The sequence below is a fragment of the Cupriavidus sp. FW305-46 genome (assembly GCF_058787075.1).
In genome coordinates this window covers 1-55950 of sequence record NZ_JBYSZI010000013.1, presented here as the reverse complement: position 1 = coordinate 55950, position 55950 = coordinate 1, and the positions used below count along the sequence as shown (strand labels likewise).

Annotated in this window: 49 protein-coding genes and 1 pseudogene (1 of these 50 only partly in view); 19 read left to right on the top strand and 31 right to left on the bottom strand. The window is 68.8% G+C overall.

The window, feature by feature from the left end:
• On the bottom strand, window positions 1-263 hold the 5' portion of the coding sequence (locus AC3WON_RS08775; protein ID WP_492351626.1) for a hypothetical protein. 172 nt of this gene lie to the left of the window's left edge; 263 of the gene's 435 nt are visible here — the first part of the coding sequence; its start codon is at window positions 261-263; its stop codon lies off the left edge, out of view.
• A gap of 229 nt (window positions 264-492) precedes the next feature.
• Window positions 493-972 (bottom strand): cyclic pyranopterin monophosphate synthase MoaC, encoded by a 480-nt coding sequence (gene moaC, locus AC3WON_RS08770; RefSeq protein ID WP_035816150.1) that lies wholly within the window; start codon window positions 970-972, stop codon window positions 493-495.
• Window positions 973-1069: 97 nt separating this feature from the next.
• On the opposite strand from moaC, the gene AC3WON_RS08765 reads away from it, so the two are divergent.
• The gene (locus tag AC3WON_RS08765; RefSeq protein WP_492351625.1) at window positions 1070-2905 is read left to right on the top strand and encodes a beta-barrel assembly-enhancing protease; all 1836 of its coding nucleotides are present in this window, start codon (window positions 1070-1072) and stop codon (window positions 2903-2905) included.
• 9 nt (window positions 2906-2914) lie between these two features.
• Here the strand turns inward: AC3WON_RS08765 and AC3WON_RS08760 are convergent, their stop codons facing one another.
• The 6 genes from AC3WON_RS08760 to AC3WON_RS08735 all read right to left on the bottom strand — a co-directional run bounded on the left by AC3WON_RS08760 (window position 2915) and on the right by AC3WON_RS08735 (window position 7512).
• Window positions 2915-3505: a DUF2946 family protein gene (locus AC3WON_RS08760; RefSeq protein ID WP_492351624.1), complete on the bottom strand. Its 591-nt coding sequence runs from the start codon at window positions 3503-3505 to the stop codon at window positions 2915-2917.
• Between the two features lie 40 nt (window positions 3506-3545).
• Window positions 3546-4640, bottom strand: coding sequence for a YheT family hydrolase (locus AC3WON_RS08755; protein ID WP_492351623.1), 1095 nt, complete (start codon window positions 4638-4640; stop codon window positions 3546-3548).
• Between the two features lie 46 nt (window positions 4641-4686).
• Complete coding sequence (locus tag AC3WON_RS08750; RefSeq protein WP_010812207.1) at window positions 4687-5127, bottom strand: YybH family protein; 441 nt, start codon at window positions 5125-5127, stop codon at window positions 4687-4689.
• 31 nt (window positions 5128-5158) lie between these two features.
• A complete protein-coding gene (gene waaF, locus AC3WON_RS08745) occupies window positions 5159-6181 on the bottom strand; it encodes a lipopolysaccharide heptosyltransferase II (RefSeq protein WP_010812206.1) in 1023 nt (340 codons plus the stop codon).
• A 118-nt stretch (window positions 6182-6299) separates the two neighbouring features.
• Window positions 6300-6494: a zinc-finger domain-containing protein gene (locus AC3WON_RS08740; protein ID WP_010812205.1), complete on the bottom strand. Its 195-nt coding sequence runs from the start codon at window positions 6492-6494 to the stop codon at window positions 6300-6302.
• A 97-nt stretch (window positions 6495-6591) separates the two neighbouring features.
• Window positions 6592-7512: a branched-chain amino acid transaminase gene (locus AC3WON_RS08735; protein WP_010812204.1), complete on the bottom strand. Its 921-nt coding sequence runs from the start codon at window positions 7510-7512 to the stop codon at window positions 6592-6594.
• 172 nt (window positions 7513-7684) lie between these two features.
• Here AC3WON_RS08735 and AC3WON_RS08730 point away from each other — a divergent pair, with 172 nt between their 5' ends.
• Together AC3WON_RS08730 and AC3WON_RS08725 are read left to right on the top strand one after the other, a co-directional pair.
• A complete protein-coding gene (locus tag AC3WON_RS08730; RefSeq protein WP_492351622.1) occupies window positions 7685-10699 on the top strand; it encodes an SNF2-related protein in 3015 nt (1004 codons plus the stop codon).
• Window positions 10700-10843: 144 nt separating this feature from the next.
• On the top strand, window positions 10844-11863 hold the full coding sequence (locus tag AC3WON_RS08725; protein ID WP_492317636.1) for a Bug family tripartite tricarboxylate transporter substrate binding protein: 1020 nt from the start codon (window positions 10844-10846) through the stop codon (window positions 11861-11863).
• Between the two features lie 16 nt (window positions 11864-11879).
• On the opposite strand, the gene AC3WON_RS08720 is transcribed toward AC3WON_RS08725, so the two are convergent.
• Window positions 11880-13022 (bottom strand): helix-turn-helix transcriptional regulator, encoded by a 1143-nt coding sequence (locus tag AC3WON_RS08720; RefSeq protein ID WP_492351621.1) that lies wholly within the window; start codon window positions 13020-13022, stop codon window positions 11880-11882.
• A gap of 100 nt (window positions 13023-13122) precedes the next feature.
• Complete coding sequence (locus AC3WON_RS08715; protein WP_492317634.1) at window positions 13123-14229, bottom strand: helix-turn-helix transcriptional regulator; 1107 nt, start codon at window positions 14227-14229, stop codon at window positions 13123-13125.
• Window positions 14230-14610: 381 nt separating this feature from the next.
• On the opposite strand from AC3WON_RS08715, the gene AC3WON_RS08710 reads away from it, so the two are divergent.
• The 7 genes from AC3WON_RS08710 to AC3WON_RS08680 all read left to right on the top strand — a co-directional run bounded on the left by AC3WON_RS08710 (window position 14611) and on the right by AC3WON_RS08680 (window position 22470).
• A complete protein-coding gene (locus tag AC3WON_RS08710) occupies window positions 14611-15807 on the top strand; it encodes a phosphoglycerate kinase (RefSeq protein ID WP_492317633.1) in 1197 nt (398 codons plus the stop codon).
• A 54-nt stretch (window positions 15808-15861) separates the two neighbouring features.
• On the top strand, window positions 15862-17298 hold the full coding sequence (pyk, locus tag AC3WON_RS08705; protein WP_492317632.1) for a pyruvate kinase: 1437 nt from the start codon (window positions 15862-15864) through the stop codon (window positions 17296-17298).
• A 166-nt stretch (window positions 17299-17464) separates the two neighbouring features.
• Window positions 17465-18529: a class II fructose-bisphosphate aldolase gene (fba, locus tag AC3WON_RS08700; RefSeq protein WP_010812197.1), complete on the top strand. Its 1065-nt coding sequence runs from the start codon at window positions 17465-17467 to the stop codon at window positions 18527-18529.
• Window positions 18530-18633: 104 nt separating this feature from the next.
• Complete coding sequence (locus AC3WON_RS08695) at window positions 18634-19542, top strand: phosphoribosylaminoimidazolesuccinocarboxamide synthase (RefSeq protein WP_492317630.1); 909 nt, start codon at window positions 18634-18636, stop codon at window positions 19540-19542.
• Between the two features lie 145 nt (window positions 19543-19687).
• Window positions 19688-20185: a 5-(carboxyamino)imidazole ribonucleotide mutase gene (purE, locus tag AC3WON_RS08690; RefSeq protein WP_010812195.1), complete on the top strand. Its 498-nt coding sequence runs from the start codon at window positions 19688-19690 to the stop codon at window positions 20183-20185.
• A 28-nt stretch (window positions 20186-20213) separates the two neighbouring features.
• Window positions 20214-21458: a 5-(carboxyamino)imidazole ribonucleotide synthase gene (locus AC3WON_RS08685; protein WP_492317629.1), complete on the top strand. Its 1245-nt coding sequence runs from the start codon at window positions 20214-20216 to the stop codon at window positions 21456-21458.
• Between the two features lie 22 nt (window positions 21459-21480).
• Window positions 21481-22470: an L-threonylcarbamoyladenylate synthase gene (locus AC3WON_RS08680; protein ID WP_010812193.1), complete on the top strand. Its 990-nt coding sequence runs from the start codon at window positions 21481-21483 to the stop codon at window positions 22468-22470.
• 48 nt (window positions 22471-22518) lie between these two features.
• On the opposite strand, the gene AC3WON_RS08675 is transcribed toward AC3WON_RS08680, so the two are convergent.
• The 4 genes from AC3WON_RS08675 to AC3WON_RS08660 form a co-directional block, all read right to left on the bottom strand.
• The gene (locus AC3WON_RS08675) at window positions 22519-22842 is read right to left on the bottom strand and encodes an AzlD domain-containing protein (protein ID WP_492317628.1); all 324 of its coding nucleotides are present in this window, start codon (window positions 22840-22842) and stop codon (window positions 22519-22521) included.
• Window positions 22839-23666 (bottom strand): AzlC family ABC transporter permease, encoded by an 828-nt coding sequence (locus tag AC3WON_RS08670; RefSeq protein ID WP_041687155.1) that lies wholly within the window; start codon window positions 23664-23666, stop codon window positions 22839-22841. The genes AC3WON_RS08675 and AC3WON_RS08670 overlap by 4 nt, the downstream gene beginning before the upstream one ends.
• Window positions 23667-23855: 189 nt before the next feature.
• Window positions 23856-25457 (bottom strand): D-alanyl-D-alanine carboxypeptidase/D-alanyl-D-alanine endopeptidase, encoded by a 1602-nt coding sequence (gene dacB, locus AC3WON_RS08665; protein WP_492351620.1) that lies wholly within the window; start codon window positions 25455-25457, stop codon window positions 23856-23858.
• 48 nt (window positions 25458-25505) lie between these two features.
• Complete coding sequence (locus AC3WON_RS08660) at window positions 25506-26093, bottom strand: MarR family winged helix-turn-helix transcriptional regulator (protein ID WP_492351619.1); 588 nt, start codon at window positions 26091-26093, stop codon at window positions 25506-25508.
• On the opposite strand from AC3WON_RS08660, the pseudogene AC3WON_RS08655 reads away from it, so the two are divergent.
• Window positions 26078-26377: pseudogene (locus AC3WON_RS08655) on the top strand (zinc ribbon domain-containing protein); the annotation flags it as partial. The gene AC3WON_RS08660 and the pseudogene AC3WON_RS08655 overlap by 16 nt on opposite strands.
• 75 nt (window positions 26378-26452) lie before the next feature.
• Here the strand turns inward: AC3WON_RS08655 and AC3WON_RS08650 are convergent.
• The 3 genes from AC3WON_RS08650 to AC3WON_RS08640 form a co-directional block, all read right to left on the bottom strand.
• Window positions 26453-27604: an ABC transporter substrate-binding protein gene (locus AC3WON_RS08650; protein WP_492351618.1), complete on the bottom strand. Its 1152-nt coding sequence runs from the start codon at window positions 27602-27604 to the stop codon at window positions 26453-26455.
• Window positions 27605-27655: 51 nt separating this feature from the next.
• Entirely contained in the window at window positions 27656-28909 is a 1254-nt protein-coding gene (locus AC3WON_RS08645) for a flavin-dependent oxidoreductase (RefSeq protein WP_492351617.1), read from the bottom strand.
• 155 nt (window positions 28910-29064) lie between these two features.
• Entirely contained in the window at window positions 29065-29517 is a 453-nt protein-coding gene (locus AC3WON_RS08640; RefSeq protein WP_035817661.1) for a PACE efflux transporter, read from the bottom strand.
• Window positions 29518-29629: 112 nt separating this feature from the next.
• Between AC3WON_RS08640 and AC3WON_RS08635 the strand changes: the two genes are divergently transcribed.
• On the top strand, window positions 29630-30535 hold the full coding sequence (locus AC3WON_RS08635) for a LysR family transcriptional regulator (protein WP_010812185.1): 906 nt from the start codon (window positions 29630-29632) through the stop codon (window positions 30533-30535).
• Here the strand turns inward: AC3WON_RS08635 and AC3WON_RS08630 are convergent.
• The 4 genes from AC3WON_RS08630 to AC3WON_RS08615 are packed head-to-tail and all read right to left on the bottom strand — an operon-like array spanning window position 30522 to window position 39903.
• On the bottom strand, window positions 30522-32000 hold the full coding sequence (locus tag AC3WON_RS08630) for an efflux transporter outer membrane subunit (RefSeq protein ID WP_492351616.1): 1479 nt from the start codon (window positions 31998-32000) through the stop codon (window positions 30522-30524). The two genes, AC3WON_RS08635 and AC3WON_RS08630, sit on opposite strands and share 14 nt — an antisense overlap.
• A gap of 17 nt (window positions 32001-32017) precedes the next feature.
• The gene (locus AC3WON_RS08625) at window positions 32018-35317 is read right to left on the bottom strand and encodes an efflux RND transporter permease subunit (RefSeq protein WP_492317622.1); all 3300 of its coding nucleotides are present in this window, start codon (window positions 35315-35317) and stop codon (window positions 32018-32020) included.
• A gap of 2 nt (window positions 35318-35319) precedes the next feature.
• The gene (locus tag AC3WON_RS08620; RefSeq protein WP_492351615.1) at window positions 35320-38442 is read right to left on the bottom strand and encodes an MdtB/MuxB family multidrug efflux RND transporter permease subunit; all 3123 of its coding nucleotides are present in this window, start codon (window positions 38440-38442) and stop codon (window positions 35320-35322) included.
• A gap of 9 nt (window positions 38443-38451) precedes the next feature.
• Window positions 38452-39903 (bottom strand): MdtA/MuxA family multidrug efflux RND transporter periplasmic adaptor subunit, encoded by a 1452-nt coding sequence (locus AC3WON_RS08615; RefSeq protein ID WP_492351614.1) that lies wholly within the window; start codon window positions 39901-39903, stop codon window positions 38452-38454.
• A 338-nt stretch (window positions 39904-40241) separates the two neighbouring features.
• Here AC3WON_RS08615 and AC3WON_RS08610 point away from each other — a divergent pair, with 338 nt between their 5' ends.
• Complete coding sequence (locus tag AC3WON_RS08610; RefSeq protein WP_010812236.1) at window positions 40242-40985, top strand: response regulator; 744 nt, start codon at window positions 40242-40244, stop codon at window positions 40983-40985.
• Between the two features lie 52 nt (window positions 40986-41037).
• Window positions 41038-42309: an ATP-binding protein gene (locus AC3WON_RS08605; protein WP_492317619.1), complete on the top strand. Its 1272-nt coding sequence runs from the start codon at window positions 41038-41040 to the stop codon at window positions 42307-42309.
• A 102-nt stretch (window positions 42310-42411) separates the two neighbouring features.
• Here AC3WON_RS08605 and plsY read toward each other — a convergent pair whose 3' ends face one another.
• The 6 genes from plsY to AC3WON_RS08575 form a co-directional block, all read right to left on the bottom strand.
• Window positions 42412-43020, bottom strand: a complete 609-nt coding sequence (gene plsY / locus AC3WON_RS08600) for a glycerol-3-phosphate 1-O-acyltransferase PlsY (RefSeq protein WP_492317618.1) — start codon at window positions 43018-43020, stop codon at window positions 42412-42414.
• A 110-nt stretch (window positions 43021-43130) separates the two neighbouring features.
• Entirely contained in the window at window positions 43131-43622 is a 492-nt protein-coding gene (locus AC3WON_RS08595) for an aminoacyl-tRNA deacylase (protein ID WP_492351613.1), read from the bottom strand.
• Between the two features lie 23 nt (window positions 43623-43645).
• Window positions 43646-44584 (bottom strand): site-specific tyrosine recombinase XerD, encoded by a 939-nt coding sequence (gene xerD / locus AC3WON_RS08590; RefSeq protein WP_010812240.1) that lies wholly within the window; start codon window positions 44582-44584, stop codon window positions 43646-43648.
• Complete coding sequence (locus AC3WON_RS08585; RefSeq protein ID WP_492351612.1) at window positions 44581-45060, bottom strand: methylated-DNA--[protein]-cysteine S-methyltransferase; 480 nt, start codon at window positions 45058-45060, stop codon at window positions 44581-44583. Before AC3WON_RS08585 ends, xerD begins: the two co-directional genes overlap by 4 nt.
• 106 nt (window positions 45061-45166) lie before the next feature.
• Window positions 45167-46135: a tripartite tricarboxylate transporter substrate binding protein BugE gene (locus AC3WON_RS08580; protein ID WP_013955671.1), complete on the bottom strand. Its 969-nt coding sequence runs from the start codon at window positions 46133-46135 to the stop codon at window positions 45167-45169.
• 103 nt (window positions 46136-46238) lie between these two features.
• Complete coding sequence (locus AC3WON_RS08575; RefSeq protein WP_492351611.1) at window positions 46239-46910, bottom strand: chalcone isomerase family protein; 672 nt, start codon at window positions 46908-46910, stop codon at window positions 46239-46241.
• 179 nt (window positions 46911-47089) lie between these two features.
• On the opposite strand from AC3WON_RS08575, the gene AC3WON_RS08570 reads away from it, so the two are divergent.
• Window positions 47090-47983: an AEC family transporter gene (locus AC3WON_RS08570; protein WP_010812244.1), complete on the top strand. Its 894-nt coding sequence runs from the start codon at window positions 47090-47092 to the stop codon at window positions 47981-47983.
• Here the strand turns inward: AC3WON_RS08570 and queG are convergent.
• Window positions 47980-49185 (bottom strand): tRNA epoxyqueuosine(34) reductase QueG, encoded by a 1206-nt coding sequence (queG, locus tag AC3WON_RS08565; RefSeq protein ID WP_492301278.1) that lies wholly within the window; start codon window positions 49183-49185, stop codon window positions 47980-47982. The genes AC3WON_RS08570 and queG overlap by 4 nt on opposite strands.
• Window positions 49186-49201: 16 nt before the next feature.
• Between queG and tsaE the strand changes: the two genes are divergently transcribed.
• Complete coding sequence (tsaE, locus tag AC3WON_RS08560) at window positions 49202-49714, top strand: tRNA (adenosine(37)-N6)-threonylcarbamoyltransferase complex ATPase subunit type 1 TsaE (protein WP_035826054.1); 513 nt, start codon at window positions 49202-49204, stop codon at window positions 49712-49714.
• Window positions 49708-51210: an N-acetylmuramoyl-L-alanine amidase gene (locus AC3WON_RS08555; RefSeq protein ID WP_010812247.1), complete on the top strand. Its 1503-nt coding sequence runs from the start codon at window positions 49708-49710 to the stop codon at window positions 51208-51210. Before tsaE ends, AC3WON_RS08555 begins: the two co-directional genes overlap by 7 nt.
• A 58-nt stretch (window positions 51211-51268) precedes the next feature.
• On the opposite strand, the gene AC3WON_RS08550 is transcribed toward AC3WON_RS08555, so the two are convergent.
• On the bottom strand, window positions 51269-52294 hold the full coding sequence (locus tag AC3WON_RS08550; protein ID WP_492317611.1) for a bile acid:sodium symporter family protein: 1026 nt from the start codon (window positions 52292-52294) through the stop codon (window positions 51269-51271).
• A gap of 103 nt (window positions 52295-52397) precedes the next feature.
• Between AC3WON_RS08550 and AC3WON_RS08545 the strand changes: the two genes are divergently transcribed.
• Window positions 52398-53315, top strand: a complete 918-nt coding sequence (locus AC3WON_RS08545) for a LysR family transcriptional regulator (RefSeq protein WP_340520069.1) — start codon at window positions 52398-52400, stop codon at window positions 53313-53315.
• A gap of 15 nt (window positions 53316-53330) precedes the next feature.
• Here the strand turns inward: AC3WON_RS08545 and AC3WON_RS08540 are convergent, their stop codons facing one another.
• Window positions 53331-54110 carry a class I SAM-dependent methyltransferase gene (locus tag AC3WON_RS08540; protein WP_492351610.1) on the bottom strand — a complete coding sequence of 260 codons (780 nt, stop codon included), beginning with the start codon at window positions 54108-54110 and terminating at the stop codon, window positions 53331-53333.
• A gap of 155 nt (window positions 54111-54265) precedes the next feature.
• Between AC3WON_RS08540 and AC3WON_RS08535 the strand changes: the two genes are divergently transcribed.
• Complete coding sequence (locus AC3WON_RS08535) at window positions 54266-55078, top strand: MmyB family transcriptional regulator (protein ID WP_492351609.1); 813 nt, start codon at window positions 54266-54268, stop codon at window positions 55076-55078.
• Between the two features lie 18 nt (window positions 55079-55096).
• Here AC3WON_RS08535 and AC3WON_RS08530 read toward each other — a convergent pair whose 3' ends face one another.
• Window positions 55097-55855 (bottom strand): 3-hydroxyacyl-CoA dehydrogenase, encoded by a 759-nt coding sequence (locus AC3WON_RS08530; protein WP_492317608.1) that lies wholly within the window; start codon window positions 55853-55855, stop codon window positions 55097-55099.
• Window positions 55856-55950: the final 95 nt, after the last annotated feature.

Genomic DNA, 55950 nt, shown 5'->3' with positions numbered 1-55950 from the left:
TGCGGCGGCGCCGCGGGTGCGGTGACCACGGCGGGCGGGTAGTAGTACGGGGCGGGGTAGCCATACGGGTAGCCGCCGTAGAACACGCCGGGCCCGAAATAGAGGCCCACGCCGACGCTTGTGCGCGTCTTGATGAAGCCGCCGCGTGCGTCGCTATCGTGTAAAGCGGTATCGGGGAAATCGGCCCGCCCGGCGAGGGCGGCGCCGCTTGCGGCCGTGGCCGCGAGTGCCAGGGCGATCTGGCAGAGCATGCGCCCGTTCATGGTATCCACCTCATCCCCGCGCGCACCGCATGGCACGCCACGGACAGGGTCAGCAGGCCCCAACCAGCGCGGGGCCTGCAATCATATTGAATACCAAATTGTCCCGCGCCGGCGCCACGGCGGCGCGGCTGGAAATGCGGCGTTACCTTTATTGCCGGGGAACGACCCTGGCGTAAGACATCGTGACACTGCCCATCGCGGCGCGTGTTGCAGGCGTCACGTGCGGAGGTCAGCCGGCCGCGACCCAATCCCCCGACTTGCCGCCGTGCTTCTCCAGCAGTTTCACGTTGCCGATCACCATGCCACGGTCCACCGCCTTGCACATGTCGTAGATCGTCAGCAGCGCCACCTGCACCCCGGTCAGTGCTTCCATCTCCACGCCGGTCTGGCCGCGGGTTTCGGTGCGCACGGTGCAGGCGACGGTGGCGGTGGCCTCGTCCAGCGCGAACTCGACCGCCACCTTGGTCAGGCCGATCGGGTGGCATAGCGGGATCAGGTCGGCGGTGCGCTTGGTGGCCATGATCGCTGCCACGCGGGCGATGCCGATCACGTCGCCTTTCTTGGCGCTGCCGTCGCGCACCAGCGCGAAGGTGGCGGGCTGCATGGTGATGGTGCCGGTGGCCACGGCGACGCGGTGGGTGCTGGCCTTGTCGCCGACGTCGACCATGTGGGCCTGTCCGGCGGTATCGAAATGGGTGAGCTGGGTCATGATCGAGAGCTTCAGTGCGAACTGCGTGCTGGTGGCCGCCGGCGTCCCTGGGAAGCATCCGATGGGAACGGCCACGGGAGGCCGCTATCATAGCAACATGCCAAAACACCCATCGCTTCGCAGGTCTGCCGCACGCGGCCCCGGCGCCGTGGCGGACGCTGTTCCCGCCGGCTCTGCGTCACATCGCGCAGGCGCCGGCCATTGCCGCGCTGGCGGCGCATGGACGCCATGGCGGCGGCCGCTGGCGGCGCTGCTGGCGCTGACGTTGGCGGCGCCGGCCTGGCCCCAGGGTACGCCGCGCACGGCCACGGCGCCAGCCACGCCGGTAGCGGCCGTGCCTGCCAGGCCCCCACAGCCGGTGCCCGCCATCTCGGGCGAGGCCAGCGACCAGGTCTATGACAACCTGAACCGCAGCGTGAAGGCGGGCCAGAAGTCCGAGTTCGGCCTGCGCACCAACAACGCGGTGGTGGAGGCCGGCGGCGTGCAACTGCCGGACCTGGGCGACCCGTCCACGGCGTCGCTGTCGCCCGACATGGAAAAGCGCCTGGGCGACCGCATCATGCGCGATATCCGCCGCGACCCGCTGTACGTGCCGGATCCGCTGCTGTCCGATTACCTGAATGCGCTGGGCTACCGGCTGGTGCAGGCGGCGCGGCGCCAGAATATCTCCGGCTCGACCGGTGCGGGCACCTTTGCCACCGGCTTTGACCTGTTCGCGGTGCGTGACCGCAGCATCAACGCGTTTGCGCTGCCGGGCGGCTATATCGGCGTGCATACCGGGCTGCTGGTGCAGTCCGATACGGAATCGGAACTGGCCTCGGTGCTGGGCCATGAAATCGGCCACGTGATGCAGCGGCATATCGCGCGCGGCATCACCTCGCAGGACCAGTCGATGTGGATCGCGCTGGCCTCGATGGTGCTGGCGGGCCTGGCCGCCACGCGCAGCCCGGACGCCGCGGCGGCGCTGGCCATGGGCGGGCAGGGCGCGGCCATCGCCAACCAGCTGTCGTTCTCGCGCGGGGCCGAGCGCGAGGCCGACCGGGTCGGCTTCCAGATCCTGACCGCGGCGGGGTTTGACCCGCAGGGCATGCCCGATTTCTTCATGCGGCTGCAGCGCGCATCGGGGACCGCGGAAAACTCGGTCCCGTCTTATGTGCGGACTCACCCGCTGACCTCCGAGCGGATTGCCGACATGCAGGACCGCGTCAGCCATGCCAGCAAGCGCAAGGTCGCCAACACGCCTGAATACGAGTTTGCGCGGATGCGGGCCCGCGTGATCCAGGAATCTTCGCCCAGCGACCTGCAGAATCTGCGCGCGGCGCTGCGCACGCAACTGCCGGGAGCAACGGCACTGCGCGCTCCGGCGCTGCACTACGGCCTTGCCTTTACCGAGCAGCGGCTGGGCCGCTACCCGGCCGCCGAGCAGGAGCTGGCCGAGGCGCGCCGACTCTACGGCAATATCCCCGGCGCCACCTCGGGCAGCCCCATGCTGGACGTGATGGCGGTGGAACTGGCGCGCGCGCAGGGCCGCGTGCCCGAGGCACTGTCCCAGGCCAGCGCGTCGATGAAGGTGTTCCCGCTGTCGCATGCGGTGGCGATTGCCTATGCCGACACCCTGGTCGGCTCAGGCCGCTATGAAGAGGCCGTGCGCTTCCTGCGCGAACGCACGCGCCAGGAAACCAGCCGCGGCGAATGGTGGGAGCTGCTGGCGCGCGCCTACGCGGGCCAGGGCAAGCGCTTGCAGCAGCACCAGGCGCTGGCCGAGAAGTATGCGATGGACGGCGCCTACCAGGCCGCGATCGAGCAGTTGCAGATCGCGCGCAAGGCCGGCGATGGCGACTTCTACACGCTGTCCGAGGTCGATGCGCGCCTGCACCAGCTGGAGCGCCAGTACCGCGAGGACAAGCAGGACAGCAAGGGCATGCCTAACTGAGGCAGGCGTTCAGCCAGCCGGCGGCGCCGGCTGGCGCACGAAGCCAAAGCGCCCGGGCACCTCGCTCTCGGCAATCGGCTCGATCGGGATGTCGCGGCCATCATGGTGGAATACGCCCAGGTCAGTGCCGCAGGCTTCGCCTTGCCAGGTGCTGGCGCCGCTGAACAGTTCCAGGTCGTGGTCGTGCAGCAGGGCGGCCTGCTGTGCCGGCGGGCTGCCTTGCGCCATGCCCTCGACCGTGCCGGCCAGCACCACGTTGCCGTGCTCGTCGGCGTAGCAGGCCTGCAGCGTAAAGGGCTGCTGCGTGGTCGTGCGCAACGCGCCTTCATGCAGCCGCACGACCCACGGCGCATAGCCCAGTGATACGAACACCCGCTGCGGGCCGTTCTGGAAGTACCAGGCGCCGCGCTCGTCGCACAGGTAGTTGCGTTCGATAAAGCCGATCAGCGCTTCATGGCGGATGGGGTCGCCCGACAGCCCGTGCTGCTGGGCGTACTCATTGCGCAGGCGCCACTGGCCGCGGCGGTCCAGTGCCAGCCAGCCGTAGGCGTTGGGCACGTTGGGCCAGCGTGCCATGGCTTGCCTGACGATCTCGTCCATGTCTGTCTCCTCGGCGGGCCGTGGGGGGACTGCGCCCGCCTCACATCATGCCGTCAAAAAATCTCAGGATCCGTGCCGGCAACCATTCGATGTCGCCGCTGAAGCGCCCGTCGGGCAGCAGGGGCAGGTGCCGGCGCCAGCCCTCGGGCGGGGTCATGAAGCCGACATGGCCGCCGTGCTCGGGCTGTTCCAGCCATACCTGGGGGCTGGCGTCGGCCGGGCCGGGCAGGTGCCGGGCCGGCAGGAAGGGATCGTTGCGCGCATTGAGCACCAGCGTGGGCACGGCGATGTCGCGCAGCACGGGTTTGCTGGCGGCGCGGCGCCAGTAGTCGTCGGTATCGACAAAGCCGTGCAGCGGCGCGGTGACGACGTTGTCGAAGGCGTACAGGTCGCGGCTGGCCAGCATCGTGTCGCGGTCGAACAGCCCCGGGAACTGCCCCAGCTTGGCCAGCGACTTGCGCTTGAGCGTCTGCAGGAACATGCGCGTGTAGACCAGGTTGAAGCCGGCCGACAGCGCCGCGCCGCCGGCAGCCAGGTCCAGCGGCGCGGAGATCGCCGCGGCCGCATGCACGTGGCCGGCGCTGGTGCCGTCCTCGCCCAGGAAGCGCAGCAGTGCGTTGCCGCCCAGCGAGATCCCCACCACCAGCAGCTTGCGCCCGTTGGCGCAATGGCGCTGGCGCATGCGCTCCAGCACCCAGCGGATCTCGGCCGAATCGCCCGAGTGGTAGAAGCGCGGCGCCACGTTTAGCTCGCCCGAGCAGCCGCGGAAATGCGGGACCACGCCCTGCCAGCCGCGCAGGGACAGCGCATGCATCAGCGCCTGCGCGTAATGGCTGCCGGAGTCGCCCTCCAGGCCGTGGAACATCACCACCAGCGGCGTGTCCGGGCGTACCGGGTGGGTGGTCCAGTCGAGGTCGATGAAGTCCTGGTCGGGGGTATCCCAGCGCTCGCGGCGGAAGCTCACGCGCGGCGGGCGGCGCGTGAAGCGCGCGGGGATGATGGTCTGGGCATGGCCGCCGCGCAGCCACCAGGGCATCGGCACGCCTTCGCCGTAGCCATGGCCGGGCGCCGTGGCGGGATCAGCCGGGGCGGCGTGGACGGCCTGGGGAAGGCGGTGGTGCGGAAGCTGCGTCATGCCGGCGTGGTGTTGCAGCAGGCCGCGGCGCGGCGGCCATGCGGGTTCAGTGCAGCGCCTGCCCCGGCGCGGCGGCCACGGCGGCAACCTGCACCGCGTTGGCCGGGCTGCAGTGGATATGCGCCAGGCGCCAGCCTTCGTGGTTCTGCATCAGCACATAGGTGGTGTGCACGTACAGGTCGGCCTCGACGCGGTCGCCGCCGAAGCGCAGCGCCTCGGTCACGTCGAAGATCGACACGGCCATCGACGCATGGCTGCTGGTCTCGATTGCATCGACCAGCACCGGCTGTTCTTCCAGCAGTTGCAGGAAGGCCTGGCGCAGCTGTTCGTGGCCGATCAGGCGCTGGCCGTCGGGCAGCACGCAGGTGATCGAGTCTTCGTCCAGCCACAGGCGCAGCGCGCCGTCTGCGTCGCGCAGCTTCAGCGCTTCGCGAAAGGCTTCGACGATGTCTTCGGCGGAATCGAACAGGCGGGCAAAGCGAGGCATGGTGGCAGTAGAAGTGGCGAGGGCAATGAGGTCAGGGCCGGTGCAGCAGCTTGCGCAGCTCGACGAACACCATTTCAGGTTCGATCTCTTTCAGGCAGCGCAGGTGGCCCAGCGGGCACTCGCGCTTGAAGCAGGGACTGCACTCCAGCTGCAGCCACATGATACTCGCTGCCTGTGACAACGGCGGCGTGTGGCGCGGGTCGCTCGAGCCGAACACCGCCACCTGGGGCCGGTTCAGCGCCGCGGTGACGTGCATCAGGCCGGAGTCGTTGCAGACCGCGGCTTCGGACAGCGCCAGCAGGTCCACGGCATCATCCAGCGAGGTCTGGCCGCAAAGGTTGCGCACGAACGGGGCCTCGCTGACGATCTCGGCGGCGATCTCGGCGTCCTTGGCCGAGCCCAGCGTGATCATCTGCGCATACGGGTAGGAACGCCGCAGCATCTGCGCGAGCCTGGCGAAATGCCCGGCCGGCCAGCGCTTGGCCGGGCCGAACTCGGCTCCCGGGCAGAACGCGATCACGCGCGTGTGCGGGGCGATGCCAAAGCGCTCGGCGGTGGCCGCCATGCGCGTCGGGTCGACGCGCAGGCGCGGCTCGGGCAGGTCTTCGGGCAGGCGCGCGCCGGGCTTGAGCGCCAGGCGGGCGTAGTGCTCCACCATCGGCGGGCGCTTGTCGCGCGGCGGGTTGGCGTGGCGCACGTTGAGCAGGCCGAAGCGGGCTTCGCCGCGGTAGCCGATGCGCAGCGGGATGCCGGCCAGCCAGGGGACCAGTGCCGACTTGAGCGAGTTCGGCAGCACGTAGGCGAGGTCGTAGCCTTCGTTCTTGAGCTGCTGCGCGAACATCAGCCGTGCCGACAGCTGCAGCTTGCCGTGCGCGAGGTCGGACGGGAACACGCGGCCGATCTCCGGCATGCGCGCGAGCACGGGCGCGACCCACTTGGGCGCGAGTGCGTCGATGACCAGGCGCGGATGGCGCGCCTTGAGCAGCGCAAAGAGCGGCTGCGCCATCAGGGCGTCGCCGATCCAGTTGGGGGCGATGACGAGGGCTTTCTTCATGGGCGGGGCGCTTGGAGCCGGCACGGGAGCGTCGGCGCGGACGCCGGCAATGCCGACGCTCCGGGGCGCCTGCAAGCGGCCCGGAGCGTCGGGATCGTGCGCATGCGGGCGGCTCGGGTCAGTGGTGGCCCTTCAGCACGGTGCCCGGCTTGAGCTTGTAGACGGTGCCGCAGTAGGGGCACTTGGCTTCGCCGGTGTCTGCCACGTCGAGGAACACGCGCGGATGGTAGTTCCATGCCGGGGTGTTGGCGGTCGGGCAATGCAGCGGAATGTCTTCAGCGCCGATTTCGATGATGGTGGCGGTTTGCGTCATGGTGTTGCAGGGAGTGATGCTTATTGTTCGATGAAAACAGCGGGTGTGCCGCGCCCGGCAGTGCCGGGCCCGCGCAACAGGGGCTGGCAGCCGGTGCTCAGACCAGCGTCAGCCACTTCTTGTACTTTTCGTTGGTGCCGCCCACGGCGGCAAAGAACGCGTCCTGGATCTGCTTGGTCACCGGGCCGCGACGGCCTTCGCCGATGACGCGGTCGTCCAGTTCGCGGATCGGCGTCACTTCGGCGGCGGTGCCGGTGAAGAAGGCCTCGTCGGCGCAGTACATTTCGTCGCGGGTGATGCGCTTTTCACGCACCTCGATGCCCAGGTCGCGCGCGATGGTCAGGGTGGCGTCGCGGGTGATGCCGTCCAGGCACGAGGCCAGGTCCGGCGTGTAGATCACGCCGTTGCGCACGATAAACACGTTCTCGCCCGAGCCTTCGCTGACATAGCCCTCGGTGTCGAGCAGCAGCGCTTCGTCGTAGCCCAGGCCGGTGGCTTCCTGGTTGGCCAGGATCGAGTTGATGTAGTAGCCGCTCGCCTTGGCGCGCACCAGCGACACGTTGACGTGGTGGCGCGTGAACGACGAGGTCTTCACGCGGATGCCGCGCTCCATGCCTTCCTCGCCCAGGTAGGCGCCCCACGGCCAGGCCGCGATTGCCACGTGGATGGTGTTGCCCTTGGCCGAGACGCCCAGTTTCTCGTCGCCGACCCACACGATCGGGCGGATGTAGCAGGATTCCAGCTTGTTGGCGCGCACCACTTCGCGCTGCGCCGCTTCCAGGGTGGCCTCGTCGAAGGGCATGACCATCTGGAAGATCTTGGCCGAATTGAACAGGCGGCGGGTGTGCTCCTTCAGGCGGAAGATGGCGGTGCCTTCGGGGGTCTTGTAGGCGCGTACGCCCTCGAACACGCCCATGCCATAGTGCAGCGTATGCGTCAGCACGTGGATCTTGGCGTCGCGCCATTCGATCAGCTTGCCGTCCATCCAAATCTTGCCGTCGCGATCCGCCATCGACATGTCTGTTCTCCCTGCGCCGTGGAAATAGCAAAAACGACATTGTAAGCCCGGGGGACATGGGTCACAACGCGGCGCGGGCGCCGCTGCGGTCTAGAATCCTCTTTTTCGGGCATTCTTGCCCTGTTCCGCGCATCGTGCCGCCGCGCTGGCGGCCTTGATTCCCACACTCGCCGTGCCTTTGACCCCACATCCCGGACCCGATGTCCCGCCTGACAGGGCTTCCGACCCCGGCGGCGCGTCCGCGCCGCAGCCCGGCTGGCAGCAGGCGCTGGAGGCGCTGCGCGCGCTCGCCGGCAGCGAGCCTGCCGCCGGGGCCGAAGGCGGCAGGCGCCTGCTGTGGGCGCTGACGCTGGATGCCGACGGCGCGCCCGGCACGATCGAGCCGCTCGAGCAGGTGCGCGGCGCGCGCGGCTGGGGCAAGCCCAGGCCGGTGCCGCTGGCGCGCGTGGCCGAGGACGACCGGCTGGAGCCCTGGGACGCCCGCGTGGCCCGCGCCATCCGCCGCGACCAGTCGCACAACCGGCGCTACGTGCTCGACCGCGCCGCCGCGGCGATGGCGCTGGTGGGGCACCCCGGCGTGGTGCTGGCGCATGCGCCGTCGCAGACGCTGGAGGTGGTGGAGGACGCGCCCGCGCTGGAAGCGGTGCGCAGCGCCGGCCGCTACGTGCTGCGCATGTTCCCGCCGGTGCGCGAGGCGCCGGCGATGGAAGCCTTGCTGCCGGCCGCCGCGCGCCAGGAGGCCGAGGCGCTGCGCCAGCTCACGGTGGTGCGCGACGGCCCGCACCGGCTGCGGCTGATCCGCTTTACGCCGGCGCAGTTCGAGGCTGCCCGGCTGATCGGCGATGGCCTGGCGATCCCTGAGGACGGCCACGCCCAGCTCGACCAGACCTTGCGCGCGCTGGCCGGCCAGTTCCAGGTCCAGGCCGACCAGGCGGGCGGATCGCGCGCGGTGGAGGCTGACGCGCGCCTGCGCGCCGAGGTGGCACCGTTGGGCGGGCTGGCGGGGCGCGGCATTTCGCTGCGGCTGGTGGTGACGCCGCTGGGGCCGCTCGGGCCGCGGCTCGCGCCCGGCGCCGGGCGCGAGCGCCTGATGGCCGCGGTGCGCGGCGAGACCCTGGCCACGCAACGCGACCTGGATGCCGAGCTGGCCAGCGTGGCCGAGGTCTTCGCGGCATTGCCGCAGCTGGTGGCGCTGGCGCCGCCGGGCGGCGAATACACCTGGATGCTGGACGATCCGGAGGACGCGCTCGCGGTGGTCGAGGCGCTGCCCGGCCTGCCCGCGGTGCAGGCCGTGGAATGGCCGCGCGGCAAGGAACTGCGGGTGCTGCCGGCCGACCTGCCGCAGCTGGGCGTGCACATCGAGAGCCGCGGCGCATGGTACCGGCTGGCCGGCGAGCTGCGCGTGGCCGAGGGGCTGGTGCTGGAGCTGGGCAAGCTGATCGACTGGACCGGCAGCCACGCCGGGCGCTTCGTGCCGATGGGGCAGGGCGTCTACGTGGCGCTGACGCGCACGCTGCGCGGCCGGCTGCGCGACCTCGCCGGCGTCGGTGAGCATGTGCCCGACGGCATTCGCGTCCCGCAGATGGCGACGCCGTGGCTGGATGACGTGCTGGCCGGCGCCGGCGTCGATCCCGATGCGCATTTCCGCCAGCGCATCGCCCGGCTGCGCGCCGCGCGCGAGGCTGACATCGCGCTGCCTGCCACGCTGGCGGCTGAGCTGCGGCCCTACCAGGAGGCCGGCTACCGCTGGGCCATGACGCTGGCGGCCTCGGGCCTGGGCGCCTGCCTGGCCGACGACATGGGCCTGGGCAAGACCCTGCAGGCGCTGGCGGTGCTGGTGGCGCGCGCCGGCGGCGGCGCCGCGCTGGTGATCGCGCCGACTTCGGTGTGCGGCAACTGGGCAGCCGAGGCGCGGCGCTTTGCGCCCACGCTCAATGTCCATGTCTATGCCGAGGGCGATCGCGAGACGCTGCTGGCGCAGGCCGGGCCGCATGACCTGGTGATCGTCTCGTACACGCTGCTGCAGCAGGCCAGCAAGGCGTTCTGCGCGCGCGCATGGCATACCGTGGTCGCGGACGAGGCGCAGGCCTTCAAGAACGCGGTCACGCGGCGGGCGCAGGCCATGTTCGCGCTGCCGTCGGGCTTCCGCATGGCGCTGACCGGCACGCCGGTGGAGAACCGGCTGGCCGAGCTGTGGTCGGTGATGCGGTTCTGCAATCCGGGTTTGCTGGGCTCGCTGGCCCGCTTCAACGAACACTTTGCCAACCCGATCGAGCGCGGCGGCATGCGCGAGGCGCGCCAGCGGCTGCGCCGCATGATCGCGCCGTTCGTGCTGCGCCGGACCAAGGCGCAGGTGCTGGACGAACTGCCGCCGCGCACGGAGCTGGTGATCCGGGTCGAGCCCGAGCCGGTCGAAGCCGCGCACTACGAGGCCCTGCGCCGCCAGGCCCAGACCGAGGCCGAGGCCGCGCTGGCGCGCGTGGAAGCGGCACGCAAGGCCACCAAAGGCGCGCCTGCCGGGGCCCGAGCGCGCGCCCTGGCGCAGGCCCAGCACCAGGCCCAGGCGCGCATCCACGTGCTGGCGCAGCTGATGCGGCTGCGGCGCGCCGCGTGCGATCCGCGCCTGGTCACGCCGGAACTCAGCGGCCAGCTGTCCGAAGGCGCCAAGGTGCGCGCCTTTGTCGAGCTGGCCAGCGAGCTTGCCGCGAGCGGCCACAAGACCCTGGTGTTCAGCCAGTTTGTCGATTTCCTGCAGTTGCTGCGCCAGGGGCTGGAGCGCGCCGGGCTGGCGCTGCAGTACCTGGACGGCGCCACCCCCGCGGCCGAGCGCACCCGCCGCGTGGCCGCCTTCCAGGCGGGCGAGGGCGATGTCTTCCTGATCAGCCTGAAGGCCGGCGGCTTCGGCCTGAACCTGACCGCGGCCGACTACGTGATCATTGCCGACCCCTGGTGGAACCCCGCCGCCGAAGACCAGGCCATGGGCCGCGCGCACCGCATCGGCCAGCAGCGTCCGGTGACGGTGTACCGGCTGATCAATGCCGGCACCATCGAAGAGCGCATCGTCGACCTGCACCGCGACAAGCGCGCGCTGGCCGACGGGCTGCTGGAGGCGGACGAAGAAGCCGCTGCCGGCACCGGCGCGCCCTTGCCGGAGATCGACGAACTGGTAGGCCTGCTGCGGCGCTGAGCGGCCATATGCCCGCATGGCATACCTTCAAGCGAACTCGGTCGTTTGGTTTTGGCAGGATCCTTGCTATCTTGTGGGGCTGGCCCGAGGCTCAGATCCCGGCCGGCCCCATGTTCAGTCCTGACTCTCTCCGACGGTGCCCCCATGCCTATTTCGTCCCGCCTGCTTCCGCGCTTGTCCTTCCGTTCCGCTACCGGCCTGGCCGCGCTGTGCGCCGCCGCTGCCGTCAGCACGGTCAGCATGCCCGCCCGCGCGCAAGGGGAGTGGCCGACGCAGCCGGTGACGATCCTGATGGGCTTTACTGCCGGCTCCGGCGTCGACATCGTCGGCCGCACGCTGCAGGAGTCGCTGCAGAAGTCGCTGAAGACCACCATCATCTACGACTACCGGCCGGGCGCCGGCGGCAACGTGGCCTCCGAGGTGGTCGCGCATGCCAAGCCGGATGGCTACACGCTGCTGCTGGGCACTGCCGCCACGCACGGCATCAACCCGGCGCTGTACAAGAACCTGCCGTTCGACGCCGAGGCCGATTTCACCCCGATCGCGCCGCTGGTCGAGGTCTCCAACGTGCTGACCGTCAACCCGGCGGTGCTGGACGTGAAGTCGGTCAAGGAGTTTATCGAGAAGGTCAAGGCCAACCCGGGCAAGTACAACTTCGCCTCCACCGGCAACGGCACCGGCACGCACCTGGCCTTTGCCGAGTTCAACGCGCGCGCCGGCCTGGACATGGTCCACGTGCCCTACAAGGGCGGCCCCGACGCGCTGCAGGCGGTGGTGAAGGGCGAGGTCTGCTGCATCTTCAACCAGGTGCAGAGCGTGCTGCCGCAGTACCGCGCCGGCAAGGTGCGCCTGCTGGGCGTGACCACCAAGCAGCGCGTGCAAGTGATTCCCGACGTGCCGACCATTGCCGAGAGCGGCCTGCCCGGCTTCAACAGCACCATCTGGTTCGGCTTCTTCGGGCCCAAGGGGCTGGATCCGAAGATCGCGCGCAAGGTCAACGATGCGGTGAAGGTGGCGCTGGAAACGCCGGCGATCCGCCAGAAGCTGATCGATGCCGGCAACACGCCGCGGGTCGAGACCGTGGATCAGTTCAAGGCTACGGTGAAGGGGGATCGGCAGAAGTGGGCGGGGGTGGTCAAAACCGTGGGCGCGTCGATCGACTGACGCGCGCTGGCCTCGGTCAGATCCGTACCCCCAGCCGCGTGAGCAGGTGCGCCAGTTGCGCCTGCGTGCCCGTCCCGGTCTTGGTGAAGATTGCCTTGAGTTGGGTGCGTCCGGTCTCGCGCCGGATGCCGATCAGCTCGCACGCCTCGGGCAGGCCGATGCCCGATGACAGCTGCAAGGCCAGCCGGGTCTCGGCCGGCGTGAGGCCGTAGAGGTCGCGCAAAACGGCTGGCAGCGTCATCGGCGCGGTGCCGGGCTCGTGGATCGCCACCAGCACGCTGGGGCGCTGCCAGTCCATCGCCAGATGGTGCGCCGGCGGCAGCGGCAGCAGGACGACCTGGGCCTGGCGGCCGGCGCTGTCAGCCGCGCGCAGCGCCTGCGCCGGCTGCGGGTTGGCGGGGTTGCATGCCGCCCGCAGCGCCTCGGCAAACGGGCGCGACAGCTGCCAGTCGGCTTCCTCGCGCACGGCTATGGCGGGCGGCGCCACGGCGCGGGTTTCGACCGACACCGCCGGCAGCAGCCGGCGCACCCAGGTCTCGCCAATGCTGTTGGCCATCAGCGGCTTGCCGTCGTCGCGGAACACGATCACGCCGAACGGCAGCCGCTCCATCAGTTGCGCCGACGCATGCGCCAGTGCCGACACCTGGTGGGTGCGGTCGCGCAGCGCCATCGCATGGCGCACGTGCGGGATGGCCCAGTCGAGCGCGCGCGCGTCTTCGGGCGAATAGTGGTCGTGGCCCTGCGGGCGCTGCAGCGACAGGAACACGTCGTAGTGCGGCTGGCGCTCGATCAGGCAGGCCATCACCGATGACTGTTCGAATTGCCGCAGGAACTCGCCGTAGAAGGGCGACTTGCGCATCGCCTGCGCGCCCAGCTCGCGTGAATCGATATACCAGTTGCCCACCGACATGCGCCTGGCGAACGGCAGGGCCGGGTCGATGGCTACGTACTGTTCGCTGTAGGCGGCCACCGCCTCCGGCATGGGGTTGACCTCCTGGTTCACCAGCACGCGCTCGTTGACGGTGTCGAGCACCAGCAGATGGGCATGCGTGCTGCCGCTGGCCTGGCACAGCGCGCCCAGGCTGCGCTGCCAGGCATCGGCATCGAAGATCCCCTCGTACAGCGCGCGAATGGTGTCGTGCATCTGTGTGTCGCTCATGGCTTCCCTTCTTTTTACTTCTTTTATTTTTAGCACTTTCTTCGCGGGGCAACGGGCGGGCCGCGGGCGCGGCGCCGGCCCGCTGCCGGGCGCGTGGTGTTCAGGCCTGGTCCAGCGCCGCGCCCAGGCGCGAGAGCAGATGCGTCAGCTGGGCCTGGCTGTTGCAGCCGGTCTTGTGGAATATGGCCTTGAGCTGGGTGCGCGCGGTTTCGTGGCGGATGTTCAGCTGCTGGCTGGCTTCGGGCAGGCCCTGTCCGGTGGCCAGCTGGGTGGTCAGCCGGGTCTCCGCCGGGGTCAGTCCGTACAGGTCGCGCAGCACCGGCGCCAGCAACAGCGGCGCGCTGTCCTGCTCATGCACGATCACCAGCGCCGCCGGTTCCTGCCATTGCGCGGCAAACGCGTGCGAGGGCGGCAGCGGCAGCACGATCACCTGCGCGCAGGCGCCGTTGCCGTCGGTGGCGCGGGCGGCCTGCGCGGCGACCGCGCGCTGCGGGTCGCAGGCGGCCTGGACCATGTCGGCGAACGGGCGCGACAGGGTCCAGTCCGACACCTTGCCGGCCGGGTCCAGGCGCCGCGCCCAGCGCTCGCCGGCGCGGTTGCTCAGCAGCACCTGGCGCTGCGGCGAGAACACCAGCAGGGCAAAATTGAGCCGCTCCACCAGCTGCGTCGACAGCCGCGCCAGCACCGTCAGCCCCAGCGTGCGGTCGCGCATGGCCATGGCGCTGCGCATATGCGGGATGATCCAGTCCATGCCGCGGGTGTCGTCGGGCGAGAACAGCGGCTGCGTGCGCGCGCGCTGCATCGAGAAATAGACTTCGTAGTGGGGCTGGCGCTCGACCAGGCAGGCCACGTAGGAGCGCAGGTCGTAGCGGTGGAAGAAGTCGCGGTAGAACGGATGGCGGGCCATGGTGCCTTCACCCAGTTCGCGCGCGTCGATATACCAGTCGCCCGGCCGCAGGCGCGGCGCGAACTGCTTGGCCGGATCGATGGCCTGGTAGTCCGATTCGTACTCGGAAAACAGTTCCACCACCGGATTGACGATCTCATTGACGGTGACCTGGTCGCGGACAGTGTCCCAGACCATCATCGAGGCGTGTGCCGTGCCCGCCAGATCCGTCAGGGTGCGCAGGCTCTGCTGCCAGGCACCGGGATCGAGAATGCCCTCGTACAAGCCACGGATTGCTCCGTGCATGTCGGCTTCTTTCATCTGACTCACCCCCTGCATTCGCGACAAGGAAATGCGCGGCGCCGGCGGTGCGTCTGATCGCACACCGGCTGCTTTCTTTTTGGCTGCTTGTTATTTTGGCCGCCTGTTGTCATGGCCGTTTCAAGACCGGCTCTGGCGCTTTTGCGTGTCTGTTGTAGCAGACGTTGCATACATTACCGCACTCGGGGGTCAAGAGGGGCACGGAGCTGCCCCTTCTTTCGTGGGGAGGGGCGCCACCTGGCTTGTGCGGGATTGCGCATAATGTGCTGTAAGAGGCATATCACATGTGCGTAACGGTCCGGAATCGGCAAAGCGTTGACCACGATCAGGTAAAATGCCCGTTTCCCCGAATTCCAGCGAAATCTCGCGCCATCCATCGCCATGACCTCTGTCCTGCGTCTTTCCGACCTGATTTCCCAAGGCAAAATCTCCGGCAAGCGGGTGTTTATCCGCGCCGACCTGAACGTGCCGCAGGATGACGCCGGCAACATCACCGAGGACACCCGCATCCGCGCCTCGGTGCCGGCGATCGAGGCCTGCCTGGCTGGCGGCGCTGCGGTGATGGTCACCTCCCACCTGGGCCGCCCGACCGAGGGCGAGTTCAAGCCCGAGGACTCGCTGGCGCCGATCGCCACGCGCCTGTCCGAGTTGCTGGGCAAGCCGGTCAAGCTGGTGCAGAACTGGGTCGACGGCGTCGAGGTGGCGCCGGGCCAGGTGGTGCTGCTGGAAAACTGCCGCGTGAACAAGGGCGAAAAGAAGAACAGCGACGAACTGGCCCAGAAGATGGCCAAGCTGTGTGACGTCTACGTGAACGATGCCTTCGGCACCGCCCACCGTGCCGAAGCCACCACGCATGGCATCGCCAAGTACGCGCCGATCGCCTGCGCCGGCCCGCTGCTGGCCGCAGAGATCGACGCGCTGGGCAAGGCGCTGGGCCAGCCGGCGCGCCCGCTGGTGGCGATCGTGGCCGGCTCCAAGGTCTCGACCAAGCTGACCATCCTGAAGTCGCTGGCCGACAAGGTCGACAACCTGATCGTCGGCGGCGGCATTGCCAATACCTTCATGCTGGCCGCCGGCCTGAAGATCGGCAAGTCGCTGGCCGAAGCCGACCTGGTCGGCGACGCCAAGACCATCATCGACATCATGGCCAAGCGTGGCGCCTCGGTGCCGATCCCGGTCGACGTGGTGTGCGCCAAGGAATTCAGCGCCACCGCCGCGGCCACCGTCAAGGACGTCAAGGACGTGGCCGACGACGACATGATCCTGGACATCGGCCCCAAGACCGCCGCGATGCTGGCCGAGCAGCTCAAGGCCGCCGGCACCATCGTCTGGAACGGCCCGGTAGGCGTGTTCGAGTTCGACCAGTTCGGCAACGGCACCAAGGTGCTGGCCCAGGCCATCGCCGAATCGAAGGCGTTCTCGATCGCCGGCGGCGGCGACACGCTGGCGGCCATTGCCAAGTACGGCATCGCCGATCGCGTGGGCTATATCTCCACCGGCGGCGGGGCGTTCCTGGAATTCCTGGAAGGCAAGAAGCTGCCCGCATTCGAAGTGCTGGAGCAGCGCGCCGCAGGCTGACGCATCCGCCGGGCCCGGCGGTGTTGCCGGGGCCCTGAACCAGGAATTCCGCGCATGACTCGTTCCACCAAGATCGTCGCCACCATCGGCCCCGCCTCCAGCTCGCTGGAAATCCTGACCCGCATGATCGCGGCGGGGGTCGACGTGGTGCGGCTGAATTTTTCGCACGGCACCGCCCAGGACCATCTCGACCGCGCCCGCCTGGTGCGCGAAGCCGCGCAGGCATGCGGGCGCGAGGTCGCCATCATGGCCGACCTGCAGGGCCCCAAGATCCGCGTCGGCAAGTTCGAGCACGGCAAGATCACGCTCAAGGCGGGCGACCCGTTCATCCTGGATTCGAGCTGCCAGCTAGGCAACGAGCAGCGCGCCGGCCTGGACTACCAGGACCTGCCGCGCGACGTCGGCCCGGGCGACCTGCTGCTGCTCAACGACGGCCTGATCGTGCTGGTGGTGGACCGTGTGTTCGGCAGCGAGATCTTCACCACCGTGCGCGTGGGCGGCGAGCTGTCCAACAACAAGGGCATCAACCGCCAGGGCGGCGGGCTGTCGGCGCCGGCGCTGACCGCCAAGGACATGGACGACATCAAGACCGCCATGGCCCTGGGCGCCGACTACGTCGCGGTCAGCTTCCCCAAGAACGCCACCGACATGGAAATGGCGCGCCAGCTGACCGCGGTGGCCGGCCAGCCGCACGGCCACAAGGCCCGCATGATCGCCAAGATCGAGCGCGCCGAGGCGATCCGCCCGGGCGTGCTGGAAGAGATCCTGCAGGCGTCCGACGGCATCATGGTGGCGCGCGGCGACCTGGCCGTGGAAGTCGGCAATGCCGCCGTGCCGGCGCTGCAGAAGCGCATGATCAAGCTGGCGCGCGAGGCCAACAAGCTGACCATCACCGCCACCCAGATGATGGAGAGCATGATCGTCAACCCGGTGCCCACGCGCGCCGAGGTCTCGGACGTGGCCAACGCCGTGCTGGACGGCACCGACGCGGTGATGCTGTCGGCCGAAACCGCCGCCGGCCGCTACCCCGTGGAGACGGTCGAGGCCATGGCCGCGGTCTGCATCGAAGCCGAGAAGTCCGAGGTGGTGCAGCTCGACACCGATTTCCTGAACCAGACCTTTTCGCGCATCGACCAGTCGGTGGCGATGGGTGCGCTGTTCACGGCCTATCATTTGCAGGTGAAGGCGATTGCCGCGCTGACCGATTCCGGCGCCACCGCATTGTGGATGAGCCGTCACCGCATCCATGTGCCGATCTATGCGATGACGCCCAACCTGGCCTCGCAGCGCAAGATGCAGCTGTACCGCAACGTGGTGCCGCTGCCGCTGCAGTCCAGCGCCGACCGCGACACCGCGCTGGAGCAGGCAGAAGAACTGCTGCTGGCGCAGGGCGTGGTGCAGCGCGGCGATTTCATCGTGCTGACCATCGGCGAGCCGATGGGCCAGCCGGGCGGCACCAACACCCTGAAGATCGTCAGGGTGGGCAGCTGAAAGTGAGATGAAGCAATGCGTGCCATGCCGGACGGAGCGCCAGCGCGGAATGCGCAAGGCTGACGGAGCCGGCAGGCACGGGCAGCGCCACGTAAGTCGATGCACTGCGTAAGCGCCGATTAGAAGAATACGCGGAAGACACCCCATTTTTTATTAGGAGTTAGACATGCCACTCGTATCGATGCGCCAGCTGCTGGACCACGCGGCCGAGAACAGCTACGGCCTGCCGGCCTTCAACGTCAACAACCTCGAGCAAGTGCAGGCCATCATGCAGGCTGCCGACGAGGTCAACGCCCCGGTGATCATGCAAGCCTCGGCCGGCGCGCGCAAATACGCCGGTGAGCATTTCCTGCGCCACCTGATCGAAGCCGCGGTAGAGGCTTATCCCCATATTCCGGTGGTGATGCACCAGGACCACGGCCAGTCGCCGGCGATCTGCCAGGGCGCGATCGACCTGGGCTTCTCGTCGGTGATGATGGACGGCTCGCTGCGCGAAGACGGCAAGACCCCGGCCGAGTATGAGTACAACATCGACGTCACCCGCAAGGTGGTGCAGCTGGCCCACGCCGTCGGCGTGACCGTGGAAGGCGAACTGGGCTGCCTGGGCTCGCTGGAAACCGGTGAAGCCGGCGAAGAAGACGGCATCGGCGCCGTCGGCGTGCTGGACCACTCCATGCTGCTGACCGATCCGGAGCAGGCCGCCGACTTCGTCAAGGCCACCCAGCTGGATGCCCTGGCCATCGCCATCGGCACCTCGCACGGCGCTTACAAGTTCACGCGCAAGCCCACCGGCGACATCCTGGCGATCAGCCGCATCAAGGAAATCCACGCCCGCATCCCCAACACCCACCTGGTGATGCACGGCTCGTCGTCGGTTCCGCAAGAGCTGCTGGAAGAGATCCGCAAGTTCGGCGGCGACATGAAGGAAACCTACGGCGTGCCGGTCGAGGAAATCCAGGAAGCGATCAAGTACGGCGTGCGCAAGATCAACATCGACACCGACATCCGCCTGGCCATGACCGGCGCGATCCGCCGCTTCTTCGCCGAGAACCCGAGCAAGTTCGACCCGCGCGAATACCTGAAGCCGGCTCGCGAAGCCGCCAAGCAGGTGTGCAAGGCGCGCTACATCGCCTTCGGCTGCGAAGGCCAGGCCGGCAAGATCAAGCCGATCGGCCTGACCGACATCGCGCAGCAGTACAAGGCGGGCAAGCTGTCGCAGGTCGTGCAGTAAATGTCCCTAGTCCGCCTTCCGCGCAAGGGGAAGGCGGATTGCAGTTCCGGCCGCCGCGGCACGCATCCAGCGCCCGGCGGCTTCGCCGTTTTATCGGAACCATCATGTCCAACGCTCTCTACCAGTCCTCCATCAACTCGCTGCCGCTGCTGGGCCACGGCAAAGTGCGCGACAACTATGCCGTCGGCAATGACAAGCTGCTGATCGTCACCACCGACCGCCTGTCGGCGTTCGACGTCATCATGGGCGAGCCGATTCCCGACAAGGGCCGCGTGCTGAACCAGATGGCGAACTTCTGGTTCCGCAAGCTCGCGCACATCGTGCCGAACCACGAGACCGGCATCGCGCCCGAGACCGTGGTCGCGCCGGAAGAAGTGGAGCAGGTCAAGGGCCGCGCCGTGGTGGTCAAGCGCCTGCGGCCGATCCTGGTCGAAGCCGTGGTGCGCGGCTATCTCGCCGGCAGCGGCTGGAAGGACTACCAGGCCACCGGCAAGGTGTGCGGGATCGAGCTGCCCGCCGGCCTGCAGAACGCGCAGAAGCTGCCCGAGCCGATCTTCACGCCGGCCGCCAAGGCCGAGATGGGCGAGCACGACGAGAACATCTCGTTTGCCGAAGTCGAGGCCCGTATCGGCATCGCGCTGGCGCGCCAGATGCGCGAGATCTCGATCCGCCTGTACAAGGAAGCGGCCGAGTTTGCGGCCACGCGCGGCATCATCATCGCCGATACCAAGTTCGAGTTCGGCCTGGACGACAATGGCGTGCTGACGCTGATGGACGAGGTCCTGACCGCCGATTCGTCGCGCTTCTGGCCGGCCGATTCCTACCAGGTGGGCACCAACCCGCCGTCGTTCGACAAGCAGTTCGTGCGCGACTGGCTGGAAGCCGTGCGCATCGACGGCAAGCCCTGGCCCAAGACCGCGCCGGCACCGCAACTGCCGGACGAGGTGATCGAAAAGACCGCCGCCAAGTACCGTGAAGCGCTGACGCGCCTGACGGGCGAAGAACTGCAGTAACCAAAATGTGTTCCCCTCTCCCCTCATGGGGAGAGGGCAGGGTGAGGGGTGGTTCAGCAAGGCGCCACGCGTCAAGAGGCGCCGGCCCTCACCCCCGCCCCTCTCCCGCAAGCGGGAGAGGGGCGCAAACAAGGAAGGATCAAACGTGAGCAAGCAAGACAAGCCGCTGGTCGGCGTGGTGATGGGCAGCAGTTCCGACTGGGACGTGATGCAGCACGCAGTGGCCATGCTGAAGGATTTCGGCGTGCCGTTCGAAGCCCAGGTGGTGTCGGCGCACCGCATGGCGGACGACATGTTCCGCTATGCCGAGAGCGCGCGCAGCCGCGGCATCCGCGCCATCATCGCCGGGGCCGGCGGGGCCGCGCACCTGCCCGGCATGATCGCCGCCAAGACCATCGTGCCGGTGTTCGGCGTGCCGGTGCCGTCCAAGTACCTGCGTGGCGAGGATTCGCTGCTGTCGATCGTGCAGATGCCCAAGGGCGTGCCGGTGGCCACCTTTGCCATCGGCGAGGCCGGTGCCGCCAATGCCGCGCTGCACGCGATCGCCACGCTGGCCACCACCGACGAGGCGCTGGCCGGCGCGCTGGAAGCGTTCCGCGCGAAGCAGACCGAAGCCGCGCGCGCGATGACGCTGCCGCTGTAATCATCCGGACATCCCACGGAACCTAGCAATGCCTACCGATATCCATCCCTACCTCTCCGAAGCCCACACGCCGGAATCGCGCGCCGAGTTCGGCGTCGACCGTCCCGACGCGCCCATCCTGCCCGGTGCGTGGCTCGGCATGCTGGGTGGCGGCCAGCTCGGCCGCATGTTCACGCATGCGGCGCAGGCGATGGGCTATCGCGTATGCGTGCTCGATCCGGACCAGGACAGCCCGGCCGGCTCGGTGGCGGACAAGCATATCTGTGCGCAATACACCGACGAGGCCGCGCTGGCCGAAATGGGCAAGCTGTGCCAGGCGGTAAGCACCGAGTTCGAGAACGTGCCGTCGCTGTCGCTGGACCGGCTCGAGCAGCTGGGCGCCTTTGTCGCGCCGCGCGGCTACTGCGTGTCGATCGCGCAGAACCGCATCGGCGAGAAGAAGTTCTTTGCCGCGTGCGCCGAGCGCACCGGCGTGTCGCCGGCCCCGCACTGGGTGATCCAGCACGATGCCGATGTCGACCAGTTGCCCGACCACGTGCTGCCCGGCATCCTCAAGACCGCGCGCATGGGCTACGACGGCAAGGGCCAGGCGCGCGTGAAGACGCGCGACGACGTGCGCGCCGCCTGGAATGCCATGCAGCACGTGCCGTGCGTGCTGGAGCAGATGCTGCCGCTGGCCTATGAGGTCTCGGTGCTGGCCGCGCGTGCCGCGGACGGCTCCACCGCCACCTGGCCGCTGGCCGAGAACGTGCACCGCGACGGCATCCTGTTCTCGACGGTGATGCCGTCGACCAGCGTGTCGCCTGACATTGCCGACCGCGCGCGTGCTGCAGCGGCTGCCATCGCTACGGAGATGGGCTACGTCGGCGTGCTGTGCATCGAGTTCTTCGTGCTGACCGACGGCTCGCTGGTCGCCAACGAGATGGCGCCGCGCCCGCACAACTCCGGCCATATCACCATGGATGCGTGCGAGACCAGCCAGTTCGAACAGCAGGTGCGCGCCATGGCGCGGCTGCCGCTGGGCAGCACGCGCCAGCACTCGGCCGGCAAGATGCTGAACCTGCTGGGCGACGTGTGGTTCGAGTTCGGCCTGGAGCGCACGCCGTCCTGGGACGAGGTGGTGGCGCAGCCCGGCGCCAAGCTGCACCTGTACGGCAAGGGCGATGCGCGCCCGTCGCGCAAGATGGGCCACGTCAACTGCGTGGGCGAGCATGCCGAAGCGGCCGACGCCGCCTTTGCCGCCGCCGCGCAGGCGCTGCATATCCCGCTCTGAAGCCATAGCTCCAAGGAACACGATGTCGCCGCGCATGCCCACGGCCGCTGAACTGGACGAAGCCGTCCGCCTGCTCGAGGCCGGGCAACTGGTCGCCTTTCCCACCGAAACCGTCTACGGGCTCGGTGCGGACGCCGAGAATCCCGAGGCGGTCGCCCGCATCTTCGCGCTCAAGGGCCGGCCGTCGAACCATCCGGTGATCGTCCACGTGGTGGACGGCGCCGATATCGGCTACTGGACCGACGAGGTCCCCGAGGCCGCGCAGCAGCTGATCGACGCCTTCTGGCCCGGCCCGCTGACGTTGATCCTGAAGCGCGCCGCGCATATCCATCCGGCCGTCGCCGGCGGCCAGGACAGCATTGGCGTGCGTTGCCCCTCGCACCCCGTGGCGCAGGCGCTGCTGGCCCGCTTCAAGCGCGGCCGCGGCGGCATTGCCGCGCCGTCGGCCAACAAGTTCGGCCAGGTCAGCCCGACCACCGCGCAGCATGTGCGCGACGAGTTCGGCGATGCGGTCTATGTGCTGGAAGGCGATGGCGTGGAGGTCGGTATCGAATCGACCATCGTCGACCTGTCGCGGCTGGACCAGGGCATCGGCCCGGTGCTGCTGCGGCCGGGGGCGATCACCGCGGCGATGATGGCGCAGGTATTGGGCGCGGCCCCGCTGCCGCCCGATGCGGCCGCGCCGCGGGCTTCAGGCACGCTCAAGGCCCACTACGCGCCGCACACACCGCTGCTGCTGGCCGATGCGCAAGCAGCATCGGCGCAGCTAGCCTCGCTGCCGGACGATGCCCGCGTGGCGTGGGTCGGCCGGGCGCCGCTGGTGGACCAGCGTTGTACCTGGGTGCAGGCGCCTGCGGACGCGGCGGCCTATGCGCGCGAGCTTTACCGCTTGCTGCGCAAGCTCGACAAGCAGGGCTATACGCAGCTGATGTTCGAGGTGTTGCCTGAAGGGCAGGATTGGGCCGGGGTGCGGGATCGGCTGGAGAGGGCGGCGGCGGCGTTTGGAGGATGAGGCGGGCGGTGGCTCGCCGCTGGCCTTACTTCGTCGACGCGCCGGCCCTCACCCCAGCAACCTCAACGCCGTATACACCGCCATCCCCACCATGATCATCCCCACCATCTTCCGCGTCAGCAGGTAGAACAACGTGGCCGCAATCCCGGCCATCAGCTTGTCGTTGGAGAACGCCACCGTGAAATGCCCCTGCCAGGTCATCAGGTCCGGCAGGATGATCGCCGCCAGTGCCGCGGCCGGCGCATAGCGCAGCGCCCGCGCGATGCGGTCGGGCACGGTGACATGCTCGCCGGCCATCAGGAACAGCGCGCGCGTGACGATGGTGACGACCGCCATGCCAAGGATGGCAATCCAGATTTCAAGATGGCTCATGCGCGGTCTCCCGGCGGCGTTTCCGGCGCGGCGGCGTTGGTGACCTCGGGGGCCTTGGGCTTGCGCCGGCGGATGCCGCGCAGCGCCGCGCGCGCGGCCAGGTCGTCGCTGGCCATGCCGGCGGCAATCGCGCCCACCACTGCCACCACCAGGCTGAGGCGGTACGGCAAGTCGAAGCAAAGCAGCGCCAGCACCGCCGACACCACCACGGCCAGCAACGTGGAGCGCGAGTTGATGGTGGCGATCATCACCGGGATCAGCGCCATGGTGCCCGCCAGCCCCAGGCCCCAGCTGTCGGGGAACAGGCTGGCCAGCACGATGCCGATGATCGACGACAGCTGCCACATGCAGAAGTTGGTCAGCGCCATGCCCCAGAAGTAGCCTTCCTTGCCAGGCTCGTAGCCGGGCGTGCTGTACTTCTGCAGGAAGTAGACGAAGTGCAGGTCGCCGTTGAACGAGCCCAGGATGGTGCGCCGCCATAGCGGCATGTAGCTGAAGTGCGGCTGCATGCCGGCGCTGAAGATCACGAAGCGCAGGTTGACCACGGCCGCGGTCAGCCAGATGGTCCACAGCGGCAGGCCCGCAGCGAACAGCGGCAGCACCGCCAGCTGCGCCGAGCCGGCATAGACCAGCAGCGACATGCCGATGGCTTCGGGCACGGTCATTACGGATTTGCTCATCGCCACGCCGGTCACCAGGCCCCAGGAGAAGACCGCGGGCAGGGACGGGGCAAAGTAGCGCGCGCCGTCGATAAAGCCGGCGCGTTCGGCCGGTGCGAAGCGATGCCAGAGGCGCAACCACACCGGGGGTTGTCGGGAAGTCATGTCAGAGGGCGAGGGGGCAATGCAGGCCCGGGGCCGAGGGCCGGCCCGGAAGGCTGCCGCCGCAGGACGCGGCCGGCACCCTGGCATTATAGGGGCGGATCGGACGCTGGTAAGTGTCCGCTTAACAAAATGCGGCCGCGGCGTTGGCGCCAGGCCACGGCGCCGCGCCGCAGCCTGCCCGGCGCGGACTCAGGGTGCGCCGCGGTACACCCATTGCAGCAGGGCGTCGTGCGCTTCCTGCGCCTGCGCGGCGTTGGGGTGGTTGATCATGCTGACCACCACGTAGCGGCCACCCTCGGCAGCATCCACAAAGCCGGCCAGCGCGCGCACGTCGGCCAGCGTGCCGGTCTTCAGGTAGCCGTTGCCGGCCGCGTTGGCGCGCGTCAGGCGGTTGCGCAGCGTGCCGTCGACGCCCAGCACCGGCAGTGAATCGATCAGCACCGGCCCCACGCTGCTGGCCGCGGCCTGCTGCAGCAGGCGCGCCATGTCATAGGCGCTGATGCGTTCCTCGCGCGACAGCCCCGAGCCGTTGTCCAGCACCAGGCCGGGCATGTCCAGCCCCTGGCGTGCCAGCCAGCGCTGCACCACGCGGATCGAGCGCCCGGTGCTGGCCGGGCCGCCGCGGTCCATTTCGGCGCCGATGGTCAGGAACAGCTGCCGCGCCATCACGTTGTTCGAGAACTTGTTGATGTCGCGCACGATATCCGCGAGCGGCAGGCCGTAGTGGCGCGCCAGCAGCACCGCGCCGCGCGGCACCTTGCCGCTGCGCAGCCCGGGCATGTGGGCAAAGCGTCCGCCGGCGCGCTGCCATTCGGCGACGAAGCCGCCCCAGGTGAACTCCGCATGCGACAGCGTGGCGATATTGAGCACGTGCTCGCCGCAGTCGCTGGCATAGTCGCCCGAGAACGACGCCAGCACGGTGCCGTCCGCCTGCGGCAGCACGCTCGGGCTGGCGCTCGACTGCCAGTCGCCGCAGCGGCCGTTGGTCAGCGTGAGCCGGTTGTCCAGCTTGAGCTGCGCCAGCTCGGGCGTGACGCTGACTGCCACGGTCTGGCTGGCCGGGTCCGGCGTCAGCGTGAACGACAGTGTCTTGAACGCATAGAGCAGCGCATCCGGGCCGACGTTGTAGGCGCGCTGCACCTCGCCGTCGATGGTGCCGTTGCCGTCCAGGCCATCGGCAAAGTAGCTGCGGTCCAGCACCAGGTCGCCGTTGATGCCGGTGGCGCCCCCGGCGCGCGCCTTCGCCACCAGCTTGGCCATTTCCTCGGGCACCAGCTTGGGATCGCCGTGGCCGCGCAGGTAGACGTTGCCGTTGACGGTGCCGTCGAAGCCGGGCTGGGCGTCGGCGTAGAGCGAGGTCTGCCAGCGGTAGTCGGGGCCCAGCAGCTGCAGCCCGGCAAAGGTGGTGACCAGCTTCATGGTCGAGGCCGGGTTCATCGGCTGCTGCGCATTCCAGCTGGCGCGGGCGGTGCCGGCGCCCAGCCTGACCACGTAGAAGCTGGCGGCGGACGCCGGTACGCCGGCTCGGCGCAACGCCGCGGCCACCGGGGCCGGCACGCCGGCACTCACCAGTGCGGGATCGGCAGCGGCTTTTGCGGCGGTGGCGGCCTTGGCCGCTTTTGCCGCCTTGACCGTCTTGGCGGGCGCTTTGGCTTGCGCCGGGGTGAGCGCGGGACCGCCGGCCAGCAGCACGGCGGCAAGGATGGGCGAGAGCAGTGGCGACAGGCGGCGCAGCAGGGCGCCGGGTCGCGATGCAGTAGGCGCGGCGATTGTTCTTGGCATGGCGGCCATGTTAACGCATGGCCGCTGGCAGGCGGGTGACAGTCTTGCCGGCTGCCCTCAGCCGGCGCGCGGCGGCGCCAGCCGTGCCAGCAGCGACTTCAGCGTGGCCTGCTCGGCCTCGCTCAGCGCCGAGCCGACGTGCGCGTCGTGCGCCACCACCGCCTGCGTGGCGGCTTCCAGCGTGCGGCGGCCGGCTGCCGTCAGCACCAGGCTGTAGGCGCGGCGATCGCCGGCTGCCGGGCGGCGCGCCACCAGGTTCATCTCTTCCAGCGCGTCGACCAGCAGCACCGCCCCCGAGCGCGCGATGCCGAGGATCTGCGCCAGCTCGGTCAGCTTCAGGTGCGGGTTGCGCGAGATGATGATCAGCGCCGAAAAGCGCGGCGGCGTGATCTGCCATTGCGCCAGCGACAGCACAAAGTCTTCATAGATGCGGATCTGCGCGCGGCGGATGGCGTAGCCGATCAGGTTGTCGAGCACGCCATAGTCGATATTCGGCACATGCGGGTCGAAACCGGCATCGGCACCGGCGCTTGCGGCCGGATCCGGCGCGAGCGGGTCGCGCGCCTTGCGCCGCGCGGACGTGGCGGTGGTGCTGCGCGGGCGCGGGGGTGCGGCGGGCGGTGTGCCGGATGCTTCGGGATTCATCAGACTTGCTCCGAGAAACCCCGGCTTTCAGTGCGGGGAGTGAAAGGAGTGCTGCCGGCAGCAAGCAATCCCAATTTAGAATGACCGGCATGCTTCTCGTCTACGCGTACAAGGCGATTGCGCATGGCGCGTGGTACGAGGAAGTCGACGGACGTTTCACCACCCAGGTCTGCTCTTCTTGCGACGCGATGTCGCCGGAGAGGCCGAAAGGTATCGCAGACCTTGGAATAAGGCAATGGGTATGCAGTGAATGCGGTGCTGTACATGATCGCGATGTGAACGCTGCGCTAAATATCCTTGCCCGATCGGGACATCGATCGCCTGCAGAGGGAATCCCCTCTCTTTCGAGAGGGGGGATGTCAATGCAGCAGTTTCCAGTTGCCGTTGTCGATGGTCAGCATAACCCGCCCGCGCTGGTCGAAGCCATAGTGGTCTTGCCCACTGTAATTCAGCACGCCGTGCGAGACCACGATGTCGCGCTCGGTCTCCAGTGCCTGCCGCAGCGCCTGGCGGAATGCCGGCGTCCCCGGCTTGGCGTGCCTGAGCGCCACCGGCACGATGCGCTCAAGCACCAGCCCGGCGTCGTAGGCATGGGCGCCGAACTGCGTGCGGCTGTCGGCCCCGTATTGCTTCTCATAGCGGGTGACGTAGTCCAGCCCCGGCTTGCGCACCGGGTCGCCCGCGGGCAACTGCTCCGGCACGATCACCGGCCCGGCCGGCAGGATCGCGCCATTGACCATGCGCCCGCCGATGCGGATCAGGTCCTTGGTGGCCGCGCCATGGGTGTGGTAGATGGTGCCGCCGTAGCCGCGCTCGCGCAGCGTGGTGTGCGGCAGCGCGGCGCCGGTGCCGGCGCCGGCGATCAGGATGGCATCGGGTTTGGCGGCGATCAGCTTGATGGCCTGCGCGGTCACGCTGGTATCGGCGCGGCCGTAGCGCTCGGTGGCGATCAGGCGGATGCCGTTGGCGCTGGCGGCGGCGGTAAAGTCCTTCAGCCAGGTCTCGCCGTAGGCATCGGCAAAGCCGATAAAGCCGATGGTCTTGACGCCGTTGGTCTTGGCGGTGGCGGCGACGGCATTGGCCATCAGCCGCACCGGCTGCGCCAGCCGGAAGGTCCAGGCACCGCGCCCGGGCTTGAGTTCGATCGGCGAGAACGCCAGCTGCACGGTCTGGGCCTCATCGGCCACCTCGGCAATGGCGATCGACGGCGCCACCGCGGACGAGCCCAGGATGATGTCGACCTTGTCCTCGGAGACAAAGCGGCGCGCCACCTTGGCGCCCTGGGTGGGGTCCGAGGCATCGTCCAGCACGATGTAGCGTACCGCCTCGCCGCCGATCTTCTGCGGCAGGTAGGCCAGCGAGTTCTTCTGCGGGATGCCCAGCGACGCCGACGGGCCGGTGGTGGACAGGCTGACGCCGACGGTGATGTCGGCCAGCGCACTGCCGGCGCTGAAGGCGAGGGCCGCGGCCAGTGCGAGGCGGGCCAGCTTGGTGGTGGTCAGGGGCGCCATGGTGTCTCCTCTCTCGATGGTCTTGTTCTGCATTGTCAAACCTGCCGGATCCTACCGCGTGCCCTGCATCGACTGCCGGTCGAATCCCGCCAGTTGCTTGTACCGCAGCGAGATCGCCTCCAGTTCCGCGCGCGGGATCACCTGGTCGACGTCGGCAAAGCCCTGCGGCGCGCGTTCCTCGGCCAGCTGCATCACCTGCTCGGGCCCGTTCATGCGGTTGCGCAGCACGATGCCGGCGGTGCGCGGCAGGCGCTCGGCCTCGTATTCGCGCAGCGCGTAGCCGGTGTCGGGCGTGCCGAGCAGGCTGTCGAGCAGGTAGCGCGCGTCCAGGATGGCCTGGGCGCTGCCGTTCGAGCCGATCGGGTACATCGGGTGCGCGGCGTCGCCCAGCAGCGTGACGCGGTCGAAGGTCCAGCGCGGCAGCGGGTCCTTGTCGACCATCGGGAATTCGTAGATCGCCTCGGCACCGTCGATCAGCGCGGGGATGTCGATCCAGTCCCACCGCCAGTCGGCAAACGCGGCGCAGAACACGGATTTGTCGACCTGCTTGTTCCAGTCGCTGCGCGGCGGGGTGTCGGGCACGCTGTCGGGCACGCGCAGCTCGGCGATCCAGTTGACCAGCGAGCGGCCCTGGCGGCGCAGCGGTTCCGAGATCGGATAGGCCACGAACTTCTGGTCCTGGTGCCCGGCCATGAACATCGAGCGGCCGTCCAGGTAGGGCGGCGCCTCGGTGACCGCGCGCCACAGCAGGCGGCGCGAAAAACGCGGCAGGTCGCCGGTGGGGTAGAAATGGCGGCGCACCGCCGAGTGGATGCCGTCGGCGCCGACCAGCACATCGGCGCTGGCCTCGACCTCGGCATTGTCGCTGCGGCGGCGCAGGCCAAAGCGCGCCTGTCCGCCCGCGCCGGTGTCCAGCACGGTCTTGAAGCTATGGCCGGTATGCACGGCGCCGGCGCCGAGGCGCTCCACCACGGTACGGTGCAGCAGCATCTGGAATTCGCCGCGATGGATCGAGAACTGCGGCCAGTCATAACCGGCCGCCAGCCCGCGCGGCTCATGCCAGATGCGCTGGCCGCGCTTGTTGTAGTAGGACAGCGACGAGGTCTCGATGGCGACATCCGCGAGCGCGTCGCGCAGTCCCAGCTCGGACAGGATGCGCACGGCGTGCGGCAGCAGGTTGATGCCCACGCCCAGCGGGCGCAGCGTTTCGCTGGCCTCCCAGACCTCGGCCTCGAGGCCGTGGCGGTGGCATAGCAGCGCCAGCGTCAGTCCGCCGATGCCGCCACCGGCGATTGCGATCTTCATGGTGTCTCCCCCGCGTGCAGGATGCGCCGGTACGCAAGCGCGGGCGCGCTGCCTCCGGTCGAATTGGATTTGTTATGGAGTATAACAATTCGACCGGATGCGGCAAGACGGGGAAGACCCCGGAGTGACGCCTCCGGGGTCAGGAAAAACCGCGCTTAGCTAAGTGCGGCGCCTTCCGGCTTGGGCTGTGCTTTCAGCGACGGCACCGGGAAGACAGTGTCGTAGAGCCAGTTGTACACCAGCGCGTAGACCATGTAAAAGACGGCCACGGCGATGTCCATGATGAGCGCGTCGACCAGGCTGATGTCCAGGTACCAGGCCACCAACGGCAGAAACACCACCAGCAGGCCCAGTTCGAACAGCACGGCGTGCAGCACGCGCACCGGCACCGACTTGCGCAGCTGGCCGGTGAAACGCAGCATGCCCTTGTCGAACAGCACGTTGTACAGGTAGTTCCAGCCGGTGGCGATCAGCGAGGCGACGATGCCGATTAGGCCCATCTCGTGCAGTTCATAGCCGAAGGCCCAGCTGGCCAGCGGCGCGAAAATCAGCAGGCCGACCACCTCGAAGCCGATGGCGTGGCGAATCCGGTCCCAGGTCTTGCGCATCGTTGTTCCTCCTTGCGTGTCAAACGCGATGGGAGCTAGTCTATCTGCTGGGCAGGGATTGCCAAGTTGGATATTATCTGAAAAACAGATAGATGAACATTGAAAGTACTTTATGAGCCTCTCCATCGAGCAGTTGCAGGCATTCGTCGCCGCAGCTGACACCGGCTCGTTCTCGGCCGCCGCGCGCCGGCTGGGCAAGGCGCAGTCGGTGGTCAGCGCGGCGGTGTCCAACCTGGAAATCGACGCCGGCAACGCGCTGTTCGACCGCTCCGCCCGTTACCCGGTGCTGACCCCCGCGGGCGAGCGGCTGCTGGCCGAGGCGCGTGTGATCCTGGAGCGCTGCGAGCACTTCCGCGGCGTGGCCAAGAGCCTGGGCGAGGGCGTGGAGACGCGGCTGGTGCTGGCGGTGGATGAGCTCTATCCGGAAGAGACGCTGGGCATGCTGCTGGAAGAGTTCTCCAGCCGCTTCCCGGCGGTGGAGCTTGAGCTGCTGTTTCCGCTGATGGAGGACGTCAGCCGGCTGGTCCTGGAGGGCGGCGCCGACCTCGGCATCATGTGGCGGCAGGAGGTGCTGCCGCCGGCGCTGGGCTTCCATGCGCTGGGCTGGGTGCCGATGCAGATCCTGTGCGCGCCCGAGCATCCGCTGGCCGGCCAGCGCGTGGACTGGGAGGAACTGAAGCGCTATCGCCAGCTGATGGTCGCCACCCGCTCAGACAGCGAAGAGAAGATGCGCCTGCGCGTGGCCGCCGACGTGTGGTGGGTGGAAAGCCAGTGGGTGATCGTGGAACTGGTCAAGCGCGGGCTGGGCTGGGCCTTCGTGCCGTGGCACGTGGTGGCCAATTCGCCGGCGGCGGCGCGGCTGGTGACGCCGCCGCTGGCATTCCAGCAGCAGGACTGGCCGGTGGCGATGGAACTGGTCTGGCACAAGCAGCGGCCGCTGGGTAAGGCCGCCACCTGGCTGCGCGAGCGCATCTGCCAACAGCCGCTGCCGCGCGCGCCTGCGGCTAGCGCTGGCTGACCGCCTGGTTCGTACCGGCCTGTGCCGGCGCAGCCTCCGCACCGGGCGCATGCCAGCCGCCGCCCAGCGCCTTGATCAGCACCACCGCCGCCGTGTACTGACGGCCGGCGATCGACAGCGCGGTGCGCTCGGCGGTGTAGGCGCTGGTCTGCGCCGTCAGCACGTCGAGCAGGCCAGCGGTGCCGGCGCGGTAGCGGTTGTTCACCAGCGCCAGCGCCTCGCGCGCCGAGCGCAGTGCGTCGTTCTGCACCACCGCTTCCTGTTCCAGCAGCCGCTGCGCGGCGAGGTTGTCCTCGACTTCCTGGAACGCGCCCAGCACGGTCTGGCGGTAGTTGGCCACGGTCTGGTCGTAGGCGGCCACCGCCTGCGCCTTGGCCGCGCTGCGCAGGCCGCCGTCGAACAGCGTGCCGGCCAGGCCGCCGCCGATCGACCAGATCCGGTCCGGCAGCGACATCCAGCGCGCCAGCGTGCTGGCGGTCAGGCCGCCGCTGGCCGACAGCGACAGGGTCGGGTAGTAGGCCGCCTGCGCCACGCCGATCTGCGCATTGGCCGAGGCCATGCGGCGCTCGGCCGCGCCGATGTCGGGGCGGCGTTCCAGCAGTTGCGACGGCACCGCGGCCGGCACGCGCGGCGGCGCGGTGCGGAAGTCGTCGGCGGCCAGCGTCAGCGCCGCGGGCGGCTTGCCCACCAGCACCGCGATGGCGTGCTCCAGCTGTGCGCGCGTGATCTGGATGTCGATCTGCTGCGCCTGCGCGCTCTTGAGCTGGGTCTCGGACTGCAGCACGTCCGAGCGCTGCGCGGTGCCCGCCGCATACTGGTTCTGCACCAGTTGCAGCGACTTCTGGTAATCGGCTACGGTGCGGTCCAGCAGGGCCTTCTGCGCATCGGCCACGCGCAGCAGGAAGTAGCTCTGCGCCAGCGTTGCCTGCGTCGACAGCAGCGTCGAGGCCAGGTCGGCCTGGCTGGCCTGCGCGCTGGCCTCGCTGCTTTCCACCTGGCGCCGCACGCGGCCCCAGACGTCGATTTCCCAGGTTGCGCCCAGGGTCGCGCTCTGCCCGTTGAGCGTGCTGCCGCTGGCGCCGCGCGCGCGCGAGGCGCCGGCCTGTGCGTCAACGGTCGGGAAGAAGCCGGCGCGCGCGGCCTGCAGCGACGCCACTGCCTGGCGATACTGCGCCTCGGCGGCCTTGATGTTCTGGTTCGAGATCTGCACCTCGGACATCAGCGCGTCGAGCTGCGCATCGCCGAACACGGTCCACCAGTCGGCGCCGGTCTCCGCATCCTGCGGCTCGGCGGGCTTCCAGTCACCGGTCCAGTCGGGGGTGGCGGCATCGGCCTCCTTGAAGGATGCGGAGACCGGCGCGTCGGGGCGCTGGTAGTCGGGGCCGACGGCGCAGCCGGCCAGCAGCAGCGCACAGGCCAGCGGCAACGGCAGGGCATGGGTCAGGAAGCGGGAAAGAACTGTCATGTCGAGTCTTCGCAAATCTAGACGGCGGCCGGCTGGTCCGGCGTGCCGGCACCACGGCGGCGCTGGCGCCAGGCCTTGACCTTCAGGCGCCAGCGGTCCAGCGTCAGGTAGACCACCGGCGTGGTGTACAGCGTCAGCAACTGGCTTACCACCAGCCCGCCGACAATGGAGATGCCCAGCGGCGCGCGCAGTTCGGCGCCGTCGCCGCGGCCGATCGCCAGCGGCACCGCGCCCAGCAGCGCGGCCATGGTGGTCATCAGGATCGGGCGGAAGCGCAGCAGGCAGGCGCGGTAGATCGCGTCGCGCGGCGACAGCCCCTCGCGCCGTTCGGCATCAATGGCGAAGTCGATCATCATGATCGCGTTCTTTTTCACGATGCCGATCAGCAGGATCACGCCGATCAGCGCGATGATGCTGAAGTCGGTCTTCGATGCCAGCAGCGCCAGCAGCGCGCCCACGCCGGCGGAGGGCAGCGTCGACAGGATCGTCAGCGGATGCACATAGCTTTCATACAGCACGCCCAGCACGATGTAGATCGTGATCAGCGCCGCCAGGATCAGGATCGGCTGGCTCTTGAGCGAATCCTGGAACGCCTTGGCGCCGCCCTGGAAGTTGGCGCGCAGCGTCTCCGGCACGCCGATGCGCGCCATCTCGCGCGTGATCGCATCGGTCGCCTGCGACAGCGAAGTGCCCTCGGCCAGGTTGAACGAGATCGTCGAGGCCGCGAACTGGCCCTGGTGGTTCACGCCCAGCGGCGTGCTGGACGGGGTCACGCGCGCGAACGCCGCCAGCGGCACGCGGTTGCCGTTGCCGGTGACCACGTAGATGTCCTTGAGCGCATCGGGCCCTTGCAGGTATTCCTGGCTCAGTTCCATCACCACGCGATACTGGTTCAGCGGATGGTAGATGGTGGACACCAGCCGCTGGCCGAAGGCATCGTTGAGCACCGCATCCACCTGCTGCGCGGTCACGCCCAGGCGCGAGGCCGCATCGCGGTCGATGATCACCGAGGTCTGCAGGCCCTTGTCGTTGGTATCGGTGTCGATGTCCTCCAGCCCCTTCAGGTTCGACAACGCGGCGCGCACCTTGGGCTCCCACGCGCGCAGCACTTCCAGGTCGTCTGACTGCAGCGTGAACTGGTACTGCGAACTGCTCTGCCGCCCGCCGATGCGGATATCCTGCACCGACTGCAGGAACAGGCTCGCGCCGGGCTCCTTGGACAGCTTGCCGCGCAGCCGCGCGATGATGGCGTCGGCCGATTCCTTGCGCTCCGACAGCGGCTTGAGCGTGACGAACATCTGCCCGGTATTGCGCTGGGAACCGCCGGTAAAGCCGGTCACGTTGACCACGGCGGGGTCGGACTGGACGATCTTGATGAAATTGTCGAGCTTGCCGCGCATGGCCTGGAACGAGGTGGCCTGGTCGGCGCGGATAAAGCCGATCAGCCGGCCCGTGTCCTGCTGCGGGAAGAAGCCCTTGGGAACGATCACGTACAGGTACACGTTCAGCGCGATGGTGGCGATCAGCACCAGCCACACCAGCGGACTCAGGCGCAGCGCCGTGGACAGCGAGCGCGCATAGCCATCGTGCAGCCACTTGAACATGCGCTCGGTGGCACGGAAGAAGCGGCCCTGCTGCTCCGGCTCGGGCGGGCGCAGCATCCGTGCGCACATCATCGGCGTGGTGGTCAGCGACACCACCAGCGACACCAGGATCGCCACCGACAGCGTGATCGCGAATTCCTGGAACAGCCGGCCGACGATGCCGCCCATCAGCAGCAGCGGGATGAATACCGCGATCAGCGACAGGCTCATCGACAGCACCGTGAAGCCCACTTCGCGCGCCCCGCGCAGTGCCGCGGCAAGCGGCTTCATGCCTTCCTCGATATGGCGCGAGATGTTCTCCAGCACCACGATGGCATCGTCGACCACAAAGCCGGTGGCGATGGTCAGCGCCATCAGCGACAGGTTGTTCAGCGAGAACCCGGCCAGGTACATCACCGAGAACGTGCCGATCAGCGACACCGGCACCGCCACGCTGGGGATCAAGGTGGCGCGCACATTGCGCAGGAACACGAACACCACCATGATCACCAGCGCCACCGAGATCATCAGCGTGTTCTCTACCTCGCGCAGCGAGGCGCGGATGGTGGGCGTGCGGTCCATCATCACGTCCATCGAGATTGCCGCGGGGATCATCTTCTGCAACTGCGGCAGCATCTCGTTGACGCGGTCCACGGTCTCGATGATATTGGCGCCGGGCGAGCGGTTCAGCACCAGCAGCACCGATGGCTTGCCGTTGGCCGAGCCCGCGTTGCGGATGTCCTGCACCGAGTCGACCACATTGGCCACGTCGCGCAGCCGCACCGGCACCGCGAACGAGTTGGGCCCGCTGGTGGCACTGGTGCCTCCGGTGGCGCCGCTGGTGATGGTGGTGGTGCCGCTGCTGGTGGTCAGCGTGGTCACGGTCACGCCGTTGACCACCTTGGTGCTGACGCCGCCGCTGGCGGCGGCGTTGGCGGTGCTGGCAATCAGCGCGCCCGCCGACGTCGACGAGAAGGTTCCCGGCGTGGCATAGCGGATGATCAGCGGCATGTAGTCTTCCGCCTTCATCGCCTGGTCGTTAGCGTAGACCTGCCAGTTGCTGGCGGCGTTCTCCAGCGTCCCCAGCGGCCGGTTGGCATTGGTCGCGCTGATGGTGTTGCGCACATCCTCCAGCGAGATGCCGTAGTTGTTCAGCGCGGTCGGGTTCAGCTCGACCCGCACCGCCGGCAGCGAGGCCCCGCCGATGGTGACCTGGCCCACGCCATCGACCTGCGACAGCTTCTGCGCCAGGATGGTCGAGGCCGCGTCATACAGCTGCCCGCGCGTCATGGTCGGCGAGGTCAGCGCGATGATCATGATCGGCGCATCGGCCGGGTTGACCTTGCGGTAGGTCGGGTTGTTGGGCAGGCTGGTCGGCAGTGTCGCGCGCGAGGCATTGATGGCCGCCTGCACGTCGCGCGCGGCGCCGTCGATATTGCGCGACAGGTCGAACTGCAGCGTCACGCGGGTGGAGCCGAGCGAACTGCTCGAAGTGATCTCGGTCACGCCGGCGATGGTGCCGAGCGCGCGCTCGAGCGGCGTCGCCACGGTGGCGGCCATCGTTTCAGGACTCGCACCCGGCAGCGACGCCGATACCGAGATGGTCGGGAAATCCACCTGCGGCAGCGGCGACACCGGCAGCAGCCGCAGCGCGGCCAGCCCCGCCAGCAGGATGCCGAGCGTCAGCAGCGCGGTCGCGACGGGGCGGTGGATGAAGGCAGCCGAGAGATTCATCGTTACACCGGCTCCTCGCCCGTGCCGCCTTCCTCCGGATCACCGAAGCGCCGTTTGCGCCAGCCCTTCACGCGCGTGGCCACGCGGTCGAACGCCAGGTAGATCACCGGCGTGGTGAACAGCGTCAGCACCTGGCTCACCAGCAGGCCGCCCACCATGGTCACGCCCAGCGGCCGGCGCAGTTCGCTGCCGATGCCGGAACCCAGCATCAGCGGCAGCGCCGCCAGCAGGGCCGCCATGGTGGTCATCAGGATCGGGCGGAAGCGCAGCAGGCAGGCCTGGAAGATCGCATCGCGTGGTTTCATGCCGCCCTCGCGCTCTGCCTCGAGCGCGAAGTCGATCATCATGATCGCGTTCTTCTTGACGATACCGATCAGCAGGATGATGCCGATGATCGCGATGATGCCCAGGTCCTGCCCCGCCAACAGCAGCGCCAGCAGCGCGCCGACGCCGGCCGACGGCAGCGTCGACAGGATGGTGACCGGGTGGATGGTGCTTTCATACAGCACGCCCAGCACGATATACATCGTCACCACCGCGGCCAGGATCAGCCACAGCGTGTTCGACAGCGATGCGCGGAAGGCCAGCGCGGCGCCCTGGAAGCTGGTCTGCATCGAGATCGGCAGGCCCAGCTCCTGCTCGACCTTGGTGATCTTGTCGACCGCGGCGCCCAGCGATTCGCCCGGCGCCAGGTTGAACGAGATCGTCGCCGCCGGGAACTGGCCCTGGTGGTTGATCACCAGCGGGCCGGTGCGTTCGGTGATGCGCGCGAACGCGCCCAGCGGCACCTGGCCGCCGGAAGAGGAGGGCAGGCGCAGGTCGGCCAGCGACTGTGGGTTCTTGCGGAATTCCGGCATGGTCTCCAGCACCACGCGGTACTGGCTCGACTGCGTGAAGATGGTCGACACCAGCCGCTGGCCGAAGGCGCTGTACAGCGCGCTGTCGATCACCGCGGTGGTGATGCCGAAGCGCGCCGCGGCGTCACGGTCGATATCGACATAGGCGCGCAGGCCGTTGTTCTGCTGGTCGCTGGTGACGTCGCGCAGCTCGGGTTCCTGGCGCAGGCGTTCCACCAGCTTCGGCACCCACGCGGCCAGCGTGGCGGGATCGGGGTCCTCGACGGTGAACTGGTACTGCGTGCGCGAGACCTTGTCCTCGATGGTCAGGTCCTGCACCGGCTGTGTGTACAGCGACACGCCGCCCAGTTCGTGCACGGCCTGCTGCAGGCGCTGCGTGACCACGTCGATGGGGTCGCGCTCGCTCTTGGGCTTGAGGTTGATCAGCATGCGCCCGGCGTTGAGCGTGGTGTTGGTGCCATCCACGCCGATGAACGACGACAGGCTTGCCACTGCCGGGTCCTGCATCACCACCTTGGCCACGGCCTGCTGCCGGCGCGCCATGGCGTCGAACGAGGTGGTCTGGGCGGCCTCGGTGATGCCCTGGATCACGCCGGTGTCCTGCACCGGGAAGAAGCCCTTGGGCACCAGCAGGTACAGCAGCCCGGTCAGCACCAGCGTGGCCACGGCCACGGCCAGCGTCGCTTTCTGACGATCGAGCACCCACTCCAGCGCACGGCCGTAGCGCTCGATCACGTTGTCGAAGAAGCGGCCGCTGGCGCGGTGAAAGCGCGACAGCTTCTCTTCCGGCACATGGTGCAGCAGGCGCGCGCACATCATCGGCGTGAGCGTCAGCGATACCACTGCCGAGATCAGGATCGACACCGCCAGCGTGATCGCGAATTCCCGGAACAGGCGCCCGACCACGTCGCCCATGAACAGCAGCGGGATCAGCACCGCGACCAGCGAGAAGGTCAGCGAGATGATGGTGAAGCCAATCTGCTTGGAACCCTTGAGCGCCGCCGCCATCGGCGAATCGCCCTTCTCGATGTAGCGCATGATGTTCTCGATCATCACGATCGCATCGTCGACCACGAAGCCGGTGGCAATCGTCAGTGCCATCAGCGTCAGGTTGTTGATCGAGAAGCCGGCCAGGTACATCACGCCGAAGGTGCCCACCAGCGACAGTGGCACCGCCACGCCCGGGATGATGGTGGCCGGTATATTGCGCAGGAACAGGAAGATCACCAGCACCACCAGCGCGATCGCCAGCAGCAGCTCGAACTGCACGTCCTCGACCGAGGCACGGATGGTGGTGGTGCGGTCGGTCAGCAGCTGCACGTGGACCGATGCCGGCAGCGCATTCTGCAGCTGCGGCAGCAGCGCCTTGATGCGGTCGACCACCTCGATCACGTTGGCACCGGGCTGGCGCTGGATGTTCAGCACGATCGCGGGCTTGTCGTTGGCCCAGGCGGCCAGGCGGCTGTTCTCGGGGCCGTCGACGATCTCGGCCACGTCGGTGATGCGGATCGGCGCGCCGTTCTTGTAGCCCAGGATGATCTGGCGGTATTCGTCGGCCGAGCGCAGCTGGTCGTTGGCGTCGATGGTGGAGGCGCGCGCGGGGCCGTCGAAGCTGCCCTTGGCGCCGTTCACGTTGGACGCGCCAATGGCGGTGCGCAGGTCGTCGATCGACATGCCCAGCGAAGCCAGCGCGGCCGGGTTGGCCTGGATCCGCACCGCGGGGCGCTGGCCGCCGCTGATGGTGACCAGGCCCACGCCCTGGATCTGCGAGATCTTCTGCGCCACGCGCGTGTCGACCATGTCCTGCAGCTTGGGCAGCGGCATGGTGTCCGAGGTCATGGCGATGGTCATGATCGGCGCGTCGGCCGGGTTGACCTTGCTGTAGACCGGCGGCATCGGCAGGTCTGACGGCAGCAGGTTGCTGCCGGCGTTGATGGCGGCCTGCACCTCCTGCTCGGCCACGTCCAGCGGCAGCGTCAGTTCGAACTGCAGCGTGATCACCGAAGCGCCGCCCGACGAGGACGACGACATCTGCTTCAGGCCTGGCATCTGGCCGAACTGGCGCTCCAGCGGCGCTGTCACCGACGAGGTCATCACGTCCGGGCTGGCGCCGGGGTACAGCGTGGTGACCTGGATGGTCGGGTAATCGACCTCGGGCAGCGCCGACAGCGGCAGCAGCCGGTACGCCACCAGCCCGGACAGCAGGATGGCCAGCATCAGCAGCGCCGTGGCGACCGGGCGCTCGATGAAGAGGCGTGAGGGGTTCATGCGCTGTCCTTACTGCTGCGTGCCACTGGCGGGCGGGGCGCTGGCGCCGGCCTGGCGGTGGCGGCGATGTTCGCCGGCCACGCCGGAGGCCGCGGCCCCGCTGGCGTCGGCGTGCGCGCCGCTGGCGCCGCCGCCGTCCCGGTTGCGGCGGCCGCGCCCGCGCGGCTGGCTGGCCGGCACCACCGCGGCAGCGCGCGCGGCCGGGTCGACGGCTTCCACCGTCATGCCTTCCTTGAGGCGGTCGGCGCCGTCCACCACCACGCGCTGGCCGGGCTCCAGGCCCTTGAGCACGGCATTGCGGCTGCCGTCGCCCGGGCCCAGCGTGACCACCTGCACCTTGACCTTGCTGCTGTCATCCACGGTGTAGACGAAGGTACCCTGCTGGCCGCGCTGGATCGCCGCCACGGGGATCACGGTGGCGTCCCTGAGCGTATCGACGCGCGTGCGCACGTTGACGAACTGGTTGGGGAACAGCATGCCGTCGGCGTTGGGGAAGACCGCCTTGAGCTTGACCGTGCCGGTGGTGGTGTCGATCTGGTTGTCGGTGGTCAGCAGCGTGCCTTCGCCGAGCTGGTTGCGCACCTGGCGGTCCCATGCCTGCACCGGCAGCTCTTCGCCGGCGTTGAGCTTCTTCAGCACCGACGGCAGGTTGTCCTCGGGGATGGTGTACATCACGGCGATGGGCTGGATCTGCGTGATCAGCGCGATGCCGTTGGCGTCGCTGGTGTTGACGATATTGCCCGGATCGACCTGGCGCAGGCCGATGCGGCCCGACACCGGCGCCACGATCTTCGTATAGCCCAGCTGCAGGCGCGCGTTGGCGACATTGCCCTGGTCGGTCTTGACCACGCCCTCGTACTGGCGCACCAGCGCGTCCTGGGTATCGACCTGCTGCTTGGAGATCGAGTCCTGGCCCAGCAGGGTGCGGTAGCGCTGCTGGTCGAGCCTGGCGTTCTGCAGCAGTGCCTGGTCGCGCGCGAGCTGGCCCACGGCCTGGTCCAGCGCGGCCTGGAACGGGCGCGGGTCGATCTCGGCCAGCACGTCGCCGGCCTTGACCATCTGGCCTTCCTTGAACAGCACCTTGAGCAGCGGGCCGGACACCTGCGCGCGCACGGTGACGTTGGAAACCGGGGTCACGTTGCCCAGGCCGTTGAGCACCACATCCATATCGCGCTTGGCCACGGTGGCGACCACCACGGGCGAGCGCGGCATGCCGGGGCCGCCGGCGCCACCCCGCGCGCCCGGGCCGCTGGCGCCCCGCTGCGCGCCTGCCGCCCCGGTCGCCTCCTGCGGCGCCTGGCCGCGATGGGCGTACCAGTACCAGGCGCCCCCCGCGAGCAGCAGCACCAGCACGCCGGCGGTCAGCCGGCGCCGGCCGGTGCGCCGCGGCGGAGCGCCCTCGGGCGGAGGCGAAGACGGGGTCGGGGAGGGGGTAGGCTGGCCTTGTTCGGGGTTGGACATGTCCGCAAATCCTGGGGGCGGCGCGCGCGGCGCGCCGGCGATGTTCGGTCTGGCAAGTGACGATGCAGCAGTATGCCGCAACGCCACGGGCGCCGGCCCGCCGCGTGGCGGGGCACGCCGCGGGTGGCCGGCAGGCCGGCAAGTGCCGTGTGGCGCGCAATGCGGCGGCGCCGGTGGCACGTCATGCCGCAAGGATAATGTGCGGGCCCGGACGCCCGTATTTCAGCGCCCGGCGCTTTTATTACAGCGGATTACCAGCACCCCGGGTGTAACCTCCGGAAACAAAACCGCCCGGCCAAACCGGCATGTGTGGCGCCGGGGCTGACTATCATGTGCCTATGCGAACGAACCAGCCTACCCAGATCCTCGTCGTCGACGACGATCCCGAACTTCGCGACCTGCTGCGCGAGTACCTGACCCAGCAGGGCTTTGCCGTCTCGGTGATGCACGACGGCGACGGCCTGCAGGCGCGCCTGGAGCGCGAGCGCCCGGCGCTGATCGTGCTGGACCTGATGATGCCCAAGGTCGACGGCCTGACCGCGCTGCGCAACCTGCGCGCCAAGAACGACGACATCCCCGTAATCCTGCTCACGGCCCGCAGCGACGAGATCGACCGCATCGTCGGGCTCGAGATCGGCGCCGATGACTACCTTGGCAAGCCGTTCTCGCCGCGCGAGCTGCTGGCGCGCATCAACGCCGTGCTGCGCCGCAAGCTGGCACGCCCCGCGGCCGCGCCCGAGGACCGCGAATCGGTCGCCTTCGGCCCGTTCCGCGTCAATTTCCGCCAGCGCACGCTGAGCCGCGCCGGCCAGACGCTGTCGATCAGCGATACCGAGTTCGCGCTGCTCAAGCTGCTGCTGATGCATCCGCTGGAAGTGCTGTCGCGCGAGCGCATCGTCGAGCTGATGTACGGCAGCGCCAGCGGCATCAGCGACCGCGGCATCGACGTGCAGATCTGGCGCCTGCGCCGGCTGCTCGATGAAGACGCGCAGCGCCCGCGCTATATCCAGACCGTGCGCGGGCGCGGCTATACCTTCGTGCCCGACGAAGCGGAAGAGATGTCCGCGGGACTCCCCGAATAATGGCCGCGGCGCCCGCCCCCTGGCGCCGCATGCCACCAGACCCTGCTTTCCGATGAAGTTGCGACGTATCGACACCCTGTTCGGCCGCATTGCGCTGCTGATTGCCGCCGTGCTTGTGATCAGCCATTTCTCATGGCTGGCCATCCTGCGCATGGACCGCCGCCAGCAGCAGGTGGACTATTCAGTCGAGCAGATGCTGTTCCAGCTCGACAGCATCGAGCGCGCGCTCGACGCGCGTCCGCCGGCGAAGCTGCCCAGCCTGGTTGAGACAGCCAACACGGCCGACGCCGAAGAGCATGCCGTCGTGCCCAAGGGCGGGCGCTCGCGCCGGCTGGTCGAGCAGTTCATCGGCAGGCTGCCGCAGGGCACCGAGATCCGGCTGGAGGACGAGACCACGCCGCGCATCTGGATCAAGCTGCCCAGCCGCGCCCGCTGGATCGCCATGCCGATCCTGTGGGTCCACAATCCGCCGCCTGATAACCGTCTGGTGCCTGGCGTGATGCTGGTGGTGGGCGTGGCCATCGTCTTTGCCGTGCTGATCGCCTGGCAGATCCAGCGGCCGGTGCGCGACATGGCCAATGCGGCGGAGCTGCTGTCGCGCCAGCACGCCGTGCCGCCGCTGCGCGAACGCGGCCCGCATGAGCTGCGCCAGCTGATCGAGCGTTTCAACCGCATGGTGGCCGACCTGGCGCGCATCGACCAGGAGCGCAATACCATGCTTGCCGGCATCGCGCATGACCTGAAGACACCGCTGGCGCGGCTGCGCCTGCGCGCCGAGATGCTGGCCGATCCCAAGGCCGCCGCGGGGGTGACGCGCGACGTGGAGTCCATGTCGGCCATCGTCGAGCAGTTCCTGAGCTTCGCGCAGACCAGCGAGTCGACCGCGCGGCCGGTGCCGGTGGACCGGCGCGTCAATGAGCTGGCCGCGTCGCTGGCCGAGCAGGAGCGCCAGGTGGTGCTGTCGCTGGGCGCGGGCGAGGGCTTCCGCATGATCGCCACGCAGCTGGACCGCATCGTCGGCAACCTGGTCGACAACGCCTACGCCTATGGCAAGCCGCCGGTGTGCATCGCGACCGCGCGCACGCCGGAGGGTTACCTGCTGGTGGTGGAGGACCAGGGCGTCGGCATCCCCGAGGATGACAAGGAGCGCGCCACGTTGCCCTTTGTACGGCTGGACCCGGCTCGGGGCGGCAATGCGCATTCCGGGCTGGGGCTGGCGATCGTGGACCGGCTGGTGCGGCAGGCGGGCGGTAAGCTGAACCTGGTGAATGCCGATGGTGGCGGGTTCCGGGTGGAGATGCTGTTCGGGGCAGCTGAGGCTTGATTACCGCTGGTTTGCTCCCCTCTTCCGCTTGCGGGAGAGGGAGCAAACCGCCGGCATGCTGATGCTGTCATCCGTTGCGCTTGCCAGCGGCCTGCACGTCCTTCAAACCTTCTTCTTCTCCCCGATCCGGCTTTCCTTGCCGGCCAGCAGCTTGGCAATATTCTGCCGGTGCCGCGCAATCAGCAGCACGCTGATCACGAAGATTGCCCCCGTCATCACATCCACGCCGTTCATCAGCACATGGAAGAACGGTGCGAAGATCGCCGCCACCAGCGCCGCCAGCGACGAGTAGCGGAAGAAGAAGGCGATGATCAGCCACGTGGCCAGCGTGCCCAGGCCCAGGATCGGGTCGATGGCGAGCAGGATGCCCGCCGCGGTGGCCACGCCCTTGCCGCCGGCGAAGCGGTGGTACACCGGGAACAGGTGCCCCAGGAAAACCGCCAGCGCCACCATGGCCAGGCCGGTTTCGTTCAGCCCGTAGGCCGGCCCGAAGCGCGCCGCCAGCCATACCGCCAGCCAGCCCTTCAGGGCATCGCCGATCAGCGTCAGGATGGCGGCCTTCTTGTTGCCGGTGCGCAGCACGTTGGTGGCGCCGGGATTGCCGGAGCCATAGGAGTGCGGGTCCGGCAGCCCCATCAGCTTGCTGACGACCACAGCGAAGGAAATGGAGCCGATCAGGTAGGCGGCGAGGGCGAAAAGCAGATTGGCCATGTGTAGTGGGGTGTTTTCAGGCTGGCGCGATTGTAGCGCGGCAGGGGCCTCGCTACGTCCGTGACTTCCCGGATTGGCATCGAGGCTCCCCTCGGTTTGCGCGGGGGCTCTCAGTCAGGCAGTGCGCATTGCACCGGCTGGGCGTTCACCAGCATGGGCAGCAGCTTCGGGTCCAGGCTGACCAGGAAGCCGCGGCGCCCGCCGTTGATATAGATGCGCGCCAGCTCCAGCACGGTCGATTCGACGTAGACCGGCATGCGCTTGCGCGTGCCGAAGGGCGAGGTGCCGCCCACCATGTAGCCGCTGTGGCGTTGCGCCACCTCGGGCTTGCATGGCTGCACGCTCTTGCGGCCGGCCTGGCGCGCCAGGTTCTTGGTCGAGACCGAGCAGTCGCCGTGCATCAGCACCACCAGCGGCTGCGCGCGCTCGTCTTCCATGATCAGGGTCTTGATCACCTCGTGCTCGGGAACGCCCAGCTGGCGCGCCGATTCGCCGGTGCCGCCGTGCTCGACATAGTCATACGGATGCTCGCCGAAGGCGACGCCATGCTTGCGCAGGTACTGCGTGGCGGGGGTTTCTGATACGTGCCTGGTCTTGCTCATGACAGTGGTCGCCGCCCGCTTGCTCAGCCGCGCGGATGGTGCTGCTGGTGCAGCTCGCGCAGGCGTTCGCGGGCGACGTGCGTATAGATCTGGGTGGTGGAAATATCGGCGTGGCCCAGCAGCAGCTGCACCACGCGCAGGTCGGCGCCGTGGTTGAGCAGGTGCGTGGCAAAGGCGTGCCGCAGCGTGTGCGGCGACAGCGGCGCGTGCACGCCGGCATCGCGCGCATGGCGCTTGATCAGGTGCCAGAACGCCTGCCGCGTCATGCCTTCGCCGCGCTGCGTGACAAAGAGCGCGTCGCAGGCGCGCCCGGCCAGCAGCGCGGGGCGCGCACTGGCCAGGTAGCGGCGCAGCCAGTCGCCGGCCTGCTGGCCGAACGGCACCAGCCGCTCCTTGTCGCCCTTGCCGCCGACCACGCGCGCCACGCCTTCGTTCAGGCCGATCTCGATGGTCTTCATCTGCGTGAGCTCCGACACGCGCAGCCCGCTGGCGTACATCAATTCCAGCATGGTGCGGTCGCGCAGCCCCAGCGGCGTGTCGGTGTCGGGCGCTTCGAGCAGCGCGTCGACCTGGGACTCGGTCAGGGTCTTGGGGTAGCGCGGCGGCTGCTTGGCGGGGCGCAGCAGCAGGCAGGGGTCGGCTTCGACCAGGTGTTCGCGCAGCGCCCACTGGTAGAAGCGGCGGAACACCGCCAGGCGACGGTTGGCCGACGAGGCGCGGCTCTGCGTGTGGCGTGCGTTGAAGTAGGCCGACAGCGCGCCGTCGTCCGCGCCCGGCAACTCGCCGCGGTGCTCATGCTGCAACCAGCGCGCCAGCAGCGTCAGGTCGCGCCGGTAGGCATCGATGGTATTGCGCGAGAGGCCGTCTTCCAGCCACAGCGCGTCGCAGAAGCGGCTGACCAGTGCCACGTCGGCGTCGCTGGGCGCGGCGGCGATGTCAGGTGCCTGGGCGGCGCCGCTCATATCAGCATGGCGCCCTCATGGCGCAGCAGCCAGCGTTTGACGTCGAGGTAGAAGCCGTCTTCGGCATGGTGCGAGAAGCCGCCGATGCCGCGTGCCGAGACCACGCGATGGCAGGGGATCACGATCGGGAACGGGTTCTGCCCGCAGGCCTGGCCCACCGCGCGCGGCATCGCGCCGATGGCCTCGGCGATGGTGCCATAAGTGGTCACCGCGCCGCGCGGCACTGCGCTGATGGCCTGCCACACGCGCTGCTGGAAGTCGCTGCCGGCCGGGGCCAGCGGCAGGTCGAAGACGGTGTCGGGGTTGGCATAGTAGGCCTCCAGCTGCGCCGCGAGTTGCTGCGTCAGTGCGTCCGCCGGGGCGCGTGCCTCGACGTGCTCGGGAAGGTACACGATGGCCCGGATGCGCGCGCCGTCCGTGCGCACCCCGATCTTGCCGAAGGGGGCGGGGAGGATGGCGTCATAGGTGGCGGGCATGGCGGTCAGGCTGGGGCGAATGCTGGATTTTAGTGCTTTTTGGCGCGGGCAAGAAAAAAGGGCCGCCTCGCGGCGGCCCTTTGCGGGTGGCGTCACACCGGCCGGATCATTGCTCCAGCTTGATGTTCTGCACCTTCACAAGATTCTTCATCTTGTCGAATTCCTTCTTGATCTCGGCCGCATGCTGCGCCGGCGTGTTGCCCGACGGCTCGGCGCCGGCGGTGCGCAGGCGCTGCTGGAAGTCCTTGTCCTGCAGGGCCTTGACGGCGGCCTCGTTGAGCTTCTTGATGACGTCGTCAGGCGTGCCGGCCGGCGCCACCAGGCCGTACCAGGCCGGGTCGTTCGGCTCCTTCAGGCCCATTTCGCCGAAGGTCGGCACGTTGGGCATGGATTCCAGGCGCTTGTTCCAGGCCACCACGATCGGGCGCAGCTTGCCGGCCTTGATGTAGGGGATCGAAGAGGGCAGGTTGTCCACCATGATCGGCACCTGGCCGGCCAGCACGTCGTTCAGCGCCGGGCCCGCGCCGCGGTACGGGATATGGACCATGAAGGTCTTGGTCGAGACCTTGAACTGCTCGCCCAGCATGTGGCCGAAGCCGCAGGTGCCCGACGAGGCGTACGAATACTTGCCCGGGTTGGCCTTCAGCACGGCCAGGAACTCCTTGTAGTCCTTGGCCGGGAAGTTCGGGTTCACGGCGATCACGTTGGCGACGTTGGCCAGGTTGGTGATGGGCTTGAAGTCCTTGATCGGGTCGTACGACAGCTTGGGGTTGCAGGCCGGGTTCACGGCCATGGTCGAGACCGTGGAGATGCCGATGGTGTAGCCGTCCGGCGCGGCCTTGGCGATCGCGTCGGCACCGATCGAACCGCCCCCGCCGGCGCGGTTCTCCACCACCACGGGCTGGCCCAGGATGCGGCTCATCTGGTCCGCGGCGCCGCGGCCGACGATGTCGGTGGTGCCGCCGGGTGCGAACGGAATGATCAGTCGGATCGGCTTGGTGGGGTAGCTCTGGGCCTGCGCCGCGGTGGCGGCGGCGGCCAGGGCCAGGGTCAGTGCGAGTTTGCCAGCTTGCATGAGATCATGTCTCCCGTCAGGAAATCCGGGCAGGGTGCCGCCCGGAAGAAAAAAAACCGTCGCAGTGCCACAGGTGGGGCCGTGCGTCGGCAGCGTAATTGTGTCAGCCGCCCAGCAGCCCGCGCTTGACCTCGGCGTCGACCGGGCGCTCGCCCAGGAAGACCCGCAACACGGCCTGGTAGAAGTCTTCGCCGGGGATCGGCCGGCCGCGAGGCGTGCCGTTGATGGCGATGACGGTCCCCGTCTGCGGGGAAAAATCCAGGTTGATCACGTCGCCCTTGTGCGCGGTGCCGATCTCGCCCAGGGTGCGCTCGAACTGTACCAGCCGCGCGGCCAGTTCCTGCATCTGCTGTTCGCTGTGGTTGTTGCGGATGCCCTGGCGGATGGCGCGCACGACGTCCGGCGGTTCGGTCTCGCGCAGCATGCGCAACTGTAGCCGCTTGGCGCCGGGCGTGCCCAGCACCAGGGCCGCGTTGCGGGCCTTCTCCTGCAGGTACAGGGCGGCCACGTAGCCCTTGGCCAGGAAGCCCGCGCGCAGGGCGGTGCCGTTGAGCTGCAGCTCCTTGCCGCCCACGCGCGCCGCATCGTCAAAACGTATCCCCTCAATCTCCACCGAGCGCGCCGGCACCGGTACGGCGCCCGCGGCCGTGGCGGCGCACAGCGCCACCAGCACGGCGGCCAGGCGCAGGCAGCGGCCCGGGTGCAGACCAGGGCGGAAGGGGGCTCGGAGGTGGGTGTCCGGGCGCGGCGGCGCGGACCGGGTGCGGGACAACATGGCGGCAGGCGTACAACTTGGCATGCCATGCTGGCCTAAATCTGGAAAAATACCTATCCGTATCTGCCCTAGTCCGCACATTACGGTTTTTTGCCGTTATCTACCGCGCCGCCGCATTCCCGAGCGACGGCCCGCAGGGCAGCTGCCGCGTCATGCCACCGCCACTACAACAACGATAAATGTCTTCTGCTCTCCTGCTGGTCCCGGATTTCAGCCTGATCCTCATCGGCTGGCTGCTGGTGCGCTATACCCCGTTCGACCGTGCCTTCTGGGGTGGGGTGGAGCGCCTGGTCTACTTCGTGCTGTTCCCGGCGCTGCTGCTGCAGTCGACCAATACCGCGGTGCTGGATTTCTCGTCGACCTCGGCCATGCTGGGGCTGGCGCTGCTGGTGATGGCCACCGGCATGGCCGGCGGCTACGCCGTCAAATGGGTGTTGCGACCGGACGCGCTGAGCTTTGCCTCGGGCCTGCAGACCGCGTTCCGCTTCAATTCCTATATCGGGCTGGCGCTGGCCTCGCGCCTGGGCGGCTCCGAGGGGCTGGCGCTGATGGCGGTGATCGTCGGCTGCACGGTGCCGCTGTGCAATGTGGCGGCGGTGTGGGCGCTGGCGCGGCACGGCCAGACCGCACTGTGGAAAGAGCTGGCGCGCAACCCGCTGATCCTGGCCACTGCCGGCGGCCTGCTCACCAACCTGATGGGGCTGCATGCGCCCGAGGTGCTGGGCATGACGCTGAACCGGCTGGGCTCGGCCTCGACCGCGCTGGGGCTGATGACGGTGGGTGCCGGGCTGCAGATGAGTGGCGCCACCGGTACCGCCGGCCCGGTGGCCTGGTGGACCGGGGTCAAGCTGCTGGCGATGCCGTGCGTGGCCTGGCTGGTGGGGCGGCACCTGCCGCTGACCGCGCTGCAGTACCAGATCGTGGTGCTGTACGCCTCGCTGCCCACGGCCTCCAGCGCCTATATCCTGGCGGTGCGCATGGGCGGCAACGGGCCGATGGTGGCGGCGACGATTTCGCTGATGACGGTGGCGGCGATCGTGACCACGCCGCTGTGGCTGGCGCTGGTCAGTTAGTCCGGCGGCGGGCCGCCTTGCGCCAGGGCCCAGTCGATATGCTCGCGCACCAGCGGCGTGGCGCTCTCGCGCCGCTCCAGCAGCGCTGCCCGGATGCGCGCGGCCAGGGCCGCGTCTTCGGCGCGTGTGCCTGACAGCGCCGCGCGCAGGCTGTTGCCCAGCCCCACCGCCAGGTTGCGCAGCCAGCGCTCATGGCCGATGCGGCGGATCGGGCTGCCTTCGAGCCGCTGGTTGAATTCCGCTTCGGTCCACTGGAACAGCGCCACCATGTCGGGTGCGTCGAGCCCGTTGCGCACGTCGAAGTCCGGCACCATGGCCACATGCGCGAACTTGTTCCACGGGCAGGCCAGCTGGCAGTCGTCGCAGCCGTAGACGCGGTTGCCCATGGGCGCGCGGAACTCCACCGGAATCGGGCCCTTGTGCTCGATGGTCAGGTAGGAGATGCAGCGGCGCGCGTCCAGCCGGTACGGCGCCACGATGGCGCGCGTGGGGCAGATGTCCAGGCAGCGGTGGCAGTTGCCGCAGTGGCCGGACTCGGGGGCGTCGGCCGGCAGCGGGATGTCGACCAGGATCTCGCCCAGGAAGAACATCGAGCCGCCGTCGCGGTCCAGCAGCAGCGTATGCTTGCCGCGCCAGCCGAGCCCGCCCTGGCTGGCCAGCGCCACTTCCATGACGGGTGCGGAATCGGTAAAGACGCGGTAGCCGAATTTTCCGATTTCGGCCTCGATCCGGCTGGCCAGCTGCTGCAAACGGCTGCGCAGCACCTTGTGATAATCGCGGCCGCGCGCATACAGCGACACCACCGCCGTGGCCGGATCGTCCAGCCGCGCCAGCTCGTGCCGGCGCCAGTCGGTGGCGCCGGCCTGCGCGCCGGCAGCCGGAATGTACGGCATCCGCGCCACGATCGCGCGCACGGTGCCGGGCACCAGTTCGGCCGGCCGGGCGCGCCGCAGGCCGTGGTTCGCCATATAATCCATGTCGCCGTGGTAGCCCTGTGCCAGCCACGCCATCAGCCCCGGCTCGGCATGACTGAGGTCGACATCGGCGATGCGCACCGAGGCAAAGCCCAGTTCCGCGCCCCATGCGCGGATCGACGCGGCCAGTGCCGCAAGTTCCCCGGGGCCCGCGGCCAGGTGGGCGGCGGTGCCGGGAACGGGGGTAGGTGGCGCATCTGCCTGCCCTGGGGCGACTCGGTCGATCATCCCTGAATTGTACGCAATGCCCTTGCTCGAAGAACGCACCCTGACGCTGCCCGACGAAGCCGCCACCGCGCGCCTGGGCGCCGCGCTGGCCGCCGCCGTGCAGGCCATGCCGCCGCGCACGGTGCATGTGCAGCTGTCCGGCGACCTGGGCGCCGGCAAGACCACGCTGACGCGCGCGATCCTGCGCGCGCTCGGCCATGCGGGCAAGGTCCGCAGCCCTACCTACACGCTGTGCGAGCCTTACGAAGTGGCCCGCGCCGACGGCTCGCCGCTGACGGTCTACCACTTCGACCTGTACCGCTTTGCCGATCCCGAAGAGTGGATCGACGCGGGTTTTCGCGACTGCTTCGCCGAACCGGCCTTCAACCTGGTCGAGTGGCCGGAAAAGGCCGGCCGCCTGCTCGGGGAACCGGATCTCCATATGTTGCTCCAATCGGACATGGCCGGGGCGGATGACGCCGGCGAGCGGCGGATCGCGACGATGCGCGCCTATACTCACACTGGACTTACCCTGCTGAACGCATGCTGATCAAGCGACTTGCCACCGACCGCCCCGATGGACCCGACGGCCTGCTGCAGGCGCGCCGCAAATGGATGGCGCAGGCACTGAAGCTGGGCGCGGGCACGGCCGTGCTGACCCTGGCCGGCCCGCAGATCGCGTTTGGCGCCGGCATCGTCGCGGTGCGCGTGTGGCCGGCCGAGGACTACACCCGCGTCACCATCGAATCCGATTCCCCGCTGGCCGCCGTGCACCAGATGATCCGCGACCCCGACCGGCTGGTGGTGGACATCGACGGCCTGGACCTGTCGCCCACGCTGCGCGAGCTGGTGGCCAAGATCACTCCGAACGACCCCTATATCCAGACCGTGCGCGTCGGCCAGAACCGCCCGCGCGTGGTCCGCATGGTGTTCGACCTGAAGGAAAACGTGGCGCCGCAGGTGTTCACGCTGGCGCCGATCGGCAGCTACCGCAACCGCCTGGTGTTCGACCTGTACCCGGTCAATCCGCCCGATCCGCTGTGGAAGCTGGTGCGCGACACCGAGGAAAAGCAGCGCCGCTTCGCCACCTCGGACCCGGCGCCGGGCAACGACGGCATCGCCGGCGCGCCGGCCGGTGCCGAGGAAGACGCGATCGGCGCGCTGGTGCGCCGCTTCGACGAGAAGGGCGAGGTGCCGCCCACCACCGCGCCGCTGCCGCCGCCGGTGGCCTCGGCCCGGCCCAGGCCGTCCGCACCGCCGGTGCCGAGCCCCAATGCCCCGGTGGTGCCGCCGGTCGCACGCGACAACCCTACCGCCGAACGGCCCTTCAAGATGCGCCGCCTGCTGACCGTGGCGATCGACCCCGGCCACGGCGGCGAAGACCCGGGCGCGATCGGCGCCGCCGGCTCGCGCGAGAAGGACGTGGTGCTGCAGATCGCGCACCGCCTGCGCGCCAAGATCGATGCCCAGCCCAATATGCGCGCGATGATGACGCGCGACGCCGACTTTTTCGTGCCGCTGAACGTGCGCGTGCAGAAGGCGCGCCGGGTGCAGGCCGACCTGTTTGTATCGATCCACGCCGATGCCTTCTTGTCGCCCGAGGCGCGCGGCGCGTCGGTGTTCGCGCTGTCCGAACGCGGCGCCTCCAGTACCGCGGCGCGCTGGCTGGCCAACAAGGAAAACGCCTCCGACCTGATCGGCGGCGCCAATATGGGCAACAAGGATGCGCAGGTGGCGCGCGTGCTGCTGGACCTGTCCACCACCGCGCAGATCAATGACAGCCTGCAGGTCGGCAAGGCCGTGCTGGGCGAGATCGGCGGCATCAACAAGCTGCACAAGGGCAGCGTCGAGCAGGCCGGGTTTGCGGTGCTGAAGGCGCCGGATATCCCGTCGATCCTGATCGAGACGGCCTTCATCAGCAATCCGGAAGAAGAGCGCAAGCTCAACGATAACGCGCACCAGGAGCAGCTGGCCAATGCGATCCTGAAGGGGATCCGGTCTTACTTCGCGCGCAATCCGCCGCTGTCGAAGAATCCGTCAGTGTGAATCTGGCGGGCACAAAAAAACCGGGGCATGCCCCGGTTTTTTTTCATGGCTGCGTGCCTCAGGCCCGCGCCGCGGCCTGGTCCTCCAGCAAGGCATCGCGGTTGGCATAGCGCGACGCGATCACCGAGCATACGATCAGCTGCAGCTGGTGATAGACCATCAGCGGCAGCACCAGCAGGCCCAGCGCGGGATGGCCGGCGAACAGGATCTTGGCCATCGGGATGCCGTTGGCCAGGCTCTTCTTGGAGCCGCAGAACACCGCCGTGATCTCGTCCTCGACAGAGAAGCCAAGGCGGCGCGCAGTCAGCGTGGTAAAGCCCAGCACCACGAACAGCAGCACCGCGGCGATCAGCATCACTGCGCCGATGGTCTGCCACTGGTACTGGTGCCACAGGCCCTGGGCGGTGGCGTCGCAGAATGAGGAATAGACGATCAGCACGATCACGCCACGGTCGATCTTGTTGGTGATGTGCTTCTTCTTCGCCAGCCAGCTGCCGATCAGCGGACGCAGCAGCTGCCCCAGCGCGAACGGCAGCAGCAGTTGCAGCGCCACCCCGGTGAGCGCCTTGCCCAGCGGCATCGAGGCGCCGCTGGCGCTGATCACCAGCCCCATCAGCAGCGGCGTGACCAGCATGCCGATCAGGCCCGAGATGGTGGCGTTGAAGATCGCTCCGGACACATTGCCGCGCGCCATCGAGGTCATGGCCACCGACGACGATACCGTCGACGGCAGCGCGCACAGGAAGAACACGCCCAGCAGCAGGTCCGGCGGCAGCGTATTGCGCAGCGACAGCATCAGCAGCACGCCTACCACCGGGAACACCACGTAGGTAAAGGTCTGCACGAAGACATGGAGGCGCCAGTGCTTGGCACCCGACACCAGCTTGTCGCGCGAGAGCGCCGCGCCGTGCAGGAAGAACACCAGCGCCACGCCCAGGCCGGTCACCACGCCCAGGTGCAGCGGGCCGTCGCCGGCGCCGATTTCAGGGGCGGCCAGCGCAATGGCGATAGCCGTCAACATGACGAGGACGAAGCCGTCGATCAGGTCATAAAGTTTCTTGAGCTTGCGGACAATACGAGACATGACTGCGGGTGGATCGTGCGATGTTAGGGTTTTGCCTAGTATTGGACGCCAGCCAAGTCTAGAATGCAAATTCATTTATAGAATCTATTTATCCGGGCGTTGCATGAATTACACACTGCGCCAGTTGCGCGTCTTCCTGGCCGTGGCCAATACCGGCGGCTTCAGCCGGGCCGCCGATGTGGTCGGCCTGACCCAGCCTGCGGTCAGCCGCGGCGTGGCTGAGCTGGAAGAGGCACTTGGCGTGCGCCTGCTGGACCGCACCACGCGCGAGGTGGTGCTGACCGAGGCCGGCCACGCGCTGGCGCCCGCGCTTGAGCGGCTGCTCGGGCAGCTCGACGACACACTGGAAGAGACGCGCCAGCTTGGCGAACGCTATCGTGGTCGCGTAGTGATAGCTGGTGCGCCGACGATCTCGGCCCGGCTGATGCCGATGTACGTGGCCGCCTGCGCCGCCCAATACCCCGAGATCCGCCTGACCGTGCGTGACAACGTGCAGGCCGACGGCCTGGAGCAGGTGCGTGCCGGCGCGGTGGACTTTGGCGTGCTGATCGATCCGCTGGTGCGCGACGGGCTGGTGGTGGAGCCGGTGGCGACCGACCCGTTCTGCTTTGTCTGCCGGCGCGACCATCCGCTAGCGCAGTCGGCCTCGGTGCCGTGGTCGGCGCTGCATGGGATGCAGCTGGTGCTGCTGGACTTTGCCTCCGGCAGCCGTCCGCTGATCGACCGCGTGTTCGGCCGGCATGGCGTGGTGCCGCTGGTGGTGCAGGAGCTGGGCCACTCGGCGAGCGTGTTCGGCATGGTCGAGGCCGGCATCGGCGCATCGGTGCTGCCGTCGTTCTCGCTGCCGCTGCCGGCGGCGTCGCCGCTGGTGTGGCGCCCGCTGGTGCCGTGCGAGGAGCGCAGCATCGTCATGGTCCGGCGCGAGGACCGTTCACTGTCGCCGGCCGCGGCGGCGGTGTGGGACCTGGTGCGCCGCCTGACCGTGCGCGCCGAGGCGCCCGCAATGAGCGCCGCGGCCTGACCCGGTCTCACTCTGTCAACGCGCGGTGACCATCACCGCTTCCAGTTCAAAGCTGCCGTCGGCCTGCACGCGATAGTGCTCACGCACTTCCGTCGGCGCCATCTGCCACAGGTGGCGGATGGCCTCCACGGCCACCGGCGCGGTGCGCATGCGCCTGACCCAGCTGTCGAACTCGATGCCGATGCGCCAGATGTCCGATACGGCGATGCCATCGGCGCCAAAGCCCGCCGCCTCGAACATCGACCGCCACCCCGCCGGCGTGTAATCGCGCACGTGCGAGGGATCGCGCAGCAGTTCCACCGATTGCAGCCAGGTATCGCGCAGCGGATCCGGCGCACCGGCAATATCGATCAGCACCACTTTGCCGCCGGGCTTGAGCACGCGTCGGATCTCGGCCAGTGCCGCCGGGACGTCGCGCCAGTGGTGCGCGCTCATGCGCGAGACCACCGCGCAGAAGCTGGCATCGTCAAACGGCAGCTGTCCGGCAGCGCCCTGGCGCGTGCGGATATTGGCCAGCCCGCGCTCGCGCGCCGCGGCCTCGACCACGGCCAGCATGTCCGCCGACAGATCGTAAGCCGTCACTTCGCCCGCAATCGCTGCCGCGGCGAAGCTGGCATGGCCCGCGCCGCAGCCCAGGTCCAGCACGCGGCTGCGCGGGCGGTTGGCTGCGGGGATCAGCGCGGCCAGTTCGTCTTTCAGTTGCTGCAGGTCCGCGCCGCTGGCGTGGACGGCGCTGGTGAGGTAGGCGCTGGCGGTGGCGCCGAACTGGGCGGCGACGAGTTCCTGCTGTTGCATGGTGCTGGGCTCCTTGGGCCACGCCCAGGTCGGCGGGTGGCCTTCTTTGTTGGGGGAGGGGACTTGCCCGCGAGACGGGTTCGGCATACTGTAGGCGGGCAGTTTTCCCGGTACAAGTTACCGATTTATCCTGGTATAAGCGACACCAGCCTGTCATGCCCTTGTCTGCCGATCCCGCTGTTGTCCCGTCTGCATCGCCATCGTCGCGCGAATCCGTGCTGGGCGCTTTCCTGCGTGCGCACCGTGAACGGCTCGCGCCGGCCGATGTCGGGCTCGCACCGGGCCGGCGCCGCCGCACCCCCGGCCTGCGCCGCGAGGAAGTCGCGCAACTGGCGGGCTTGAGCGCGACCTGGGTGACGTGGCTGGAGCAGGGGCGGCCGGTATCGCTGTCGGCACGCGCGCTGGCCAGCCTGGCTGCCGCGCTGCGGCTGTCACGCGCCGAGCGCGCCTACCTGTTCGAACTGGCGGGCCGCCGCGACCCGCAGCAGGCCGCGGACGAAACCGTGCCGCCGGTGGTGCTGGCCAGCGTGCATGCCATCGGCGGGCCGGCCTACCTGCTCGACCGGCAATGGAACGCGCTGGCCTGGAACGACGCCGCCGCGGACCTTTTTATCGGCTGGCTCGATGCCGCCAGCGCCGAGCGCAACCTGCTGCGCGCGATGTTCCTGTCGCCGGGGCTGATGGCGCTGGTGGAAGACTGGCCACACCGCGCGGCACGGCTGGTGGCGGAATTCCGCGCGCACAGCATCCGCCATGCGGACGAGGCGCCGACGCGAGCCTTGATCGAGGGGCTGATGGCAGAGAGCGCGGCCTTCCGCGATGCCTGGCTGTCGCAGGACGTGGAAGACCGCGAGGGCGGCCGCCGCGGCTTTCACCATCCGCAGCTGGGCGCGCTGCAGTTCGAGCAGCTGACGCTGGTGCCGGCGGCGGCGCCGGGCTTGATGCTGGTGATGCTGCTGCCCGGCTGAGCGGGCAGCGCCGGGGCTTTACTTGGGCTGCATCCGGATCGCGCCGTCCAGGCGGATCACTTCGCCATTGAGCATGGTGTTCTCGATGATCGAGCGGGCCAGCTTGGCGTACTCCGCCGGGCGGCCAAGGCGCGGCGGGAACGGCACCATCCTGCCGAGCGCGTCCTGCACTTCCTGCGGCATGCCCAGCAGCATCGGCGTTTCGAAGATACCCGGGGCGATGGTCATGCAGCGCACGCCGTCGCGCGACAGGTCGCGCGCAATCGCCAGCGTCATCGCCACCACGCCGCCCTTGGACGCGGCATAGGCGGCCTGCCCGATCTGGCCGTCAAAGGCCGCCACCGACGCCGTATTGATGATCACGCCGCGCTCGCCTTCGCTGTCGGGGGTGTTTTGCACCATGGCCGCGGCGGCCAGGCGGATCATGTTGAAGGTGCCGACCAGGTTGATGCGGATGGTCTTGTCGAAGGCTTCCAGCGGATGCGGGCCGTTCTTGCCGACGGTCTTGTTGGCGGTGGCGATGCCGGCGCAGTTGACGATGCCCGAGAGCCGGCCCAGTGCCTGGGCGGCGGCCACCACCGCCTGGCCGTCGGCCTCGGAGGTGACGTCGCAGCGGACGAACTGGCCGCCCAGTTCAGTTGCCAGCGCCTGGCCGTCGGCCTCGTTCAGGTCGGCGATCACGACCCTGGCGCCGGCTTCGGCCAGCATGCGGGCGGTGCCTGCACCCAGGCCCGAGGCGCCGCCGGTGACGATGAATACGTTGCCTTGGATTTGCATTTGGGGTTGTCTCCTTGGATTGGGTATTTGTTGCCGTTTACGTAAACGTCAATTCGTTGGCGGTATTTTACGGGGTGGTGGGGGATGTGCAAGGG

Coding starts and splice junctions, on each gene's coding strand:
- moaC (WP_035816150.1), bottom strand. CDS start 972: ATGACCCAGCTCACCCATTTCGATACCGCCGGACAGGCCCACATGGTC.
- AC3WON_RS08765 (WP_492351625.1), top strand. CDS start 1,070: ATGCCAAAACACCCATCGCTTCGCAGGTCTGCCGCACGCGGCCCCGGC.
- AC3WON_RS08760 (WP_492351624.1), bottom strand. CDS start 3,505: ATGGACGAGATCGTCAGGCAAGCCATGGCACGCTGGCCCAACGTGCCC.
- AC3WON_RS08755 (WP_492351623.1), bottom strand. CDS start 4,640: ATGACGCAGCTTCCGCACCACCGCCTTCCCCAGGCCGTCCACGCCGCC.
- AC3WON_RS08750 (WP_010812207.1), bottom strand. CDS start 5,127: ATGCCTCGCTTTGCCCGCCTGTTCGATTCCGCCGAAGACATCGTCGAA.
- waaF (WP_010812206.1), bottom strand. CDS start 6,181: ATGAAGAAAGCCCTCGTCATCGCCCCCAACTGGATCGGCGACGCCCTG.
- AC3WON_RS08740 (WP_010812205.1), bottom strand. CDS start 6,494: ATGACGCAAACCGCCACCATCATCGAAATCGGCGCTGAAGACATTCCG.
- AC3WON_RS08735 (WP_010812204.1), bottom strand. CDS start 7,512: ATGTCGATGGCGGATCGCGACGGCAAGATTTGGATGGACGGCAAGCTG.
- AC3WON_RS08725 (WP_492317636.1), top strand. CDS start 10,844: ATGCCTATTTCGTCCCGCCTGCTTCCGCGCTTGTCCTTCCGTTCCGCT.
- AC3WON_RS08720 (WP_492351621.1), bottom strand. CDS start 13,022: ATGAGCGACACACAGATGCACGACACCATTCGCGCGCTGTACGAGGGG.
- AC3WON_RS08715 (WP_492317634.1), bottom strand. CDS start 14,229: ATGAAAGAAGCCGACATGCACGGAGCAATCCGTGGCTTGTACGAGGGC.
- AC3WON_RS08710 (WP_492317633.1), top strand. CDS start 14,611: ATGACCTCTGTCCTGCGTCTTTCCGACCTGATTTCCCAAGGCAAAATC.
- pyk (WP_492317632.1), top strand. CDS start 15,862: ATGACTCGTTCCACCAAGATCGTCGCCACCATCGGCCCCGCCTCCAGC.
- fba (WP_010812197.1), top strand. CDS start 17,465: ATGCCACTCGTATCGATGCGCCAGCTGCTGGACCACGCGGCCGAGAAC.
- AC3WON_RS08695 (WP_492317630.1), top strand. CDS start 18,634: ATGTCCAACGCTCTCTACCAGTCCTCCATCAACTCGCTGCCGCTGCTG.
- AC3WON_RS08685 (WP_492317629.1), top strand. CDS start 20,214: ATGCCTACCGATATCCATCCCTACCTCTCCGAAGCCCACACGCCGGAA.
- AC3WON_RS08680 (WP_010812193.1), top strand. CDS start 21,481: ATGTCGCCGCGCATGCCCACGGCCGCTGAACTGGACGAAGCCGTCCGC.
- AC3WON_RS08675 (WP_492317628.1), bottom strand. CDS start 22,842: ATGAGCCATCTTGAAATCTGGATTGCCATCCTTGGCATGGCGGTCGTC.
- AC3WON_RS08670 (WP_041687155.1), bottom strand. CDS start 23,666: ATGACTTCCCGACAACCCCCGGTGTGGTTGCGCCTCTGGCATCGCTTC.
- dacB (WP_492351620.1), bottom strand. CDS start 25,457: ATGGCCGCCATGCCAAGAACAATCGCCGCGCCTACTGCATCGCGACCC.
- AC3WON_RS08660 (WP_492351619.1), bottom strand. CDS start 26,093: ATGAATCCCGAAGCATCCGGCACACCGCCCGCCGCACCCCCGCGCCCG.
- AC3WON_RS08650 (WP_492351618.1), bottom strand. CDS start 27,604: ATGGCGCCCCTGACCACCACCAAGCTGGCCCGCCTCGCACTGGCCGCG.
- AC3WON_RS08645 (WP_492351617.1), bottom strand. CDS start 28,909: ATGAAGATCGCAATCGCCGGTGGCGGCATCGGCGGACTGACGCTGGCG.
- AC3WON_RS08640 (WP_035817661.1), bottom strand. CDS start 29,517: ATGCGCAAGACCTGGGACCGGATTCGCCACGCCATCGGCTTCGAGGTG.
- AC3WON_RS08635 (WP_010812185.1), top strand. CDS start 29,630: ATGAGCCTCTCCATCGAGCAGTTGCAGGCATTCGTCGCCGCAGCTGAC.
- AC3WON_RS08630 (WP_492351616.1), bottom strand. CDS start 32,000: ATGACAGTTCTTTCCCGCTTCCTGACCCATGCCCTGCCGTTGCCGCTG.
- AC3WON_RS08625 (WP_492317622.1), bottom strand. CDS start 35,317: ATGAATCTCTCGGCTGCCTTCATCCACCGCCCCGTCGCGACCGCGCTG.
- AC3WON_RS08620 (WP_492351615.1), bottom strand. CDS start 38,442: ATGAACCCCTCACGCCTCTTCATCGAGCGCCCGGTCGCCACGGCGCTG.
- AC3WON_RS08615 (WP_492351614.1), bottom strand. CDS start 39,903: ATGTCCAACCCCGAACAAGGCCAGCCTACCCCCTCCCCGACCCCGTCT.
- AC3WON_RS08610 (WP_010812236.1), top strand. CDS start 40,242: ATGCGAACGAACCAGCCTACCCAGATCCTCGTCGTCGACGACGATCCC.
- AC3WON_RS08605 (WP_492317619.1), top strand. CDS start 41,038: ATGAAGTTGCGACGTATCGACACCCTGTTCGGCCGCATTGCGCTGCTG.
- plsY (WP_492317618.1), bottom strand. CDS start 43,020: ATGGCCAATCTGCTTTTCGCCCTCGCCGCCTACCTGATCGGCTCCATT.
- AC3WON_RS08595 (WP_492351613.1), bottom strand. CDS start 43,622: ATGAGCAAGACCAGGCACGTATCAGAAACCCCCGCCACGCAGTACCTG.
- xerD (WP_010812240.1), bottom strand. CDS start 44,584: ATGAGCGGCGCCGCCCAGGCACCTGACATCGCCGCCGCGCCCAGCGAC.
- AC3WON_RS08585 (WP_492351612.1), bottom strand. CDS start 45,060: ATGCCCGCCACCTATGACGCCATCCTCCCCGCCCCCTTCGGCAAGATC.
- AC3WON_RS08580 (WP_013955671.1), bottom strand. CDS start 46,135: ATGCAAGCTGGCAAACTCGCACTGACCCTGGCCCTGGCCGCCGCCGCC.
- AC3WON_RS08575 (WP_492351611.1), bottom strand. CDS start 46,910: ATGTTGTCCCGCACCCGGTCCGCGCCGCCGCGCCCGGACACCCACCTC.
- AC3WON_RS08570 (WP_010812244.1), top strand. CDS start 47,090: ATGTCTTCTGCTCTCCTGCTGGTCCCGGATTTCAGCCTGATCCTCATC.
- queG (WP_492301278.1), bottom strand. CDS start 49,185: ATGATCGACCGAGTCGCCCCAGGGCAGGCAGATGCGCCACCTACCCCC.
- tsaE (WP_035826054.1), top strand. CDS start 49,202: ATGCCCTTGCTCGAAGAACGCACCCTGACGCTGCCCGACGAAGCCGCC.
- AC3WON_RS08555 (WP_010812247.1), top strand. CDS start 49,708: ATGCTGATCAAGCGACTTGCCACCGACCGCCCCGATGGACCCGACGGC.
- AC3WON_RS08550 (WP_492317611.1), bottom strand. CDS start 52,294: ATGTCTCGTATTGTCCGCAAGCTCAAGAAACTTTATGACCTGATCGAC.
- AC3WON_RS08545 (WP_340520069.1), top strand. CDS start 52,398: ATGAATTACACACTGCGCCAGTTGCGCGTCTTCCTGGCCGTGGCCAAT.
- AC3WON_RS08540 (WP_492351610.1), bottom strand. CDS start 54,110: ATGCAACAGCAGGAACTCGTCGCCGCCCAGTTCGGCGCCACCGCCAGC.
- AC3WON_RS08535 (WP_492351609.1), top strand. CDS start 54,266: ATGCCCTTGTCTGCCGATCCCGCTGTTGTCCCGTCTGCATCGCCATCG.
- AC3WON_RS08530 (WP_492317608.1), bottom strand. CDS start 55,855: ATGCAAATCCAAGGCAACGTATTCATCGTCACCGGCGGCGCCTCGGGC.